Source organism: Haloarcula sp. R1-2 (genome assembly GCF_011627385.1).
Classification (GTDB): domain Archaea; phylum Halobacteriota; class Halobacteria; order Halobacteriales; family Haloarculaceae; genus Haloarcula; species Haloarcula marismortui.
Genome location: NZ_JAANTG010000004.1, coordinates 278,217 through 334,965, shown reverse-complemented (window position 1 = coordinate 334,965; position 56,749 = coordinate 278,217). Strand labels below are relative to the sequence as shown.

The window sequence follows — 56,749 nt, the reverse complement described above, 5'->3', positions numbered from 1 at the left end:
GCCGTCTTCAGACGGATCAAATTCTGTACCGCCCTGAGCGATGATCGGTCCTGTGTCGATCCCCTCATCGATTCGGAGGAATGTATATCCGACCTTTTCCGGTTCTCCGTTCGCTAGTGCCCAGAAACAGCCGTGTGCATTTCGGTACTCCGGACAGATTCCAGGGTGGATGACGTAAGTGCCAGCGTTCGGGATGCTGAAGACGTCAGCATCAAGCAGGAGCTTAATCCGAGCGACTGCTGCGTCAGGGTTAATCTCGCGGAGGAACTCTTTGGTTGGTTCGTCGTTTGGGTCGTCAACAGTGATCCGAGGCACATCGTCTGGAACGGCAGAGTACTCAGCGCTCGCAGACTCGATGAGTCGGTCTATCTTCTTGCTCTCCTGCTCGGCGAGCCGAATCCGGTAGTACAAGCGGAATGAAAGGACATCCGCGAATCCGAGCACACCACTCCGGTGGAGTTCCCGTCTGGCACGAGCTACCGTTCTTTCGCACTTATTCCGGATAATGACGACGCCAACTAAGTCCGAGACGCTCGCGAGCCACGGCCCGATGACTTCTTCCTCAAAGCGTGAGTCCTCGTGCCGCATTAGGACTGTCCTCATAGGTATCCAAGATCTTCCAGCCGACCCTGCATTTCGCTGTCCATCTTTCCTGCTGTTGCATTGAGCTTGTCGCCACCGTCGAACCGATACTCTTCTAAATGCTCTTGAAGTGTCCGTTCCAGTAGCTCCTCGCCATCATGACCGGATCCTGCCATGTTCTTCTGTTCGCTAGGGTCGTTAACCAAATCGTACAGCTCACGCTCAGTTCCATCCGAAATATATTTATACCGGTTACCGCGGATCCCAACAATAGCCCCTCCATCGTCTGGGTTGGTCTCCGCGACGACGTACTCTCGGTCGTTCGCCGGTGCCACCAGGTTTATTCCGACTGAGGGATTGACCTCGGCCCCATCAACATGGTCCAGCAGCGTCGGGAGCACGTCTAGGAGCGTAATCGGGTCCGGTGCCGAGAGATCTTCGACTTCGGGGATGTTAAGGACGAACGGAACTCGAGTCACCTCCTCGTAAAGCTTCGGCATATGAGTGAATTCTCCATGTTCACGGAACTCTTCGCCGTGGTCGCCCGTGAGGACAACACACGCATCGTCGGTATACCGGTTGATAGCATCGAACAGCGGTTCGAGTTTCTGGTCGGTGTGCTCAATCTCCCCTCGATAGCCCGCACGAAGCCGGGCAAGTTCGTCGTTAGTCACCGCTTCAGGCTCAGAAACAGCCTTGTGCCACAGTCGTTCAGACTGAAACTTGTCCAGATAGCCGCGATTGCGATCAAGAGCGTACGGCCCGTGAGGATCCATGTAGTGGACCCAGAGGAACAGAGGAGAATCGTCGTCGTTGCTGGCGAGCCAGTCGACCGCTTGTTGGGTGATAGTTTGGGCAGGCTGGTAGGGATACCGCTGAAGTAGCCGGACGACTTTCGAGTAGAGTCTAGTCGCCTTCTCAGGAAGCTGGGTCTCTTCGAAGAATCGGAGACCGTCAGAGAACTCGTCGAATCCCCGTTCGTAGCCAAAGTGTCGCGACAAGAGCGGGTTCGAATGGAACGCGGCAGTACTGTATCCCACGTCCGAGAGCCGTTGAGCGATTGTTGGTGTCTCAATGTCTTGTAAAAAGTTCGTAAAAAAGCGGTGGGCATATTGTGAGGTGAGGATTGCGGGGACGGAGGCCCGAGTGTGCGAGCTTGGGGTAGTAGCAGCTGCTGTGAGCGTGGCGTCATCGGCGAACGCATCCATATTCGGCGTTGACGGTGCGTCCGGGTCTAAGAATCCGACGCTGTCGGCCCGCAATGAATCTATTGTAATGAGAACTATATCGTAAGAACTCATCTATGAATGCCTAGTCGTTTCGTTAGTTTAATTCTTCGATTGCTCCTGAACAAAGCGTTTCACGAGCCGTCGATACCGTAGTAATTTGATAAACTTTCGTTGTCCCAGCATCGTACTTAAAAGTTGTCGGACGAGTGGGAGGAATAGGAGCAGTGCCGCATCGCCTATTCCGAACTCGCCGGTGTACTTGTAATCGATGAAGCTTCGTTCGAGGTACCGCTCAAACGCTACGTCCGAGGAATTCGAGATACCCTCTACGTCAAACAATGTGAGCACATCGTCCACGTACATGACGTCGTAGACCTGCTCGTCGCGAAAACGCGCCCACAACTCGTAATCTCCTATATATGTATATTGCTCGTCGAAGGGGTGGGCTTGGTGGACCTCCCGGTCAACCATGGTTGCAGGGTGTGGGAGTCCAGGACCTTCCGCCCCGGCTCGCCACGGCCTGTAGTACTCCATTGGTTCGCCCTCGTACATCAATTCGATCCGGCCAGATATAATGACCGGACGTTCCTCCCGGACATCCGTTCGGTTGAGTACACGCTCAATGGCGCTCGAATTTATGAGACGATCGCCACCATTAACGAACATGATGTAGTCGCCGGTGGCGCGTCTGAGCCCCTTATTCATCGCGCTGTAGATGCCATCGTCGGGCTTGGAGACGAATGTGTCAAATTCGTCCGCGCGGTCGGCCAAATACTCTGCGGTACCATCGGTTGATGCGCCATCTATGACGATATACTCGATGTGGTCGTACGTCTGATCGAGAACGCTGTTAATGGTATCTTCAATCTCGTCCCGGCAATTGTAGCAGATAGTCACTATTGAGAGCTTCAACATGTGTTAACCGTCGTTGGACTGGTCGGAATAAACCTTTGTTCACTTTGCGGCGTCCTGACCAGACTGGGAGCCTGCATAGCGTTCCGCGATGACCACCATCGCGTACGCGAAGAGGAAGAAATCGAGAAACTTTGGTCCGATAAGCTTCCCACTGACCGGCAAAAAGACGATGACGAAGGTGGCCTTCGCACAAACGAGCGCGCCGAGCCGGTCCAGTCGACGAACCCGCCAGCCGAAGTGGAGGTAGCTTGACGCTAAAAGTAGGTACGCTACGCCACCAAGCAGTCCCGTTCGCAGGATGGCTTCCCAGAACCCGGCATGAACGAAGTGGTCCGTACCGACCCAGATAGAATCCGGGAACGGTGACGTAACAACGAACGTACTGCCCATTCCGACACCGAACAACATCGAGAACAGGTCGCTAGATACGGCAGCTATAACGCCACCCGGTTCGGCGGCTCGGCTTCCCCCAAGTTGTATAGAACGTTCGTAGAGCGTGTAATCGCCCGAGAGTGCGGAGAGTTTGCTCCCGAGGTAGCCGGCGGACTCTAACGCACCTGGAGAAAGCTGGGTAATAACAAACATGAGCAGCAACCCAAGGATTAATGTCGTACTACTACCCAACCAGACTGCCCTCTGGACATTCCGAATCCGATAGTAGACAACTGTTAACGGCAATAGAGTTGCAACTTCGATGAGCAAAAGCAACGACTGAGAGTAGTAGACAACAGCCACGCTTGTGATAGCCATCACGGGGAACCCAAACTTTGCGACACGGTTCCCGCTGCGAAACAGCCAGTAGGAAATGACGAGTATCGTTGGGAACGCATAGACAAATACCAGTCGCTCGTTCGGCTCGAGGTAACCACCGAGGTAGAGGGAAAGAACGGGGATAAGCCCGAGGAGATACAGGTGATGACCAGCGGCGGCCACTCGCTGCAGCGGAGTTCGAGAGCTCGCCCACACATAAATCCCCAAGACAGTCGCTGCCGGCAGGACGAACTTGTAGAAGTCTCCCACGACATCGAGACGAGGGTGTCCGCGCACGATTCCGACGGCCAGTGCAACGACCCCCAGTACGACTAGTCCAAGTAGACCGGCGTACGCCATAGCGAAATCTCGGTCAACCCACAGGCGAACCCGCGGTCGGATAAGCAAGAACAAGCAACCAAGTAATCCTGCATACACAAGAGCTTGGGTCATCAGGAGGAAGCGAACGTTCGATCCCGCTCCGACAATTCTTGGAAGGCCAACTTGGGTAATGAAGAGGCCAATAAGTATGGCTAAACCCACGACCTTCTGGACCCCGCCTTTGGAGGAGTCAATTGAGGACATCAGGGTTGCCATTACCGAACTACACCACCGCCGAACCGGTCGTCAATTTCTTTACCTTCGTGAGTGATCGTCTCGGTCGTGTTATTGAGAAACTGGACATCTCGGAGATATTGGTCCGCGACCGTCTCGAAAGCATCGTTGAACATCACATTGTCCGAGAGGAGGACGTTACCACTACCCATCGATTCGATAGCTGTCTCGAATTCGAAGAGCATATGTTCCTTAGTATGGAGTGAGTCGTGGAGGAATACGGTAGGCGGCGTTTGTTCGACGACTTTTGGGAGAAGTTCGCGGGCGTCTCCATATTTTAGATTCCAGTTCGATTGGAGGCATTCAGGAACTAGCCAACCGGTGTTCACATCGGGCATAGGGAGGTCTGTCGGCATGTACGTCGTATCGTTAATATCGATGGATACAAGATGACCGTACCCTGCGTCGCTGATCGCCTGAAGGATGTACGCTGAACTTAGTCCGTCGTAGACTCCGGTTTCAACAATAGTGTCGGGTTCCTTAGCTCGAACGAGCGCGTAGAGCATCTCACGCCAATTCTGAGAAAGGTTGTCCGGTCTTTCAGCCGTCTTCGCGAAACCGTCCTCAATCGCAGCTACGAACCGGTCGTGATCTCGGATTTCTTTCAGATACTTGTCGACCGTCGCGGCATCTGCACCCGAAATCCCGATAATAAAATCTTTCATTTCCACACGTGGGACATCCGCCTCGAGATGGTAGAAGTGCGGTGGAGTGTCTGTGAATAAACGTCTCACTCGACCCGGATTACTGAGGAGTTTCGTCATCGTCCCCACTACTCCATGTCGCCTTCTGTACAGCAATGCGCGTTCGATTGGATTCACGTAGCTGATGTTACCAGAGGCGGGTTTTAGTCGTTTCGCCACTTTACTGGGAGACTTATCATAACAAGCAACCGTGACCGGAATCGATTATCGGCAGCCAATCCAATTATGTACACAACACTTCCAACGCCTATGACAGCGGCTAGACCGGTCAGCGATTCGACGGCCAGTTCAATGGTCACGATCGACAACACAACCCCCATCAAGACGGCTGCAACCACACAGACCCCGATTGTCCGCCACTGAGGTTTAACCGAAACAATCTCGTTCAGGGAAAGGACGTTTAACCCAGTGTTCACGAAGAAAGCTACCGTCGTCCCAACAGCGGCGCCAATCAGACCAAACCGCGGGATGAGAAGTACGTTCAGCGAGAGGTTGAGGACTATGAAGACCATTGCTGCGAAGGCGACAGGTCGGGGTTTGTCAAGTCCGAATAGGGTCCTGCTGACCACGTTGTTGACTGCCTCTGGAAACTTGCCGACGACGAGGATAACAAGTGCGCCCGCAGCAACGCTTGTCCTCGTTCCAAACGCTACTGACAAGACAGATGACGCAAAGAAGAACGAGCCGACTATAGCTGGAAACACGACCACAAGCGCCCCGGATAAGCCGTCGCTTACCGTCCGACGTATCTCGGCTAAACGGCCTTCAGCGTGCCAATCACTTACTTGGGGAAACATTGTCGAGCCAATCGCCTGCGATGCAAGTGCTACCGACATTGAGACACGCCAGGCAGTCTCGTACGCGGTGACCAATTCTTGTGTCAAGAACAGCCCGATTAGGAACGTATCGATCCACTTATACATCGAACCACCCAGTCCCGATGCGACGAAATTATACTTCGAGAACTGGAGTATCGACGAGATTGTTGGTCGTGTCGGCGCCTCTGCCGGCGTATTGAGCCTGAACAGCGCCAGTGCAGCAACCGCTGCGCGACTCCCTATGAATGCCCAAATAAGTTTGGTCACACCCCCACCGTTAACAACCAACAAGTACCCGCCCAAGAGGACAAGTAGTTCAGCTGCCAGCTGCAGGACTGCCGCCTCTGCAACACGAAGTTCCCCCCGGAGAGCGTGAAGCCCAAGCCGCATGAGTTGGTGGGCGGCAATTGCTGGGACGAGATACGTTGTGAGCGGCGCACCCATGTAGCCATCCACTACATCGCTTAGAACGAGTAGCATCCCACCGACAGGCACCAGCAGAGCTGTTTGAAGGCCTATTGCTGTAATAAGAATTTTACCCCCACTTCCTTCACTCATCCGTTTTTGGACCGCGCTTCCGATACCGAGATCCACGACGATAGTCGCCAGCGCCAGAACTGCTTCGAAGAGAATGAAACTCCCGAACCGGTCCGCCCCTAACAGCCGGACGAACACAGCGAGAAGAGCAACTGCGATCAGCGCGCGGCCTACGCGAGAGGAAAACTCAACGGCTGCAGTCCGAGAGAGGCTCATTCCGTGTACCCTACGTGATGACTTGCGATACGAAACCGTTTCTATCTGCTGCCATGGAGCGGAATAGACCTCAACAGGAAAGAAGTATTTACATCGAGCCTTTGGGATACTATATGAACATCGGAATTATTGGTGGGGGGGGCCACGTTGGTCTGCCACTCGGGCTTGTGATGGCCGACGCAGGCTTTGAAGTCTCGCTTATTGATACTGACGAATCTCGGCTCGCCCGGATACAGGACGGAGAAATGCCATTCAACGAACCGGGTGGTGAGGACGTTCTCGAAACGGTCCTTGATCGCGACCGCCTCCAGACCACCACCGAACTTGGAGTATTAAGCAACTGCGACGTGATAGTCGTCGTCATCGGGACGCCCATCGACGAGCACCAAAACCCGGACATGGAAGCGTTCCTAGAACTCATCGACGATTTGACCCCTCACCTGCATGAGGACCAGTTGGTCGTCTTCCGCTCAACGGTCTACCCAGGGACGACGAGCATCGTATGCGACCATCTGGAGGAAAACGGATTTAGCGTCGGAGATGACATATTCCTTGCCTTCGCTCCTGAACGCATCGCGCAGCATCAGGCACTTGAGGAAATTGTCCAACTCCCGCAACTCATTGGAACATTCGATGATGAGAGTTACGAGCGGACACACGAGGTATTCAAAACGTTCGTTGAGGCCGAGTGCCCGCGGCTTAGACCGACCGAGGCCGAACTGGGAAAACTGTTTACTAATATGTGGCGGTACCTCACATTCGCAGCCGCTAACGAGTTTTACCTCATCGCAGAGTCGTTTAGCACACACCACGATGTGAATATCCACAGAATCCTTGACCAGACCGGGCACGAGTATCCCCGATTCGACGTGCCGTCCCCTGGCGCCAACGTCGGCGGACCGTGCCTAACGAAGGATGGGTGGTTTCTCGTCGATAACATCCCATATAATGAACTAGTTTCGGCTGCGTACCAGATCAATGAGGGAATGCCGTCGCAAATCGTCGAACGCATGGCGCAGACGGCTCCCGACCCGGAGAAGATTACAATTCTTGGGATGACCTACAAAACCGACTCCGACGACACCCGAAACTCGGTTGCGTTTAAGCTAAGGAAGCAACTTCGCATGAATGGATACCGAGACGTGGTCTGTATCGAACCGAACGTTGAAGGATTCGACAACTGGGAGGACATCGAGGGGAGCGACTGGATTATCTTGATGACACCGCACTCTGAATTCACCGACCTCGAAGACCTCAAAGCGCGCGTCGGAAACGAGAAGTGCCACGTCTGCGATATCTGGGGGTTTTGGGATCGTGTTAGACATCGCTCGGACAACGGGTACTTCTCATTGAACGACATCACCGAGACGACCGTCACCTCGGCGCGGGGTGGACAATAATGCGTATTCTTGTCACGGGGAGCGAGGGGTCACTAATGCAGTGGACCATCAAGCACCTGCTTGCAAACGACCACGAAGTCGTCGGAGTTGACAATCACGCGCGCTACGAGGATTACAACCACACGCGTGTCGTCGACCCAGATAAGTACGATTTCTACGAGGCCAATCTAACTAATCTTGATCGGGTCATGAATATAACAGCTGATATCGACGGCATAATCACAGCCGCTGCCCTTATCTATGGGGTCAAGGGATTCCACGAATACCCGGCAGACATCCTTTCGAACGACCTCACCATCCACCGGAACATTCTCGAGGCCGCGCGGGAGAACAACATCGGCCGCGTCGCGTACCTTTCGTCCTCAATGGTATATGAGCAGGACATCCCACCACACCAAGAGGACGACGTTTGGGACTCGCGGGTACCCTCGACGGACTACGGGCTCTCGAAGGTTGTCGGTGAGCGGTTAAGCCAAGCATTCCAACGCCAGTATGACATTGATTATACAATCTGGCGACCGTTCAACATTATCACACCCTACGAAATCGCTGAGGACGAACCTGGAATGAGTCACGTGTTCGCAGATTTCCTCCGAAAAATCCTAATCGAGAAGCAGAACCCGATGGAGATATTCGGGGACGGCGAACAAACGCGCTGTTTCACATGGATCGACGAGGTCGCCGCCGCCATCGCGAATTACTCGTTCGCTTCCGAAACTCGGAACGAGGCTTATAATCTCGCCAACCCCGAGCCGGTCACAATGAAAGCGCTCGCCCGCCGCATCTTCCAGCGCGGTGTTGACCGGGGTATCATCAAGGGAGAAGAACTCAATTTCGAGCATGTCGAAATCTACGAGGACGACGTCAAACGACGGGTGCCAGAGGTACAGAAAGCCAGAGAGCACTTCGGGTGGGACCCTGAGGTAAAACTCCATAACTCACTTGAACGGTGCATTGACAACCTCGAAACTCTGCACGAGCTATGACGCATTGGTGAGGATCTGATTAACCACTTGCTTAACATTCCTGGCTCCCCCCAGCCATGACATCCGATCGTGTTTGACGTATTGAGGGGGGAAAAGAAGACAAGAGAACCTAGGTGCTGCAAGGTTCTCGTTCACATCAACGTCGATTCCGAGTTCCCGACACGTCACAATTCCCTCTCACGTACGGATTGAGTGAGACTGGGCGATCATTCCTAACCGAGTATCCACACTCGCAGTGAAGCGCTACTAATTTCTTATAAACGGGTTCTCGACTTCTTACGTAGTGTGACGAACTACGTGCTATCGCTGCCGATTACGTCACTGTCCACTGACGTTGGTCTGCCACCACAGGTCCGTCACCGTCTCACGGCCGACGGGGCGCCAGTGACAGCCAGTCCACTCTTCTTCATGCCGGTACCATCCAGGGCCGTCCGGGCGCGGTTCAAAGTGTATCCGCCGCCACACCCCACTGCGGTCTCTGTACCGGATCTCAAGCGAGTCGCCTGTCGATGCATAGTCAGTTGCTGTGCCGTCAGTGCCCGGGTCGTCACCGGACGTACATTTGTTCTCAGACATGGTTTGTGACACCCGGACCGCTTTCCAGGCGCCACTCCGCCACGAAACTGAATACCTGTCGAGTGTGTTATCTTTAGTAGCAGTTGGTAACGTGGTTCTGTCTATTCTGAGAAGGCTGATTAAAAAATCCAACCACGTTAGTATATTCTACTAACCATTATTAGCTTTGAAAATAGGTCGAGATGATTTAATACATACCTCTATCAAGCACCTCACCAGATGCCGAACCGCGACATTGCTGAACGAGAATATCTCGAACTGACGCCTGCAACCGATTCTATTTCGAATCGAATGGCAACCAATCTGTTCCGTGCTATTTAGAGTCACGAACGGACGGATGCCAGCGACGGGATATTAGATGATATCCGTGATCTCTTTGAAAATGGGCGGGAAGCGTTCAAAGATGACCCACCACCAGTGTACGAGTGGGTCATAACTACAACGCCAGGCGAAACCGGTCCCACGCTGGACTACTATGTCGGGACTGATCCAAAGGAGGAACAGACATGGCTCGGACAACAACTTGAGACACACCTTCCAAACGAGTACCAATTATCGACAGTCGAAACCGAACCGCTTGCACAGATAACTGAGAGTGCCGAGGAGTTCACTGCGGTTGAATACTACGGCGACCCCGCGAGTCCCTGGGATTGGACGATGCCGCTTTCACGTTTCGATGACTGGGCTGCTGATACTGATAATACAACCGCTGAGAATCAACCGTTGGCTGCAGTGCCCGAAACCCTTGGAGAGACAAACCGTCCCTGCCTGTTCCAGGTGTGTTTCCAGCGTAAGCCGAATTTTAGTTCCGACCGACACGACCGAAAAAGCTGTTGCAAAAAGGCAAGATAACATTGGAAAATTATTGGACTGAACGAGTGTTCGAGACATTTGGCAGCGAGGTAAGTGACGACCCAAGTCAGGAAGCAAGGGAGCGGATTGAGTTGCTTGACACCCGAAACGTCGGCTGTGCGTTCACGATGTCCATCCGGGCCCTCATCGCGGGCGCGGGACCAGAGGAAAACGCTCTCGGGGAAAAGTTAGCTGGCGCACTTGAGGCGACAAGCGGCCAGCATTACAGTATTACTGGCCAGACGACGACAGAGACAGACGATGTCCGGGATGACATCCGGGCCCGCCGCATCCACTCGCCAGCATACGATAGCTGGCGGCAGCGATGGGGACTGACCGAATACACCAGCCGGGGTATCGTCGCCGACAACAGCGAAATCGGAAATTTCTGTCTGCTCGATGGCAACGCACTGACGAAACGTGGACAGCAAGCACTCGGCGTCCTCCCGGAGGAACAGACGACCGACACCGGGCCGTCGACGGACCTGCTGGACCAGTATACCAACGGGGGCTTCCCGGTTGGTCGATACCGCTCCGAGACCGGCGACGACACACGAATCGCTGTCCCACCCGCGCTCCAACCCCAGCACATCGGGCTGTTCGGCAAGAGTGGATCAGGGAAGTCGGTCGCACTCATCAACGCTATCCTCGAGAACTACGCCGCAACCGATGGTGCCAACATTCTTTTCGAGCCCAAGGGTGGCGAGATGGTCGTAAACTACCTGCGGGCCCACTATGCGCGCCATGACAACCTCGAGAACGTGTACTATTTCGACTGCTCGGAAACGCTGCCGGCAGTATCACTGTTAGATATCCGTGCCGACCTTGCTGCTGGCGTCAAGCGGACGACCGCAGTCGAACGCACCGTCGATCATTATATGGAGATCCTCCGCCAAATCATGGCGGGTGATACTTTCGACGACGCCGTGCGCTCGCCGGACGTCATCCGGTATCTGCTGAAAGCCCAGTTCGACCCGGTGTATGGGGCCGATGCGTTCACACATGCGGACCTCAAAGCGGAAGCGGCGAAACTCCAGGAGGACCAGACCCCACCACCGGTCAGTGATGCGGACCTTGCACGAGATATGGCGACAGTCGCGAACAACGGCTCACGTACGTTTGACAACATCATTGGCGGTGTCGCAACGCGACTGGATAAGATCTCGCTCGATGCACGGCTCAAGGCGCTGTTCAACACAGTCCCCGATGCGGAGTCCGACCGCTTCGACCTGGCTGACTTTCTCGACGACGATGCGGTCATCATCTTCGATGTTGGTGAGCTGCGACAACACGCACAGCGTGCCGTGACGCTCGTCGTGCTCTCGAATCTCTGGAGTGCACTCAAACGACGCCAGCAGCGCCGTGATCTGCTCGGCAACTCACAGACTACCGACACAGAGTCGTCCGACGACTGCGAGACACCCAACTCTGAGATTCAATCGTCAAGCCAGGAACTGCCGCTTGTCAATGTGTATCTCGAGGAGGCTGCAAGCCTCGCCACGACCGACCTCATCAGTGAGATGCTCGATCAGTCCCGCAGTTTCGGCGTCTCGCTGACGCTTGCAACACAGTTCCCCGGCCAGATCAAAGACACCGACGAAGGGGCCTACAAGCGGCTGTTGAACAACGTCTCGACGTTCGTGACCGGAAATGTCCCCGTCGACGAGCACTTGGCAGAACGCCTCGATACTGCAGCTGTCCCGCGACGCCAGATCAAACGCAAACTTGGTTCGCTTGCCAGTGGTCAGTGGCTTGCGTCGCTCCCATCAGAGTATGGGATGCCGGAACCACAACCGTTCGAGGTCAATTCACTTCCGCTTCCCGAAGGACATCCCGAGCATTCGGACACCCCAGACATCCCGCCTCGCAGGGTACGAGAGGCGATCACATCCGCGAAGCAGCGGTCGGCGGACAGGTTCGGCGTCAGTATCGCTGACTCACCTGATACGGAGACAGTTGAGACGGACAGCACATCGACCGAGTCCGGGTCGCCACTGTCCGCTGTTGACAGCGCGTTACCGTTTACTGAGCGGATGCCACCGACGGTTGCCTACGTGGAGGACTCACATGCACTGGCGTGCACCGAGTGTGATACCCAACACAACCCCACCGTCGATGGGTTGTACGATGGTATCAGTTGTTGCTCGGCAGTCGAAGAGGTTGATGATGCGAATATTCCGATCTGTGACCTCCATCTCAACATGTCTGCCGACGAACGAACGGCCACTGAGTATAGTCTCCGGCAACTGTACTTCCTTCAGGCGGTGTATAATGCACAGTCACTCACGCTGGACCGGCGCGCTTACGATATCGTCTGGGACTCGATGCAACGACTACGCGAGTATCTAGGCATCGAGAAGTCGGCTGTGGATACCCTGATCGACGCCGGCCTGTTGAAACGAGATAAAAAGAAACCCCACCTGCTGTATTCGATAACCCATGCCGGCCGGACTCTGATCAACGAGGGCCATCGCAAGGGCATCGATCATGGCCACAGAAAGGGCGACCTCGAGGAGACAAGCGAGCATGTTCTCATGGTGGAAGTCGGCCGGCGCTATCTCGTCAGCGAATACGTCGAGGACGATGCGTCTCCTGTGGTCGAGGTGATCCCGTATTATGAGCCGTCACAAGGGTCGTCGGTAGCAGTGTCTGCTGCGTCCGCAATGGGTGGTGATAGCGATCCACAGGAGGCTGTCGACGAATCTGATCGACGCCGTCTGGATGTCGTGGGTGTTGACCCATCCGGTGAGGTTGTTGTCGCCCTGGAAGCCGAGCGGATCAATAATGATGTCGCCGAGGCTGTGGTCGCTGATTTCGACAAAATGGCTGAACTACAGCCCGAGGAGGCCATCTGGGTCGTGCCGAGTCGTAGTGATGGTGCTCGTATTCTTGACGCGCTGAATGATCCGTCGGATGGCACGCCGCGTGTCGACAAAGAGTACAGCACAAATACGGCGCCTGAACAGTATCGAATCGACACGCCTGGGTTGACGAGTGTCCGAACAGTCGAGACACTTCGGGACGACCTTCGAGAGTGAGTCACTGCGACACTGATGTGTGCAAGTGACGGCCGGTTCATTCGCTGTGTGCAATCGTGACCTCCGCGACAGGTGGGGTCATTTTCCACACAACGCCACCAGGTCCGCAAGAGGAGGAAGTGGAAGAAGTGTGTGGAGACCTGTAGTCCCCCAGAAGTGACGTTGCGATTGAGTATTTACACACATCAGTATAGAAGGCCTGTGTGGCCTGTTTTTGTTGGAATTATAGTTCTCACAGACGGGGCTGATGCCCCTATATGTGGGCTGTGCAGCAGCCAATCCTGGCGCTAGTGTCGATATGAGGTGTGACCAGTCATCTGGCCTAGTCCTGGCAATACTGGCTTCACACATGGTAAATACAGCGGTCCAGCGCTGCTGTGGCTGGTTTTGCGTTCTATCGCTATGGCCCTGTGGTCTGTCCATAGTGGTCTCGAACGTCTGTCTCACCTTTCACAGAACACCGTATTTTCGGTTTTAATCTATTCTACCGGACGAATTGTCGAAGTGTGACGCTGTGAGTAGCGCAGGTAACACACCATCGCAGTCGATACACGCCCGTACTCTGTCTGTGAGGGATTCGCCAGTGTATCTCGGATTATGTAGTCCTGATACGGATTGTTGGAGCGATGTGCCGGTATACGTCGCCCCTGGGGTCGGCATCATCCAGAAATAATCTACAACAATCCGTATCAGTCCCAGACGAGTTCGACCCCGTTCTGGCGCAGGTGACTATCGTCGGAGATGACCGCCTCGGTGTTGAGCGTTCGGTGTGCAGCATGAATCAGTCCGTCGTGGAGTTCTGCTTCGTAGAACTCGGTGAGGCCTGCGTAGATAGCCATCGCGTGCTCGTCGAGAGCGACCACGTCGATAGGGCCGTTCGTCACAGTTCGGCGATACACATTGTTCGGGTTTCCCTGAAGCGGCACGCCCGCGACTTCGCCGCCAAACGCCACTTCGTACAGCGTCTCGCCGATGACGACATCCGGTGCGTACAGCACGTCCAGTCCGGCTTCGGCGCGGTCGAAGATCGTGCTTGCCTCCTCTGGGAGACTATCGACCAGATATCGGAGATACCCCATCGAATCGACGACATACTTCGTCACGTATCGGGCGTCTCCTTCGTCCGCCGGGCGTGTATCCGCTGAGTCAGTTCCTGTGCGATTTCTTCGCGTGTGTTCTCGTCAGTATTATCGGGCACCAACATGCCGCGTCCGCCGCCGTCGACCGCCTTCGTCAACATGACGCCATCTTCTGTCTCGACCCACTCCACGCTGTCACCCGGCTCGATACCGTATTTTTCACGGAGGTCTCGTGGAATTGTCGTTTGCCCCTTCTCCGTGACCTTCGTCGTTTCACCCATATCAGAGTATTACACCCCGTATTACTTGAATCTCCCGTCAATCAGGTCGTAGTGTTTGGGTTGGTGCATCGTGCCGGCATCCGAAGTGCCCACTGGCCGTCGTAGGCCATAGGATCCCGTTGATTATCCACCGAATGAATAGGTAAGTCGTAACGCGCACGACAGGATATTACGGGGCAATATGTGATCGAAATGTCGGATTTACACCTCTGAAACGTTGTTGCGTTAGCGAGTACGCATGTGCGACTGGTGTCATACCGCCCTGTGTCACTCCTGTGACGAAGTATCGATGAACCACGGAATCTTGCAAAAAGTCTAACAATGGGGGGACTATGACGGTTCGTCTTCGTTAGACTCTGAATCATCCACTACGGTGCGTTTTTGCTCTGGAGGCTCGGGCGGCGTCAAGATAGCGGCTGCAAGCTCGTAGCCACGCGTCTCAGCAAGTGGGTCGAACACCTCCTCACTAAGGCGTTCGAACACACCTTCCGCGACCAAACCCACATGCGAGTGCTCCCATGCGTGCTTGATGTGCGGGATGATTCTATCCAGTAGTGCGATGAACGGACCGACAGTGTACGTCTCCCGAAGATCGATGACGATGACCTCTGGATCGGGCTCCTTGGTGAGCCAGCGATAGCAATACGACTCCTGAACAAAATCACTCGTTCGAGATCCGAGCGTTCGCACAGTGGTGATGACCAGTGATCCATCGCTAATGGCGCTTATTTTCTTTCCGACGGCATCAATGGGGCTCAGCGACCCGGATTCTTCCGACATCCGATTACCTACTCGTTTGAGTGGTCCGACATACCGTTTGTGATGTCGTTCAGAGTCCGACACTCACGACCGTTGCTTCGATGGTGATCGTCCCCAAATTGATGACGACTGTCGAGCCCTGCTGGAGGGATTCACCCTTGAATTGCACACCGCTCGTCGTCTCGCGGACTCGGAGTTCAGTCGTGATGGTGACATCACGCAAGTACGGGTGGTCAACGACGTTCACGGAGCCGTTGTCGCCCGTGGTGATGATGACAGACGGTTCGGTACTGACACGGCTGACGCGAGCGACCGTTTCGCCGCCATTGGTTTCGGTCATACCAGGCCTGATTGCGTCGGCCATGTCCGCGCGCATGTCCGTCATCCGCAGTGTAACCGTCCGATTAGTGGGTGCCCCACGTGGTTCGAGTTCCCCGACCCGCTCGATGGTTCCGGAGAGTTCGTAGCTTTGCGTCGAAATGGTGATGTCGTTCCCGCGCTGAACAGCAGCGCTGCCGAACTGCTGACGGCCAGCGTTTTCCAGGGTCGCCAGCGAGAGACCGACGAACACCTGTTTGCGGTCGGGGTTCTGTGTCGCGTACGTGGTGACCGTTCGTACTTCGGCGGCCTCGTACCCGGCGACGGTAGTGACGTCACCGGTAGCGATACGGCCAGCCGTTTCTGCATCGACGGTTGTTTCCAGGAGCACATCGGTAGTCGTTGGCTGGAGGCCGCTATCCACCTTTTCAATGCGACCGTCGAAGGTGTAGTCTTCGGCCGGGAGCGTGACTGTTTGCCCGCGCCGGATCTGTGTGCCGCCGAATCGACGGTCGGACTGCTGTCTGTGTGCGTCGAGTTCTGCTTCGACGAAGACGGTCTGTTCGGTTGAATTATCGGTTGTGTATGCAGCTACGTCTTCGATAGTCGCAACAGTGCGGCCAGCGAGGTGGATCTCATCACCGGGGGTAACGTCCCGGGCTTCGGCGGTGGCCATAGTGTCCCTGAGAACTACGGTCGTGTCCTCTTGGGCGAGACTATTGTCACCACCTACAGCGCGTAGTTGACCGCTTACTTCGTATCGACTTGTCGCGATAGTCAGTGACCGGCCGAGGCGAGGGGGTGCATTCGCATATGTGAGACTATCCCCGTCAGGTGGTCCCTGCAGTGAGGCCCGAAGGATGACGCGTGTCTGATCGTCCTGCGGTGTCAGGTGAACGTCTGTGACGGTGAGCTTCGAATCGCCATCGGGACTGTACGTATCGCCTTCAGTGATCTCCGTGACGATGTACGATGGTTGTGTCCCGAGATCGAGGGTGACATTGGTTGTATTCGGTTCCGGTGACTCTGGCTCCGGCTGGAGAACGAGCGCAGCGCCTGCCGCGACGACCGCAACGACGAGTAGGACGGCCAGCGCATCAACGACATTGACGAGGCCGAAAAGGTTCCCATTCTCGTCAAGGAGGGCCGACGAACGACTATCTGCCATGCGGTAGTCATTCCTTCCGAGTGGTTTGGGTGTTTCGTTGTCTGACTGTCCCGCGTCGGCGAGAGTCATCCCTCCGAAGGCCGGTGACCTGCCGATCTTCCGACACCGCAAGGTGAGCAAACGGAGGCGGCTACCCGGCCCACGCCCGGCTATCAGTATAGCATCTCACCTCGCAGACACTATCTGTATAGTGACAATACCCTTGTGCGCAATTCGTCTGGTGTTCATATGCGCAACACCGGCGACCAGGGGTCAGCAACCGAGGCGGACCAGCCAGTCAATGGCGCTGGCTACGGGCCGGCAAGTCCATCGGAGACGGATGAAACACCACGGGAGAAGAGCCTCGGCGTCGATCTATGCCTGAGTCATCCAGAACTGATTCTGACGGATGCAATTGAGAGCAGTCCAGATGTAACAGTCCGTCCGGAGCAGATGGTCAACGACGGCACGTCGAATTTTCTGGTGATAGAAGCCGTCGGTGAGGGTCTTGATCAGTTTGAAACAGAACTGGAGAGGGATAGCACGGTATGCGAGCCCGTCGTGTTAGACTGGATGGAGACGAACCGCGTCTATCGGGTCGAGGTGGTCGACAGCGCCGTCCGGCTCACGCCCTCGCTCGTCCGCGCCGGTGGCCGGGCGCTCGACATCGAAGGGACGGGTGGACAGTGGCAGGTACAGGCACAGTTTCGGTCGCGAGCGGCACTGTCGCAGTTCCGATCCGAGTGCTCTGACCGGAATATCACGTTTCGACTTGACCGGCTGTACTGGACCTCTGGAGAGGCAAATGCCGACGTATGCGGACTGACCGCAGACCAGCAGGTCGCACTTGAGACGGCACACAGAGAGGGGTACTTCGACGTGCCTCGTGGCATCTCACAGGCTGAGCTGGCGGACAAACTCGGTATTTCACCATCAGCGATGTCACAACGGATTCGTCGCGGTATGGATCAGGTCGTTGGGTCGGAGCTCGGACTGTCCGAAGAGTAAGTAGTCGGGGCGCGCCACAAATTATCGCTGAATTATCAGGTGTGGTCAGAAGTGACAAAGAGGCTATGTGCCAAAAAGGATATTGTCGCGCTGTGACACCCGTACTGTATGAGACACCGAATCGTGAGCGGGATCTGCGCTTTACTCCTCCTCTTGACAGTCGCGTCTGTCTCCGTAGGTGTCGCTACCGCAGCGGACGCCGGGCAGTATGCTGAATACACAGTGGCGGGCAACGAAACGGCGCCAGCGATACAGTCGGTGGAGCCCACACAGGCTGCTGCGGACGGGCCGAACGGAACCGCGTTCGTCTGGGAACGGATAGACGGCGAGCGGGTCAGCGGGTATCGGATCGCAGTAACAGTTACGTCGCCGCAGGAAAATCTCACAGTCTGTGCGCGTGCGAACGGGTCGACGACCTGTACGTCGGTCGGCCCGAACGGAACTGCAGCTCTCACGACCCCCGGAAGGGCGGGACTTGATGATCTCTCTATCTCTCTGCGCAACACGAGTTCTAACGCCACGCTGGATACGCGGTCGGTGCCTTTGCAGCCGATTCAGCGTGCCGGTGATATTGACGATGACGGGCTCAACAACAGCAACGAGGTGGCCCGAGGGACGAACCTCACTGACACCGACACTGACGGTGACGGGCTGTTGGACGGGTCAGAGGTCCACCAGCACGGGACGGACCCAACGGCCACAGACACTGACGAAGATGGTGTCAGTGACAGGGCTGAGATTCAACAGGGTACCGACCCGCGACAGGGCGACACGGACGGCGACGGGCTCTCGGACGAACGCGAACTGGCACTCGGAACGAATCCGACCGTCGCCGATACCGACGGCGATGGGCTGTCCGACCAGCGAGAGGCGTCTGGCGAGACCGATCCGACCGACGCAGACACGGACGACGACGGCGTCGTCGACGGTCGGGAGCTGGAGATCGGTACGAACCCGGTACAGGCCGACACCGACGCTGATGAGGTCGCTGACGGCAGGGAGCTGGCCCTGGGCACCGACCCGACGGTCGCTGACACTGACGGTGATGGGATAGCAGATGGGACAGAACTTGAGGCGGGGACCGAACCCACCGAGAGTGACACAGATAGTGACGGTCTCAGCGACGGAAAGGAACTGGCGGCTGGCACGTCCCCGACCACCGTCGATACGGACGGCGACGGTCTCAACGATGGACGAGAAGTTTCGGACCTTGGAACGGACCCGCTCGCGGTCGATTCGGACGGTGACTTCCTGACCGACCCCCAGGAAGTCGCCTGGGGAACGAACCCAAACAGCGTGCTGACGCCAGCCTGGGTGACGAGTTCGCTTCTTGGGTTCTTGATCGGGATCGGGCTGACAGTCGCGGCGATCAGGCGTGACTGGGTCACGGGACTCTCCGCGGCGGCCAGACTGTTCATCTATCGCCGCCTCGAACTGGACCGGGAGATAATCGAGGTCAATCGTGAAATCGAGGCGACAGACAGGGTGGCCGAAGCTGACGGTCCAGACATCGACGTGGGCACCGCAGCTGAAGCCTTCGAGCACGCCGACCGGGAACTCACCCCTGACGCACAACTCGTGAAGCTGATGCTGCAAGTCGAGAATGGCCGTCTGCACCAGACCGACATCGTTGAGGCAACAGACTGGTCGAAAGCGAAGGTTAGCCGTCTCCTTTCGCGGATGGTCGACGAGGACGAAGTCGTCAAGATACGTCTCGGCAGAGAGAACCTCATCTGTCTGGAGCGGGCAACGCCTGCAGCGGCAAACTCGCCCCATGCGGGCGATATTAAGCCGCCAACGCCCGGTGGGTAAGCCGGCTCACAGACCGGGGTAGCTGGGTTGCCAGTGGCATCACTCCACAGTGAGGGGTGAGTCTCCGCCGAACACACCTGTCCGCCGCTGCCACGGTGGTCCGGAATAGGCCTACGACACCGTCCGGCAGATATAAACGTACGCTTCGTTCCCGATTTTAGGCCTTCTAAGCCTGGAAAACAGCAGAACCAGCCTGATTTTAGCACCTAACACATCTCAAATATGTAAAATAGAACACACTAACTACCGTCGAAACGGTGAAACAATTCAGTATGGTGCGTGAAACAGTAATAGACAGTAACACCTGTGCAGAAATACCGAAATATGGGCTGATAAGGGCTTCAGCGGCCGTTTCAATCGTATCGTTGCCGGGGTAAGTCAGCATTACAGGCCCGCTAAATCGATGAAACAGTCGCAATCGGCGGAACAGTCGACCCGGTATATGTCGGGTGCTGGATAAGGAGAGCACATGTCGATAGCTGAAACGACTTCCGAACCCACGGCAACCGAGGCTGAGGAGTCCGTGACAGACGAGTCACCGTCTTCGGACTCTCCATCGGACGACGAACTCACCCGCGACGACCTCTTCCACGTTCTCCAGTGTCGCCGTCGCCGTCTGGTCCTCAAGTACCTCCACGAGCACCCCGGCGATGAGCCGGCTGATATGAGCGACATCGCAGAACACATCGCGGCGCTGGAACACGACACGACGGTCGACTCGCTCCGCTCGAAAGAGCGCCAGCGCGTCTACATCGCGCTGTACCAGTCCCACCTCCCAAAGATGGACGATGCGGGCGTCATCAACTACAACCAGGACCGGGGACTCGTCGAAGCGACCGCGCTCGCGAACTCCTTCGATAAATATCTCGACGAGGAGCCAACGCTTCTGTCGACGACGGCTGCGGAGTCGACGCCGTCGACCGAGTCAGTCACTGAGCACGCTCGGACAGCTGCCCACACATCGGCCGGTGAGCGGTGGTCCGGTCGGTATCTCGGGACCGCGTGTGCGACACTGATTGCGGTCGGTGGACTCGCACTCAGCGGGACCACAGTGTCAGGCGTCGCAGTCGCGCTCGTCGTGAGTGTGGTGTTTGTAGCACTGGCGGCGAGCCATCGGCTGTCACTGTCAGCACCGCAGTCGCTTGCTGACCGGCTACGTGCCGCTCTCGATGCGGTGCGGTAAGCTACGCACTGGACAGATGTGTGCACACAGCGGTCCATCCGAGGGGGCATAATATATGCGACCGACAGTGGGACTCGACGCTGTCCTTGCGACCGTGAAAACGACGGAGCCGCCAGACCAGACCGGCCTTGATGATGCGACGATGTTCGATATTCTCGGTAACGAGCGCCGCCGCGTATGCTTGCACTGTCTTGCCGAACACGAGACAGCGCTATCCGTCAGTGCACTGAGCCAGCAGGTCGCAAGCATTGTCGCCGATGCAGAAACCGATAGTGACGAGCTCTACGACAGTGTGTACATTTCACTCTGTCAGACACACCTGCCCAAGCTCGACGCTGTCGGACTGGTCGAGTACGAGCAAGATCAAAAGCAGGTCCGTCAGGGCCCCAGATTCGGCGCTATCAGAGATCAGTTCGAAGCGGCCCGCACAACCGAGGAGCAGTCAAGCGACAGCTTCCGACCCGAGACCGTCGTGCGTGTCCTGACGGTGGCGATAGGCGCAGCCGCGGTCGTGAGTCCACCGGCGGCCAGAACGGTACTGCTTCTCGGACTCGTCGCCGTTCACTGCCTCGTCCTCATACTTGCGTCCGCAATTAGTCGCTAAGCCTGTCTGTTCGGCCAGAAGTGACACTATACTGATCAGCGATTGGGTAGTAGCCACCTGGTACTGTACTGAGCAGTCCGTCAGACGGCCGCTGCGTGTTAGACAGGGCCGCGACGAAAGACCTGTGTAGCTATTGTGGCACAGTTTTTGACGCTGGTTCCCTGAACTGGCCGTCAGAAGTACGCGTCTACCAGGGAGATAGCGGGCGTAAAGAAGCATATAATCAAACGGTGGGGAGACAGAGAGAGTGTCGTATGACCGACTACGCCAGTATGCGAAAGGCGATCGAAGAGACGAAAGAGTCGTTCGATTCGGTCGAACGGTTCCAACGTCGGTCAGCCCTCTGTCCCTGGTTAGACGTGCCGCTCAGAGATGAGCCGTAAGCGCCTCGAAGGCTACACCTCACCGACGGAGCAGCATCTGTGCCGGGTTTGGTAGCTTGTCTACCCCGGAAGACCGGGCTCGCCGCTCGGATGAAAATACACTTCACGTGTCAGTGGAAAGCTGGTGTATATGTATCAGGCGGAGGCGCAGCCGTGTATATCGTAATCGTCGGTGCGGGCGAGGTCGGTTCGAACATCGCTGAAAGCCTCGCGAAAAGCCACGAAGTCGCCGTCGTAGATATTGACCCTGACCGCGTTGAGGCCTTGATGTACGAGGCTGACGTACTCGGTGTCGAAGGGGACGGTGCGGAACTCGACACGCTCTCGGAGGCCGGTATCGAAAAAGCCGACGTACTCATCGCCAGCACCGACGATGACGAAACGAATATCGTCACCTGTGGGACGGCGATAACGGCCGCTGACCCGTTCACCATTTCCCGCGTCAAGAGTGCGAAGTTCCTCCGGACCTGGGAAAAATCCGGGGGCGCCTTCGGTGTGGACCACATGGTTGCGACAAACCTGCTCACTGCGGAGAATATCGCCCGAGTAATCGGGCTTCCAGGCTCGCGCGACGTGGAAACATTCGTCGACGGACAGGTCCAGATGGGTGAGTTCGAGGTGCGTGAATCCAGCCCGATCGCGGACCAGACCGTCGCGGAGGCCGACCGCTACGAGTCACTAACCTTCGCTGCCGTGCTGCGCGGTGACGAAGTCATTATCCCACGCGGAGAGACCGTTATCAGGGAAGGAGACGACATCATCGTTATCGGTAGTTGTGAAAGCGTTCGTCTGTTTGCGTCTGAAATCACACCGGAGTCAAAGACGACGCAGAACGTCGTTATTGTTGGTGGAAGCGATGTCGGCTATCACACCGCACGACTGCTGCAGGATCGTGGGATCAAACCACGGCTCATCGAGCAAGACCACGACAGGGCGCGTGAGCTTGCGGAGGACCTGCAGGGAACAACCGTGCTAGAGAGTGATGCAACGGATAGCGAGTTCCTCGAACGGGAACACGTCTCAGACGCCGACGCCGTGGTTGCGACGCTCGACAGCGACGAAAAGAACCTCCTGGTGACACTGCTGGCCAAGCGGCTCGGCGCGGAGCGAACCGTCGCCGTCGTCAACTCTGGCGAGTACGTCGACCTGTTTGAGGCTGTCGGCGTCGATGTGGCTGTCAATCCCCGTGAGACGACCGCCGAAGAGATCACGCGGTTCACCCGGGAGTACGACGCGACGAAGGTTGCTATCATCGAATCCGACCGCGCCGAGGTGCTAGAAATCGAGATAGCCGCCGACAGCGTCCTCGCTGGGCGGCCAATTCAGGAATCAGTACAGGAACTGCCGACCGGCGTAGTCATCGGGGCTATCAGCCGCGACGGCGAACTGGTCATCCCCCGTGGTGATACCGTCATCGAACCTGGCGACCACGTCGTAGTGTTCGTTGATGCCGATTGTCTGGAAGCGGTCAACGACAAATTGTAACCGTTCTGAACGTAGCTCCCAAGGGACTAAGCCTGTCTCCCGCCGTAGTTAGTGTATGGCTCCCGTTGCGGACCGTATCGTGCTCTCGTTTGCCCCCAGCGCCGCCGATGGGGACCCGTGGTCCGGCGTCGATACCGCGTGGATCGTTGACGAACTTCGCGGGGACACCTATCAACAGTACCTCCGACGCGCCCATGGCGGCCCGGTGGCCGTCGGCGAGGAGTGGGCCGAGTTCGTGAGCTGTGGCTGTGCAACGCCGCAAGATGTGGTGTTGCGTGTCGAACGCATTGAGGGCGGGACGGCACTCGGCGACGCAACGACGCTTGCCATTCATCCCCGTAACGACGCCGAGACCGCGCCATAATAATCGTTTCTTGCCGTCGAGTGAGCCTGTCCCTGCATAGCACGTCCGCCGCACCGCGACGCCGGCCGGTATCGGGAGATATTGGGAGAAGGGAAAGGCTGATGCATACCACTAGCACATTCCGGACTATGCCACGCGATTCCTATCAGGAGGGGCTGAACTCGCTCCGCGAGGATGTCCTCTATATGTCAGAGATCGTCCTCGAGCGGCTCCGGCTTGGGCTGGATGCGCTCGAACAGAAAGACGAAGCGATGGCCCAGGAGGTCATTGAGGGCGACCACGAGATCAATCAGCTGTATCTCGATCTCGAACAGGACTGTATCGACCTGCTGGCGCTGCAACAGCCAGTCGCGTCCGATCTCCGCTTTATCGCCGCGTCGTTCAAGATCATTACCGACCTCGAACGGATCGGTGACCTCGCCACGAACCTCGGCGAGTACTCGCTTGAGGCCGACCGCGATGTGTATCCCGAGGTCGACATACAGGACGTTGCCGACGTGACGATAGAGATGGTCGAGAACGCCATGGACGCTTACGGCAGCGAGGATGCCGACCAGTGCTATACCATCGCCGACATCGACGACGAGGTGGACGAACGGTGTGAAGCCGCCTCCGAGATGGTCGTTCGTGACCTCATCGAGCGCGAAATCGACGCCGACTCCAGCGAAGCCGAAATCGAGCAACTGATGGCCGACGTGTCCCGGCTCCTGCTGACGATTCGTGACATCGAGCGGGTCGGGGACCACGCCGTCAATATCGCCGCGCGGACGCTGTACATGGTCGAGAACGACGACGACCTCATCTACTGAAGTACCTTTTTACTGCAGGGGGTTTCCTCGCGCCTGCGGCGCTGTGGGAACCCCCTTTGCAAAAATCTACGCTAAAAACGACCTTCGAGTCGCGTTCTACGAACGCGCTCGGAGTGAAACCGCGCTCGCTCCGCTCGCGCGGTATGCATCCTGAATCATAGCACCACGAAGCAGCGACAACCACACGCCTCCCCAGCCGACTGCGTTGCTCGGCTCGCTTCGCTCGCCTGTGCGACTCGTCCCTCGCGCTTACGACGCGGCCGTCGCCGCGACGGCGCGCGCCCGAGCCCGGTGTCGAGATTCGAGCGACCTACTGCGGCGTTTCGGGCGTGTCGTCGCCCACGAGTCCCGAGTCGGTGATACGGAACTGGGCCGTGTCGCCGGCCGGTTTGGCGCGGTGTTTCTCCAGCGTGGCGCGACGGTTGCCGCCGCGGAACCGGTCCAGACGGACGATTGCGCCGGACCAGTGGTTCAGGGTGTGGCCGCCAAGCGCCGTCGAGCGGTCGCTGTCCGGGTCGGTGAACACCTGATTGGTGTACAGGACGGCAATGTCGTGCTTGCGGGCCAGCGAGAGCAGGTGAGTAATCTGGCGGGCCACGTCCCGTAGTGTCTCGCCGCCGTCCTCGTCGTCCCGGCGGAGCCGGTAGAACCCGGTCGCGCTGTCCAGTACGATGAGTTCGACTTCGGCGGCGAACTCGGCGGCGTCCTGGACAGCCTCGGTCTGTTCGTCGTAGTCCAGTGCCTCCGTAATGATGAGTCGACCGGCGAGGTCGTCCACAGTCTGAGCCGTCCCACGTGCGCGGCCCCTTGCGACCTGCTCCATCCGGTCTGCCGAGAGGCCTTCGGTGTCGATGTACAGCGCCGCGTCGCCGGCGGCGGCGACTTCCATCACCGCCGAGAGGGCGAAGTTTGTCTTGCCGGCCGCTGGCGGGCCGTACACCTGCGTGACCGCACCGCGCTCCAGCCCACCACCCAGAAGGTCGTCAATCGCGTCACACCCAGTCGAGACGTACTCACTCACGGGCAATGGTTGGGCAGGTTCGGGTAAAAACACTGGTACCTGACGGCACCGCTGTCAGTCGTCCGAAAGCCGCTCGGCCAGCGTCCATTCGGCGAGGGACACGTCGTCGATTTCGGCTGTTGCAAACCGCAGGTCTGCCCCCCATTTGCGGGTGATAACGAGCGATTCGGCGTCAAGGTCGTAGGATTCCAGTTCTTCCCAGGCATAGAACCGTCTGGCGACCGGCAATCTGATTTCAAGGCCGTTCTCGGTCGCAACAGCGGTTCGGGTTCCGCCCGTCGAGAGGAGGACGAACCCGGACGGGAACAGTATCTGGCCGATGTACTGGAGCAGGGCATGGTCGAACACCGCACCGACGGCGAAGCCGACAGTCGCGACGCCAGCGACGGCCCCGCCGACATACAGCCGCCGCCGCTGTGCGGACTCGGGCCAGCTCGCCCGCCAGCGAGTCAACTCCTCCGCCCCTGCGGTGACTGCCGCGGTGTACCGCGTCTGTGACATAACCGCGACAGCCATTCCGAACAAAAAGGCTAGCAGGCCGAAGAAAAACGCCAGCACGCCACTGACACCACTCATCCCCAGCGACGCAAAGCCGACGGCGGCGTACACGGCCGCTATCGCCACCGGAGACCAGCGCGCGCGAGTCGCGCCGAGTGTGACGGCCACTGTTGGTCGACCGGAGAGCACCCACCCAGTTACAGTGGTCACGACAGCGAACGTCCCGACCAGCGCGAGGTATAGCGCCCAGGCTTCGGTGACGCCGACCCGCTCCAGAACCGGTAGCACCGGCGGTGCCAGAAGCAAGCCAAGATAGGCACCGCTGATACCACCGAACAGCGGGTCGGACGCCGTACTCGCTCCGCCAGTGCTGGCCGCCGGACGCATCACTAACAGTTCATTCAGCTGTTATAAAAACCCAGTCAAACGTAATCGGAAGCAGAGAGATCCCTACATAGATGTATCAGCACGCGTCAAGCGATTATCTGCAACAGACACGCGGACCAACGGACTCCCACATCTGTAAGTAATCGGCGACCGAAATCCGGCCGTGATTGTCGTCGCCACAGCGGACTTCGAAGTGTACCACGGTGTCGTCAACGAGCTACGCGACCGTGGCGTGGCGTTCACAACCATCGAACCGGGCGACGAATGGCCCGAGGAGGCGGCGGTCGCGGTCATCGCGGCCGGGGAATCGGTCGAAATCCCCGACGGCGTCGACCTCGTGCAGGCTGACCCGGACACACCGCGTCGAGCCGTCGAAGCTGTTATCTCGACGCTTCGGGGTGGTGACGGCCGCACCGTCATCGGTATCGACCCCGGCGAACGGCCGGGCGTCGCGATTCTCCACGGCGATATGGTCGTCGCGGCGTTTCAGGTGCCCGCAGCGGACATCACCGAAATCGTTCGGGAAGAAGTCGAAGACGCGGTCGACCCGGTCGTTCGCATCGGCGACGGCGCGCGACTCGTCGGTGCGCGTCTCATCGACGAGATCCAGTCTGTGCCGGTGGAACTGGTCGACGAAACGGGGACGACGCCGTATCTCGGTTCCGGCGCACGCGGAATGGGCGACGTGCTGGCCGCGGTCAACATCGCTCGCCTCGACGGCGAGGAAATCGAGAGCCGGACCATCGAACCCACGGCCGGCGAACTCCAGAAGATCAAAGACCGCTCGCGGGAGGCAAGCGATACGAACCGGGCGATCAGCGAGGAACTCGCCCGACAGGTCGCGACCGGTGCACTCACCGTCGAGGAGGCGCTGGCCAAACACAACAGCGATAGTCCGACCGAGGAGGGTGAACCCGACAGTGGATAGCGTTACTCCCGGACCATCCGCTCGGCCCGGTGCATCACCTCGCGGACGGGGAGTCCGGTCGCGTCCGCGACAGCCGCGGCGTCATCGTATTCCGCGCTCACATCGAACACCGTGCCGTCGGTGTCACTTGCGACCTTGACCGTGACCTCGAACTGCTCGCCATCGACGGAGAGTACGACTGTCTCGTACTCCCGGTCGGCGACCCAGCGGTGGCCGGCCCCGGATTCGCGCACGCCGAGCGTCCCGGTCGCTTCTGCGAGACGGCGCGCGACCCGTTCAGCGTCTTCCGGTCTGCAGATGACCTTGATGATGTGACCGGGCCGTGACTTCTTCATCGTCGTCGGGACTATCGACACATCGCGGGCACCGATGTCCGGGAGCGAGCGCTGGAGGTCGCCAAGCACCTCGGGCGGAGCGTCGTCGACGTTCGTCTCAAGCACCGTGATTTCGTCGCGGCGGAGTCGCCCCGCGCTGTCGCCGACCATCGCCCGCAAGACGTTGGGGCGGTCGTCAAGATCCCACCCGCCAGCGCCGTACCCCGACGCGTTGATGTCGAGCGGCGGCAGCGACTCAGTTCCCTCGGCGATGTGGGCGAGAATCGCCGCGCCGGTCGGCGTCAGGAGTTCCCTGTCGATGGGGCCACCCTGCAGCGACCAGTCGGCTTGCTCCGCGATTTCGACTACCGCCGGAGTCGGAACCGGGTAGGTACCGTGGCTCATCTCCACGGTGCCGCCCCCCGTCGCCGGCGTCGTCGTCACGACCTGTTCGACGTCGAGATCATCCAGCAGGAGGCAGGTACCGACGATGTCGGCGATGGCGTCGTCAGCCCCGACCTCGTGGAAGTGTGTGTCGTCAAGGTCCGTCCCATGAACCGACGCTTCGGCCTCGCCGAGTATCTCGAAGATCGCCAGCGCGTCCGCCCTGACGGCCGCCGGCAGGTCCATCCCTTCGACGAGTTCGACGACTTCAGCGTACGTTCGGCTCGGGCCGTGGCCCTCGGCGTGGGTGTGCTCGTCGTGGGAGTGAGCATGTGCGTCGTTCCCAGTGTGGCCATGCCCCTCGTCATGGGTGTGAGAATGCGAGTGACCGTCGTGAGCGTGGTCCTGAGACCCATCGCCGTCGCTAGCAGCGTTGGTCAGCAGCACGTCGACACGCGTTGCAGCAATCCCGCGGCGGTCCACCTCGGAGACAGCGTACTCGATATCCAGTGTGTCCTCAACGACCGACAGGGCGTCGCGGTCGGCTCCGGCAGCCAGCAGCGCCCCCAGAAGCATATCACCGGCCGCGCCCATCCGGCCGTCGAAAGCGAGTGTTCGCATACCCGGAGGGTCAGGCCGCGCCAGTAAAAGCCCTCTTGCTACGTCCTCAAGTCCGGCGGACGATGTGGACGTCGTAGTCTTCGCCGTCTGTGACTTCGCCGATAGGGACGACGATGTCCTCGGTGTCGTCGCTGCCGAGGAACACGACATTGGCGTCAACGTCGCGGGCGGTCTGTCTGATCGTCGTCGACAGTTCGCTGGTGGAGTGAGCGCTTACGTCGTCGTAGCGGAGTTCAGAGTCGTCGGTCGCCTCCTCGATCTTGCGCCGGAGGTCGTCCGCAGCGGTTTCGGCGGCGAAGTCCTCGGTCGGGTCGACGCGGCGGCGGCGCTCGGCGTAGTCGGCGCCAGTCGGAATAAACGCGACAGCGACGACGTCCTCGTCAAGCGCTTCAGCGTAGGTGACGGCGCGGTTGAGTGCCGCATCTGCAAGCGGTGACCCATCGAAGGGAACGAGAAATACCATACCGGCGCTATCGCGTCCAGCCTTATGAAACGCGGCGATGGCGGCAGCCTGTGTCACGGCAACCCAGACCGGTGGCTATTACCCCCTACTGTGCGGTGTGCTATTAGGTATCATATAAACCCGTCGCCCTGCGTCTTGGCCGCCGGTAGCATAAAGCATATCTCCGGGGCTACCCGAGTTCATTGTAAGCAGGCTCTACTATGAACGAAGTTCAATTGGAAGTGGCGAAGGCGTACCCGAACGACTCGGGACGCGGTATCGCCAGACTCGACCCCGATACGTTGTTGCATCTCAAGCTCTCCCCCGGAGACATCATCGAGATAGAGGGGAGCGACACGACCGCGGCCAAGGTGTGGCGGGCCGACCGGCAAGACTGGAACACTGACACTGTTCGCATCGACGGCTTCACGCGCCAGAACGCTGACGTGGGTATTGGTGAGCGCGTCACAATCCGGAAGGCCGAGGCCGAGAAGGCCGACAAGCTCGTCCTCGCGCCGCCCGAGGAAGCGTCGGTCCAGTTCGGCTCCGACGCCGCTGGCATGGTTAAGCGGCAGATATTGAAACGGCCGGTCGTCGAGCGCGACATCGTCCCGGTGATGTCCTCGACGAACCACCCGTTCATGCGCTCGCCCGGACAGGCCATCCCGCTCATTGCCGTCGAGACCGAGCCCGAGGGCGTCTGTCTCATCACCGAAGACACCGAGGTGGAACTCCGCGAGGAACCGATCTCCGGCTTCGAGAAGACCGGCGGCGGCATCACCTACGAGGACATCGGCGGGCTGCAAAACGAGATCCAGCGGGTGCGAGAGATGGTCGAGTTGCCGATGAAACACCCCCAGATCTTCAAGAAGCTCGGCATCGAGCCGCCACAGGGGGTTCTGCTCCACGGCCCGCCCGGCACCGGGAAGACGCTGCTTGCGAAGGCTGTCGCCAACGAGACCTCCGCTAGCTTCTTCTCTATTGCCGGCCCCGAGATCATCTCGAAGTACTACGGCGAGTCCGAACAGCAGTTACGCGAGATATTCGAGGACGCAAGCGAGGAATCGCCCTCGATCATCTTCATCGACGAACTCGACTCTATCGCGCCCAAGCGCGAGGACGTAACCGGCGAGGTCGAGCGCCGTGTCGTCGCCCAGCTGCTGACGATGATGGACGGCCTCGAATCGCGAGGGCAGGTCATCGTCATCGCCGCGACGAACCGTGTCGACAGCGTCGACCCGGCGCTCCGTCGCCCGGGCCGCTTCGACCGCGAGATCGAGATCGGCGTGCCGGACGAGGTCGGTCGCGAGGAAATCCTCCAGATCCACACCCGCGGCATGCCGCTGTCCGACGACGTAAATCTCGCCAAGCTGGCGACGGACACGCACGGCTTCGTCGGAGCCGACATTGAGAGTCTCACGAAGGAGGCCGCGATGAAGGCGCTCCGGCGCTACCTTCCCGAGATCGATCTGGACGAGGAGGACATCCCGCCGAGCCTCATCGACCGGATGATCATCAAGCGGGACGACTTCAAGGGCGCACTCAACGAGGTGAGTCCATCGGCGATGCGGGAGGTGCTGGTCGAACTCCCGAAGATGTCCTGGGACAACGTTGGCGGGCTCAGTGGGCCTAAAGAGCAGGTTCAGGAGGCCGTCGAGTGGCCGATGAACTCCCCGGAGAAGTTCGAGCGCATGGGCGTGACGCCGCCGTCCGGAGTGTTGCTGTACGGCCCACCCGGCACCGGGAAGACGCTCATGGCGAAAGCTGTCGCCAACGAGACCGATGCGAACTTCATCTCGGTCCGTGGCCCGCAACTGCTCTCGAAGTGGGTCGGCGAGAGCGAGAAGGCCATCCGGCAGACGTTCCGGAAGGCCCGCCAGGTCGCCCCGACCATCATCTTCTTCGACGAACTCGACTCGCTGGCACCGGGTCGGGGCGGCGAGATGGGGTCGAACGTCTCCGAGCGCGTCGTCAATCAGCTCCTGACCGAACTCGACGGGCTCGAAGAGATGGAGGACGTGATGGTCATCGGCGCGACCAACCGGCCGGACATGATCGACCCGGCGCTAATCCGTTCGGGCCGGTTCGACCGGCTCGTGATGATCGGCGAGCCCGACATCGAGGGTCGTGAGCAGATCCTGAAGATCCACACGGACGACACGCCGCTGTCGCCCGATGTGAGCCTGCGCGAACTGGCCGAAGTCAGCGATGGGTTCGTCGGCTCGGACCTCGAATCTATCGCCCGGGAGGCTGCCATCGAGGCACTCCGTGAGGACGACGATGCGGAGGAAGTCGAGATGCGTCACTTCCGGCAGGCGATGGACAGCGTGCGCCCGACGATTACCGACGACATCCGCGAGTACTACGAGCAGATGGAAGAGGAGTTCAGAGGCGGTTCCAGCCCGCAGCGCCAGGCCGGAACCGGCGGCCGGATCGGCTTCCAGTAACTCCGGCGACCTCGATTCCTGTCCCTCGCTGCGATTCGAACGCGTCTTTCTGCGTCACCGCTCCTGAGCAGCGATGCGCTTTCCGTGGTTGCACAATATCCGTGTATAATTATTAGATAAACTATACAACCGGTGTTTGTTTCTCCTTTCGAAGCCCCCTTTCGGGTCCCAAGTGTATAGGGGGTGATGTCGAACACTAACCGCGTTTACAGGCTAGCGAAGCGCCCCGAAGGGACCCCCGACCACGATACGTTCGAGCTTTCCGAGGAAGAAATCCCTGAACCGGGGCCCGGCGAGGTGCTCATCAAGACGCTGTACCTCTCTGTCGACCCGTATATGCGCGACCGAATGCGTGACAGCGAATCGTATGCGGACCCGTGGGACGTGGGCGACGCGCTCAAGGGTGCCGTTGTCGGTGAGGTCGTCGAATCCAACGGCGCACGCTTCGACGAAGGCGATGTCGTCACTGGTGAGCTAGAGTGGGCGGAGTACGCCACAGCACCCGGACCGGTACTCACAGAGGTCAACCCCAAACTCGCACCGATTTCGACGGCACTCGGCGTTCTGGGGATGCCGGGCCTGACAGCGTACTTCGGTACCCGGGAAGTCGCACAGCCTGCGGCCGGCGACACGTTCGTCGTCACCGGGGCCGCCGGGGCCGTCGGCTCCGTTGCGGGCCAGCTCGCCAAGCTACAGGGCGCACGCGTCGTTGGCTTCGCCGGCTCCGACGAGAAAGTCTCGTTCCTCGAAGACGATCTGGGCTTCGACGTGGGCATCAACTACAAGACGACCGACGACTACCGGGCCGCACTGGACGAGGCCGCACCGGACGGCGTCGACGCCTACTTCGACAACGTCGGCGGACCGATTACCGACGCGGTGTTCACGCGGCTCAACACCGACGCGCGCGTCGCCGTCTGCGGACAGATCTCGCTGTACAACAGCGAGGAGATACCGATGGGGCCGCGCAAGCTGACACAGGTCATCCAGTCCCGTGCGACCGTCGAAGGTCTCCTCGTCTCCGACTTCGAGCCGCGGTTCGAGGAAGCGACGAAGCAGCTCGGTCAGTGGGTCGCCTCGGGCGACATCTCCTATCGAGAGACCGTCACCGAAGGCATCGAGAACGCGCCCGACGCGTTCCTCGGGCTGTTCGAGGGTGAGAACATCGGCAAGCAGCTCGTGCAGGTCGCCGAACGGTAGAAAAGAGCGATTCCTCGGTTACAGTTCGCCGAGTTTGCGGAGGAGCTGGCCGCGGTACTCCTCGTCGGCCTGGACGCCTTTCAGTTCGAGCACGTTGCGCTCTAGCTTGTCGAGCGCGACGTTGAATGCGGTTTCAGCGCCGTAGCCTTCACCGGAGCCGGCCGCCTGACCCTTGTTGGTCCGCAGGCGGATCTGGCACTGGATGAGCGGCGTGCCACGGAGCTTCTCCTTGTGCTCGTGGAACCGGACGTGGGCGTGCTGGACCTGCATCGCCCCGTACTTGTCGGCGACCGTCTCGATGTCGGATCGGATGTCCGCACGGGAGATGGTGTCCAGCAGTTTGATGTTCGTGATCTGAACGTCCATGTGTTCCTCCTCGGTGTAGGTCAGTGCGCGGAGCACGTCGGTCTTCGTGAGGATGCCGGCGACGTGAGTGTCGTCGTCTTCCGGCGTGACGACGAGCCCGGCAAAGTCGTTTTCGAGCATCCGCGCGACGGCATCCTCGACGGAGTCGCCGAGCTTCGCCGTCTCTACGGGGCTGCTCATCACGTCGTAGACGGGCATGTCAAGCACGCGCTCGATCTCGCCGGAGCGGTCGCCCCGCGTCGTCTTGTTCATGTCACGGACGACGACGTCGACGATGTCGTGGCGCGTGACCATCCCGGTCAGGCCATCGTCGTCACCGAGCACCGGAAGCCGGGAGATGCCGTGTTTCCGGAGGAGATTGACGACTTGCCCGACGTTGGTGTCTTCGGACACCGTGATGACATCCCGCGTGTAGATGTCCTCGACGCTCAGCGCGTCAAGGTTGTCGAGAACCGCATCGAGGATATCGTCCTCGGTGACGATACCCCAGAGCTCGCCCGCCTCGAACACCGGCGCGAGCTTGACACCACCCTCGACGAGGACGCGCGCGACTTCGCGCACGTCGTCGGTGCGCTCGACCTTCGGTGCCGAGCGCGTCATCGCCCCCGCTTTCGCGTTGTCCTCGACATGGGACTGGACCAGCTGTTTCTGCGTGATCACGCCAGTGTAGTCATCGTCTTCCGTGACGATGATACCCTTGGGATTCTCGCGTTCGAAGATAGACCGGACTTTCCCCAAGCGCTTGTTGGCGTCAACCTCGACAAATTCTCTGGTGGCGATATCAGCAATATCCATAGTTCTTCACAATTCGTAGATTCGACGTGTGGGGTTATCAAGGTTGGTTTAGTCCCCGGAAATCGAGAGACGAACTAAGCTTTAGGCCGTTGGATCTAAGGTGGCTGTATGCTACCTGACATCGGTGTCTTCGGCCCCTACACGTATCTGGTCACAGAGGTAGTCTGGGGGACTGTTGCGCTCGCGTTGCTCTGGCGTGCCAACGCCCTCCGGATGGCGGCCAAGACCATCGTCGTGCTTTATCCAATCGCGTACGTCTGGGACTGGTACACACTGACCGTCGGTGTCTTCGCGATCAAACTCCGAACCGGTGTCGACCTCCTCGGGATTCCCATTGAGGAGCATATCTTCATGATTGTCGTTCCCGCGCTCATCCTCGGCATCCACGAGAACCTCCACGGTCTTTCGTCTGGGTCGAACAGCGAATAGTTAGAAATCAGATATTGGTTTCAGCTGTTAACCGCTCCCGAGCCAGCGTTACGACTGGAAGGAGAGGTATGCACTGGAGCGGCTGATTTCACACTCTTCAGGCCCTGATGACACTATCTGCACTATGCAGGCATCTCTCACAGTATCTATATGTGTCAGCCGGGAGTGTCGTCCGATAGCTATGAGTGATACTACGCCGACACCTCACATCGAGCTGTATGTCCGGTCGATGCTGCCCGACGGCGCACACGAACGGCAGGAAGCTGTCATCGACCATCTCCAGACACTCGACGAGAACGACCTCATCGACGGGTTCAACGTCATCGTCTGGGGCAAACAGATCGCGCCGCAGTCGGCCGCCGCACGGACGGAAGAAGGCAAGTACATTCTGAACCGTGTCGCCGAGTTCAAGCAGTGGGCACTGAGCAACAACGTCTCGCTCGAATCGTTCTATCAGGACACGACCGTTGATTCAGAAGTGGCGGAGTCGGCGTACGACGCCATGGCGCTGCCCGTCATGGGGCTGGCTGAGTACGACGGCAGCGAACTCGTCCATGTCGCACCGTGTACGAAAGACGACGTCGTCCATACGATCATGGACCGTCTCGAACGTCTCGAAGCGGGCCAGCCACCCGCCCTCGATCAGGAGCGCGGCGGCGTGAGCGTCGTCTAACGAGTGGGGCCCGCTATGAGGACCAGACCGCGTCGACGTACGGTTCAAACTCGTCTGTCGCTGACAGCACTTCGAGCACTTCTTCTGGATCTCCGGCCAGTTCGTACCCCGGCCGTCCTTTCCCCGTCGGTGACTGCGTCTGTTCGGTGCGCAACAGCCCCTTGTCGGCGAGTTGGCCCAGCGCCGAGATGACCTTCTGGCGCTCGACGCCGCCGAACGGCTGTCGGTCGACATCCGCGAGATGTGCTTTCGCCGTCTGGGTCACATGATAGGAGTGGACTGGCGTTTCACCGGCCGTTTCGAGTTCTGCAACCGCAAGGAGCACGAACTGTTCGAACGCGTCCGCCGACTCGACCTGATCTCTCATATAGATGACTCTAACGCGGTTGGGGCAAGAAACTATGGGATGCCCCTGTCGGAGCGTCGAGATATGCGCCCTTGCACACGACTCTGCTTACTCCACAGGTCGCTGCCGACTCGCTCCGCTCGGGAGGTAGCGACAGTAGAAATGGGTTCGGGCGGATTTGAACCGCCGGCCTCCTCCATGTCAAGGAGGTGTCATAACCGACCTAGACCACGAACCCTCACTGCGAGGTACACCACATTGTTTCCGGTGGGTATAATTGAAGGTTTCGAATTCCGTATCACCACGTTGTCTGTTGATTGCCCACACATACTCGTCGGCGAGCAGGGGTCCCGATAGGCTTAAGTCAATGTACGGATTTGTACATCACAACACGAAAAAGTCCATTGGTGAATACAATGAAAGAGTATATTGAGCGCGTCACTGACGGTGACGACCTGACACAGGCGGAAGCTCGAGCTGTTGCGACGACTGTTTTCGAGGATGCAACTGAGGCACAAATCGGTGCGCTCCTGACGGCACTGCGGGCAAAGGGGGAGACGGAGGCTGAGATCGCCGGCTTTGCCGAGGGGATGCGCGACGCCGCACGGACCATCCGGCCCGACCGCGAGGGGCTTGTCGACACCTGTGGAACCGGTGGCGACGACTACAACACAATCAACGTCTCGACAACGAGTGCCATTGTCGCCGCCGGGGCTGGCGTCCCCATCGCCAAACACGGCAACTACTCTGTCTCTTCATCTTCGGGGAGCGCCGACGTGCTCGAAGAGGTCGGCGTCGACATCGAGGCCGAACCGCCGGACGTTGAGGAGACGATCGAACGAGACGGCATCGGCTTCATGCTCGCGCCCGTATTCCATCCGGCGATGAAGGCCGTCATCGGCCCGCGACAGGAACTCGGAATGCGGACTGTGTTCAATATTCTCGGCCCGCTGACGAACCCTGCCGACGCGGATGCACAGGTGCTGGGCGTCTACGATCCGGACCTCGTGCCCGTGATGGCTGAGGCACTGGCCCGACTGGACGTTGAGCGGGCGCTGGTCGTCCACGGTGACGGCCTCGACGAGATCGCCATCCACGGCGAGACGGTTGTCGCAGAGGTCACCGACGACCGGATCGCGGAGTACACCATCACCCCAGAGGACATGGGTCTGGAAACCCGCGACATCGAGGCTATCTCCGGAGGATCGCCGGAAGAGAACGCGGCCGACCTTCGCGGCATCGTCACCGGTGACGTCACCGGCGCGAAGCGGGACATCATCCTCGCCAACGCCGGCGCAGCCATCTACGTCGCCGGCGTCGCCGACACGCACGAAGCGGGGGTCGAACAGGCCCGACAGGCCATCGAGTCGGGCGCGGCAGCCGACAAACTCGACGACCTGATCGGGGCATGACGCGCGTGAAGATCTGCGGCGTGACGGACACCGAGGACCGCGATGCTGTCGTTACAGCTGGTGCTGACGCGGTCGGTATCATCCACGGTGTCCCGGTCGATACGCCGCGGGAGGTCGACGAGGGAACGGCTGAAACGATCGCTGATGGCGTCCCGCCGTTCGTGACGAGCGTGCTGGTGATGATGCCGACGACGGTGCAAGAGGCCGTCAGACGTATCGACAGGATCGAGCCCGACGCGGTGCAGGTCCACGACGGCCTCTCGCCGGCGGAACTCGGGGCCCTCAACAACCGAATCACTCAGGACATTGTCGCCGTGGTCGAGGCAGACGCGCCGGCCATCGAGGACTACGCCACCCATGCCGACGCCCTGCTCGTCGATTCGGTCGACGCCGACGGCGGTGGCGGCACGGGCGAGACACACGACTGGGAGCGCACGCGCGATCTCGTTGACTCGCTTGACGTGCCTATCGTGCTGGCCGGCGGGCTGACCCCCGAGAACGTGACTGAGGCCGTCGAGACAGTCGAGCCGTTTGCCGTCGACGTGGCGAGCGGCGTGGAGTCCGCTGGCGGCACGAAAGACCACGACGCAGTTGGACGGTTCGTGCGGAACGCAAAGCAAGCGTCGGAGGGCGCAGTATGACTCTCGATATCTCCCGCGAGGAGTTCGTCGAACACGCCAAGGCCGACCGTCCGGTCGTCGTCCGCACCGCCGCGGAACTTGACGTAGACGTGGAGCCCCTGACCGCGTACGCGGCCCTGACTGGTCGCACGAGCGACGTGGCCGCCAACGACTACACGTTCCTGCTCGAAAGTGCCGAAAAGGTCGCCTCCAGCGACCCCGACGGCGCGTTCGCGCCGGAGACGGACGACCGCCACGCCCGCTTTTCCTTCGTCGGCTACGACCCGCGCGCCGTCGTCACCGTGACCGGTGACGAGAGCGAGGTTGAGGCGTTCGATGACCGCTACGCCGACCTCGTAACGACTGACGGTGGCGACGTGGTTGACGACCTCCGGGCGGCGATGCCCGATGTGGCACTGCGGAACTTCCCGGCGATGGACCGCCAGCACCTCGAAGGCGGCCTCGTGGGCTTTCTCTCGTACGACGCCGTCTACGACCTCTGGCTCGACGAAGTGGGCCTCGACCGCCCGGACTCGCGGTTCCCGGACGCGCAGTTCGTCCTCACCACGTCGACGGTCCGGTTCGACCACGTCGAGGACACTGTTTCGCTCGTGTTCACGCCTGTTGTCAGGCAAGGCGAGGACGCCGGCGAGCGCTACGACGAACTGGTCGCCGAAGCTGAACGGGTCGAGGCCGTGCTCTCGGACCTGTCACCGCTTGAGACCGGTGGCTTCCGGCGTGAGGACGAAGTCGCCGGCCCCAGAGACGAGTACGAGGACGCCGTCGAACGCGCAAAGGAGTACGTCCTCTCGGGCGACATCTATCAGGGCGTTATCTCCCGAACCCGAGAGCTGTACGGCGACGTCGACCCGCTGGGCTTCTACGAGGCCCTCCGGGCGGTGAACCCCTCGCCGTATATGTACCTGCTGGGCTACGATGACCTGACCATCGTCGGCGCGAGTCCGGAGACGCTCGTCTCCGTCGCCGGCGACCACGTCGTCTCGAATCCTATCGCGGGGACGTGCCCGCGCGGGAACTCTCCAGTTGAGGACCGCCGCCTCGCCGGTGAGATGCTCGCCGACGGGAAGGAGCGGGCCGAACACACGATGCTGGTCGATCTGGCACGAAACGATGTCCGGCGCGTCGCCGAGGCCGGCAGCGTCCGAGTCCCCGAGTTCATGAACGTCCTCAAGTACAGCCACGTCCAGCATATCGAGTCCACGGTGACGGGCCGACTCGCCGAAGACAAAGACGCCTTCGACGCCGCCCGCGCGACGTTCCCGGCGGGGACCCTCTCCGGTGCACCGAAGATCCGCGCCATGGAGATTATCGACGAACTCGAACGCTCGCCGCGTGGCCCCTACGGCGGCGGCGTCGGTTACTTCGACTGGGACGGCGACACCGACTTCGCTATCGTCATCCGCTCGGCGACGGTCGAGGACGAGGGCGACCGGGACCGCATCACCGTGCAGGCCGGGGCCGGCATCGTCGCGGACTCGGACCCGGAAAGTGAGTACGTCGAGACTGAGCAGAAGATGGACGGCGTGTTGACTGCGCTTGAGGAAATCGAAGGGGAACCGGTCGACGTGGCAGAGCGCGCTGCAGGCCACGAGGAGGTGACCCGATGAGCACAGCACAGCCCGCTGGTGCGGACGCCGTCAGGGACGACCTCCGGGTGCTATTCGTCGACAACTTCGACTCGTTCACGTACAACCTCGTCGAGTACGTCTCCGAGCACGCCGAGACTGAAGTCGTCCGGAACACGGCATCGCTCGACGATGTCGAGGCGTTCGACCCCGACGCGATTATCCTTTCGCCGGGCCCGGGCCATCCGAAGAACGAACGCGATGTCGGGGTCACGCTGGATGTCCTCCGTGAGGTCAGTCCTGACGTGCCGACACTCGGTGTCTGTCTCGGCCTCGAATCGGCGGTGTACGCCTACGGCGGCACCATCGGTCGCGCGCCGGAGCCGATTCACGGCAAGGCGTTCCCCATCGACCACGACGGAAAGGGCGTTTTTGCAGGGCTGGAACAGGGGTTCCAGGGCGGACGCTATCACTCACTTATCGCCGACGACGTTCCTGAGGAGTTCGTCGTCAGCGCGACAACAGAGACCGAAGACGGCACGGAACTGGTGATGGGCGTCCGCCATCGTGAGCACCCCATCGAAGCCGTTCAGTTCCATCCGGAGTCGGTCCTGACCGCAGTCGGTCACGACGTGATCCGGAACTTCCTCGCCGGGCTCTAGATGACTTGAAAGCCCAGTATTCCGAGTATCCAGAGGACGGCGACGGCGATGATAGCGATGATGACGAGTCGCCACGCCACCTTCATCACGAGCCGACCGACCAGCAGGACCACGGCGATAGCCAGCAAGCCGACGAGTAACGCTGGCAGTGACGGAAGCGATCCGAGCTGGAGGAGTGGCAACATACTATAGAGAGGAATGGCCACGGGGAAATACTTCGTGGCCAGCAAGAGAGACTGTCCCGGCGTGGGGTTGGCGACCCGCTCCGGGTCACATCGCCAAAGATTCAAACGGTCAGCTATGCTACCAACTACCATGAGCGTAGCCGGACTGTGTGAAATCTGTGAGCGCCCCGACGTGGACCACACCTGCGACAGGTGCGGGCGACTCGTCTGTGACCGCCACTGGGACAAGGACATCGGGATGTGCGTCGAGTGCGGTGGGGAGGTCGGCCAGCCGGGCGACCAGAAGTCGCCGGAGAACATGCCCGACGGCGTGGACACGTACCGGTTCTAAGCTATCGGAACTGGTTCAGTCGCTGTTTGAGCTGTTTTGCCGACTGTCCGGCAGCTTTGAAGAACGCGTCGCCAGAATCGTCGCGCCGCGTGGCGGCGTCCTCGCCGGCGAAGATGATACCGCGCGAGGAGTTGACCAGACCGACGCCATCGGCGAGGCCGTGCTCGACAGCGGCCTCGGCGTCGCCGCCCTGCGCGCCGACGCCAGGAACGAGAAACGGGATGTCCGGGACCAGTTCGCGGATCTCTTCGAGTTCATCGGGGTTGGTCGCGCCGACGACAAGGCCGACGTTCCCGTTGCCGTTCCAGAGGTCCGCGAGGTGGACCACGCGCTCGTACAGTTTCTCACCGGAGGCCAGTTCGAGGTCCTGGAGGTCCTCGCCGCCGGGGTTCGACGTGCGCCCGAGGACGAACACACCCCTGTCCGCGCGCTGGAGGAACGGCTCCAATGAGTCGCGGCCGAGAAAGGGGTTGACCGTGATGGCGTCGGCGGCAGGCCCTTCATCCTCGTCGAGAATCTGGGCGTACTGCCGTGCGGTGTTGCCGATGTCACCCCGCTTGGCGTCCAGCAGGACGGGCACGTTCTTCCCGTGTGCGTAGGCGATTGTTTCTTCGAGGGCGCGCCAGCCGTCGGGGTCCTCGTAGAAGGCGGCGTTTGGCTTGTAGCACGCGGCGTGTTCGTGGGTTGCGTCGATAATCCGACGGTTGAACTGCCAGCGCGGGAGGTCGGCGTCCAGCACGCTGTCGGGCAGGCGGGCAGGGTCCGGGTCGAGGCCGACCGACACCACGCTGTCGGCGGTCGCGATGCGGTCCGCGAGACGGTCGAAGAAGTGCATAGATACCGCAGCGGCTGGCAGCGATACAAGCGTTTCCTTCTCGTATCGTGGCCTGCTTTGGTGGAATCAGATTTGATATTTTCTCCCCCTGTCTATTTTACACCGTAGGCAAAAGCCCGCGTATGGATCGCTTCATGGATGTCGGCCACGTGGCCGAGACCCTCCCAGACCTGAGCGAAGCCCTGAACGACCCACGGCTACGGCAGTTCGGGCTCGTTGGTGGTGTCGTGCTCGTAGCCGTTGGCGCGTTTCTGTCGCTTGCGCCAGCGTCCGGGCAGTGGCTGTTCTGGTCGTATGCCGTCGCCGCGACGCTGGTGTTTCTCGGTGTCCCGCTGCTGTGTCTTGGCCTCGCTGCTCCCGACCCGGAGCCCGGGTCGCTGTTCCACCTCGGTATCGAACTGACGACGACACAGCGCCGGGCCGTCGCACTTGGCTCGCTCTGTATCACCGTGACCCCGATTGTCCTCGCTGTCGGAACGCCGCTCGGTCTCCCGTCACTTGTGCTTGCTATCGCTGCCGCGACGGCCATACTCGGTTCCGTGCTCGTCCTCACCGGCTTCGTGGCGTGGACGTCCGCGGCTATTGCTGAGCCGAGCCGTCACTGATTCTAGGTAGTTCAGCTGGAGTGCAGTCGTGTCCTCACATCAAAAAAAGCCGTGCTACCCCGAGAGAGACCGCTCCAGCATGTCGACTGCAGTTTTTACCGCCGCGCCGCTGTGAACAACAACGGTTGTCCCGTCGACAGTGATATCATCACGCTCTGGCGCAGTCACGGGTGCCTGCTCTAGGACCAGTCGGGCCGTCTCCGGCGTTACCTCGACGACCGCAACCTCGGTGCCGTCGGCTGTCACGCGGTAGGCAAAGGCACCCGCCGGTGTCGGTTCCACGTCCCTGTCGGCATCGACGACAGAAACACCTGAGAGCGGCCCGCGCTGGAGGCCGGTCAGTTCCGAGGCAAGTAACTGCCCGATCCGTCGACCGTCAGAAATGCTGTCTTTGACCATTAGAGCTCCTCCCGGACATCCGCGGCGATGGCTCCGACATCGACGCCCTCACTGCGCGCATACACCACGGCTGCGGCCTCCAGTGTCACACCGATATCAGACTGAAGCGCGTTGATGCCGGCGACGGCGGTCTGTTTCTCGATGCCAGCCTCGATAACAGCGTCGAGTACCCGCTCGAACGTCGACCGTGACTGCAGGATTTCCTCGCCCGGTGTAAACCCGTCCGGAATCGCGGTGTGTGTCGCGTCGAAGGCGACAACGAGGTCGTCGTCGTCCCGCTCGACTAAGCCCTCGCTCGCGGCCACGTCGACCAGTGTCTTGGCCTGGTCGGGCGAGAACCAGTTCCGGTCTAGCGAGAGTGCAACGACGAACTCACTTTCCGCCATCCGGTCGGTTCCACGCTGGCGGAACGGCGCGGCGACGGCCGTCTTCAGACTCATCATCAGAGTAACCTGCCGGCGTGGGGGTAACGATTACGATGGCGCGTCGGCATCGAACGGTTCAAGTAGCCGCTGGGTCTTCCTTCCCGTATGAAAGACCAGGGACGCTCCCCTCGCAAGCGGACAGGCGGCCGACGACGACCGAACCACAAGAAGAAGAAACACGAGCTCGGTAAGGACACCGTCGAGACGCAGGTCGGCGAGCAGCGACTGAAGACCGTCGACTCTCGCGGCAACACGCAGAAGGTCCGTGCGGTCAAGACCGACGTTGCGAGCATCGCCGACGGTGCGGAGACCATCGAAGCGACCATCGAAAACGTCGTCGAGAACCCGTCGAACCCGAACTACGCTCGGCGAAACATCATCACCAAAGGCGCAATCCTCGAGACCTCCGAGGGACAGGCCCGCGTGACCTCCCGCCCCGGACAGCACGGTCAGGTCAACGCCGTGCTGGTCGAGTAATCCGGCACGCAATCAGCTTTTTCAGCTGTTCGCGAATTCGGAGCGACAGCGTCGGCTATGGCCGTGGGGCGGCCTTCTGGAGGGCGCTTTCGGCGATATTGCCGCCGTAGTCGGCGGTCCGGGACAGCGAGTCGACCACGCGGCCAAGCAACTGTGCGCTCTGTGGGTCTAGCTCTCTGACCTTTCCATCGACCTCCCGGGCGGTTTCGTCGACTTCGGGAATACGAGAGCGAGCCTCGTTTGCCAGTTCGACGGCCTCGTCGTTGTCGTCAGCTAACAGCGCATCCATCGCGGTTTCGGGGACAGCAATGGCCTCAGTCTCCAGTTGATCGAGAAGGTCAGCAGTCTCGCCGGTGATTTCACCGATCTCCTGAGAGAGGCTGGCAATCTTGGTCGCGTGGTCAGCGATACGCTCCAGCTGACGGGCGCTGGACTGGTAATCGAACACTGTCTCACGTGGGAAGCCGATCTCGTTGGCAGCCGTCGGATTGCGAAGGACGGTTCGGAACACTCGGGAGACCATGTACCAGAGGCGGTCCACGTCGTCGTCGCGCTGTATCACGTCCGCCGCAAGGTCATTGTCATCCTCGATGAGCGCCTCGACGGCGTCTGAGAGCATCGTCAACGAGACCAGCCGCATACGTGTAATAGCATTAAGCACGGACAGTTCCGACGAATCGAGCAGGTCCTGCAGGACGACCCGGTCGGCCGTCTCCTCGATCATCTCTAGACCGACCAGTCCCTGTGTCGCATCGCGGATGATACGCCGCTGTTCGGCTGTTATCCGGGCGGCTTCCAGTCGGATGATATCGAAGCCGCTAACGTACATCGTCATCACCGCCCGCGTGAGTTCGTGCCTGTTTTCGAGGCCAGTCACGTCCAGCGTTCCCTCGACGTGGTCGTCGCCGTGCTGTGGTGAGACCAGTAGCAGGTCGTCTTCGGCATAAAACTCGACGACACTGCCGCTTTCGACGCCGTTCTCTGTTGCCCACTCCTTCGGTAACGAGACAGTATACGTGGACCCGCCCGTCAGCTGTACTTTGCGCGTCTCCATAGTACTTTGAATACGCGCTGCAGATTTATAAAATATACTGAAACTATATATAAACGGTCAAAACTCTGACTTGCGCTGTCATGGAATCACGACACGTGATGCGGGCGCTAAGCCAAGTGGTCTGCTAACAACATCATCCCGATGAATTGTTGCCTTGATCGGGGCTCAATCGGCTTTAGACAGCTTTTACGTCGTTTTTGCGGTGTAAGACGGTAGCGCCACATAATAGTATATAGTAATATATAGTGTTTATACCTGGATATAGGGCTAATAGTAGGGTACTTATCCGCTCTTCATCTCCAATCTGATGATGACAGATTCACCGAGCGGTGGTATCTCTCGCCGTCGTTTTTTAACAAGTTCTGGTGCAATCGGGACACTGGCGCTGGCTGGCTGTGTCCAGAATACGAACAGTGGCGACGGCAGTGGCTCCGATGGCAGTGGGTCTGACAGTAGCGATTCCGACGGGCTCTCGGGGCAGGTCATTATCAAGGGCAGCAGTACCGTGTTCCCCATCTCCGACGCGATGGCCGAGGAGTTCATGGCGGAGCATGGAAACGTCAACGTCACCGTCGACTCCACGGGGAGCGGCGGCGGTTTCGAGAACTGGTTCTGTCCCGGGGACTCCGATATTAACGGGGCCTCCCGTCCTATCACGGACGCCGAGATAGAGCAGTGTTCTGGCAACAATGTCGAGCCAGTTGAGTTCGAGATCGCGGGCGACGCTCTGACTGTCGCGGTCAACAACGATGCCGACTGGGTCGACTGCCTGACCTTCGACGAACTGCGCCAGATATGGAGCGATGAATCGGATGTCACGAACTGGTCAGACGTGCGTGACGAGTGGCCCGACATGGAGATCGAACGCTACGGTCCGGCGTCGACCTCTGGGACGTTTGACTACTTCAACGAGAACGTCGTCGGTGAGGACACCAAACACACGACCGAGTACCAGCCGACCGAAGAGGACGAGACTATTGTTCAGGGAATTCGTGACAACGAGGGCGGCATCGGATACTTCGGGTTCGCGTACTACAACTCAAACTCCGAAGCGGTGAAAGCCGTCGAAGTCAAGGCCGAGGAGGACGGCGAATGCACCGCCCCGAGCCTGGCAAACGCCAAGGACGGCTCGTACCCGCTGGCCCGGCCGCTGTTCATCTATGCGTCCGAGTCATCCCTGCAGAACGAGGCGGTCTACGAGTTCATTCGGTTCTACCTCGAACAGGCTGAAACCGATATCGTTCAGGAGATCGGGTACGTGCCTTCGAGCGCCGAGCAGCGCGATGAAAACCTCGAAAAGCTGGACGAGGTTGCTGGCTAACACAGTATAGAGTCGGCTTACTCACATGAGCACATTATTGGAGACAACACAATGAGCACCGAGACGCCCGGGCCGGATATTACGTCCAGACCGAGCGGACGCGCAGCACGCGAGCGGATGTATCGATATGTCCTGCTCCTGTGTGCTGCCGCGTCGATTCTCGTCACCGTCAGCATCGTCGTGTTGCTCGCACGCGACGCGGTCACGTTCTTTACGCTGGTGAACCCGGTCGACTTCTTCACCGGAACGGAGTTTCTCATCAGTCGGAACGTCTATGGGTTGCTCCCGCTGTTGAGCGGCACACTGCTGGTGACGGTAATCTCTGCCGTCATCGCGCTCCCGACGGGCGTCGCGGCCGCGATCTACCTCAGCGAGTACGCCAGCGACCAGATGCGCTCGGTTCTGAAGCCGGGGCTGGAAATCTTGGCTGGTATCCCGACGGTCGTCTACGGTATCTTTGCGCTCGTATACGTGACGCCGTTCCTCCAGACCATCGGGCTCCCGGTCAACACGTTCAATATCCTCAGCGCCTCCATCATGGTCGGCATCATGATTATCCCGATGGTCTCCAGTCTGAGCGAGGACGCGATGAGCGCCGTCCCGGACTCACTACGACAGGCCGGCTACGGGATGGGCGCGACGAAATTCGAGGTGACCACCGGCGTCGTCGTCCCCGCGGCGGCCTCGGGCATCTTCTCCTCGTTCATTCTCGCTCTGTCGCGGGCTATCGGCGAGACGATGATCGTCGTTGTCGCGGCCGGCAGTCGGCCACGGATGCTGAACCTCTCGGACCCACTGGCAAACCTCTTTCAGGGGTACCAGCCGATGACGGCAGCGATGGTCCAGATCAACAGCGCCGACAGCGTCAGTCAACTGGGCTTTACCAGTCTCTTCGCTATCGGCCTGACGCTGTTCGTCATCACGTTCCTGTTGAACCTGTTGAGCAACCGAATCGCGGCGCGCTACCGGGAGGAGTACGAATGAACACTGGGGGACTGAACTGATGGCAACACGAAAACCTGAAACAGGCTGGCACGGGGAGAACAGCGATGTCAACCATCTGCGTGGGCGTGCCTTCGAGGCGACCTGTCTCGCGGCGACCGCGTTCGGACTCGTCTCTGTCCTGATTCTCCTGCTGTTCGTCGCCAACGACGCGTTCCGGCCCTTTTCCGCCGACGCGGGCTGGCTGGCGACCTACGCCGCCACCGTGGTGGTGCCGCTGGCCGCACTGGCTGTCTACTACTATCGACTCGACGAACCGGCCGGCGAGGTTGCCTATGTCACCAGCGGACTCCCGGTCGTTGGACTCCTGCTTACCGGCGGATTTGCGGTGCTGTTCATCGAACTTATCTCCGTGCTTGGGTGGTTCGCCCTTCTCATTTCGCTGGCCGTGGCCGCCGGTCTGATTGTCGCCCACGGCCGACTGCGACCGAAGGCGGCGCTCGAACGGCTTGGTGTCGTGTTCCTCGCTCCGGTCATCACCGTGTTCGGTCTGCCACCTATCTGGTTCAATTCGTTCGTTACCGACGCCGCCGCGGCGCTCGGTCTCGATTTCGGGCTGTACTACCGCGTGATCAGCCTCCGGGAGGCGATCATGATGCTCCCGTTCGTGCCCACAGACTGGGTCATGTTGCTCCTGACGCTCGTGCTTCCAATCGCTGGTGCCGCAGGCTGGTTCGTCGAACAGCGACGCGAGTCGCGGCGTGACGGTCTGGCCGTCGTCGGGATGACGACGGCGGTTGCGGTGTTGGGCCTCGTCGCTGGGCCGCTACTCGGGATCGGGACTGAGGTGTGGCTACTTCTGGTCACCTTCGCCGCGCTCCCGCTTGGGGTCTACGTCGAAGGCGTGATTCGCCGTGGCGAGGGCGTCCGCGGACTCGCCTTCCCGGTCGTCGCCGTGCTGGGTGTGGCCGCTGGGGCCGTCGCCACCAGTGCACTCGGGTTTGCCGGACCGAACCCATGGCTCGACTGGGGCTTCCTGACGAGCGCGACCTCACGGACCGCTGCTGATGCCGGTATCTACCCTTCGATGGTCGGCTCAGTGATGATGATTATCGTGATTGTGCTCACTACCTTCCCGGTCGGCGTCGGGGCGGCGATCTATCTTGAGGAGTACGCCCCCTCGCAGGGACTGATGGGGAAGTTCGTCACGCTCATCGAGATCAACATCGGGAATCTCGCCGGCGTCCCGTCGGTCGTATACGGCCTGCTCGGACTGGCGCTTTTCATCCGGGTTCTCCAGTGGCCCCAGGGGTCCGTCATCGTCGCCGGCCTCGCCGTCGGCCTGTTGATACTCCCTATCGTGATCATCTCCGCGCAGGAGGCGATCCGGTCTGTCCCCGACTCGTTCCGGCAGGCGTCCTATGGAATGGGTGCCACCCGCTGGCAGACGATCCGACAGGTCGTCCTTCCCGAAGCCCTGCCGGGCATTCTGACCGGAACGATACTGGCGCTGGGTCGGGCTATCGGCGAGACGGCCCCACTGCTGATGATTGGGGCGGCGGCGTCGGTCCGGCTCGCGCCGAACAGCTTCTTCGATGTGGCGAGTATGATGCCCCGCCAGATCTTCTCGTGGTCGTCGGAACTGGACCCGGCGTTCCGCCACGGCGTGCTGGCGGCCGGCGTGATTACACTGCTTGCAGTGTTGCTGGTGATGAACGCGACAGCGATTGTCATCCGGAACCGGTATCAGCGAACAGGATAATTCATGACAGAGAACGAGATGACGAGCAACGACAGTACCGAGCCCACACCGACCACTGAAACGGCCGCGTCGTCACCCGACCCGTCCGGCGACCCTCTCATCGAACAGTCGATCGACGTGGAGGGAACCGACTCGACCGCGGCCGAGACGGGGAAACCAGTCATCGAATCCAGTGACCTGAACGTGTTCTACGGCGAGACGCAAGCGCTCCAGAGCATCGATCTGGCCATCCCTGAAAAACAGGTGACCGCCATGATCGGCCCCTCCGGCTGTGGCAAGTCCACGTTCCTGCGGTGTATCAACCGCATGAACGACCTCATCGACGCGGCGCAGGTCGAGGGAGACCTCTATTTCGAGGGGAAAAACGTCTACGACGCTGACGTGGACCCGGTGGCGCTGCGGCGACGCATTGGAATGGTGTTCCAGCACCCGAACCCCTTCCCCAAGAGTATCTACGACAACGTCGCCTACGGCCTCCGGATTCAGGACCAGACGGAGAACATCGACGAGAAAGTCGAGACGGCACTCAAGCGCGCCGCACTGTGGGACGAAGTCAAAGACCAACTGGACAAGAGCGCACTCGACCTCTCAGGTGGTCAGCAACAGCGGCTCTGCATCGCCCGCGCTATTGCCGTCGACCCAGACGTGATTCTGATGGACGAGCCGGCGTCGGCGCTTGACCCGATCGCCACCTCGAAGATCGAGGACCTCATCGAGGAGTTGGCAGAGGAGTTCACGGTCGTCATCGTCACCCACAATATGCAGCAGGCGGCTCGCATCTCCGACAAGACGGCTGTCTTCCTCACTGGCGGCGAGCTCGTCGAGTTCGACGATACTGACAAGATTTTCGAGAACCCCGAGAGCCAGCGCGTCGAGGACTACATCACCGGCAAGTTCGGATAACCGCCACCACTCGCCCTTCGCTGTCGCCACTCACCGCTCCAGCGTCGCTTCGGTGTCAATGCCGTACACCGCCTTCGGTGTCTCGACGTGTGCTGTTCTGACCGCGTCTTCGTCCCCGTGTTCGAGGAGCCAGCGGACGCGCCGCGGCACGGTCTTCGGGCCAAGTACTGCGCCGGGGCGGTCCGGGTCGTCGATGTAATCGGTCTCCATCAGGAACGGGTCGTCGGTCTCGACCGCGATTTCCAGTTCGTCCTTATCTGCAAGTACCGATTTGACCGGGCCGCGGAGTCGGCCCCCGGAGTAGTGTTTGACGACCTGCGTGCGGTCAAGGCCACGGTCTTCGGCCCAGCGAGCGACTGCTTCGAAGTCTTCGCCGCCCTCGGTGTGGAGCTGTATCGCACAGCCCACGTCGGCGGCGCGTTCGAACCCGTGGCACATCACTTCGTTCGAAGCCTCCCAGACGGCGTCGTCCACGTCGTAGTGCGGGCGGCCGGACTTCATCGCGAGCGTATCGCCGTTATCGACGTACTCCGCCGCCACGTCGAGGCCGGTCTGCATGATATCTCGCGCTTCCGGCGGCGTGTAGCCGTCGTCGACGAGCTTCGAAATTAGTGCCGGGTGGACGCCGAGGACGGGCCAGGCGCGCCCGTCCAGCACCTCGGTTGCTGTGGCGGCGGCCTCGACAGTCAGGTCGAACACTTCCCGGAAGATCGCCTCGTCAGTGGCCTTCTCAACAAGATGCCAGGACGGCTTGTTGAGCACCAGCAGGTGTGTTCCGCCCTGGGACGCGAACTCCTCGGCTGCCGCGACGTTCCGGCCGTTGACCGGGTCGAGATGGAGGTGGTTGTCCAGTACCGGCGTGTCGTCGATGTCCATACGTGCTCAATGGCACTGGCCGAAAAAACAGTTGGCGTCCTGGGCGTCGGAGATTAGAGCGTCACTGCGTCTTCAGCCGCGTTGCGTAACGCATCGGAGCGGCCGTACTCCCCCGGCGCGATGGCGACCGTCTTGACCCCTTCCCGTGCGGCCACTTCCAGCGCCGGCTTGAAATCCGTATCCCGCGAGGCGACTGCCAGCACGTCTATCTGTCCAGCAACGGCGGCGTCTGTCGCGTCAACAGCGAGTCGGACATCAACGTCACCGCTGGTTGTTCGAACCTCGAACCCGCGGGCTTCAGCGGCCTGAATGAGTCCGGGCGAGGCGTTCTGGTCGACGTAGAGACGGGTGACTGCCAGCGGACCGTACTCAGCTGCGATATCTCGGATCTCGTCTAAATCGACATCGAATTCAGACCTGAGCACATTTGGGCCATCGACGAACAGTCCGACGCGCTGGGGCGAGTCTTTGTCCTCGAATATCTGACGGAGCAGCTTCATGCGCCTCTTTCCCCGCCCGGCCCGCTTATGCGTGCCGCTTCGATCCGTAAACCGCCTCCCGCTATATAGAATGACACGGCACAAAACTTAGGATGATTCCTCCCACACACTACGGACACATTTGCATGCGGAGTCGGCCAGCAATAAGTGTGTATAAAGTGACACATGAGTAAAGAATCTCTTCACGATCAAGACGTGCTAAACGGGCTTTGTGAGATAATTTCAGACCCGGCTATCGTCCTAGACGCCGACGGCGTCTTTGTCGATGTTATCCACAACGCCCACAACGGGGCATTATTTTTCAAAGATCCGGAAACACTGCTGGGAACAGATCTCTGGGATATTTTCTCTACAGCACAGGCTGACCAGTTCTACGCGATTATCGAGGATGTTCTGGAAACAGGTGAACAGCAGCACTTCGAGTACCAGCTATCGCTTGATCATGGGGATCGACACTTTGAGGCTCGCGTCACGCCGGTCGGCAGTGACAACGTAGGGCGCGTGCTATGGCTGGCGGAGGATATCACACAGCGCAAGCGGCGGCGAGAAAAGCAGGCCCTCATTGAGCGGGTCTTCGAGGTCAGTCCGGTCGGCATCGTCGTCGTAGAACGATCTGGAAGAATTTCGCTGGCTAACGATCGTGCCGAGGAGCTACTCGGTCTTGAACGCGAGAAAATCACTCGAAGACGATACGACCAGCCGGAGTGGAACATATACTACAAAGACGGGACGGAAATCCCCGATTCGGAGCACCCGGTTACGCAGGTGCTTGAATCGGGTGAACCGGTGTTTGGGTTCGAGCACTGGATAGAACTCGAGGATGGGAGCGAGCGGTGGCTTTCAAGCAATGCCGCGCCGATACTGGGCGACGATGGGACTGTCGAACGCGTCGTCGTTGGGCTGGACGACGCAACGAGATTGAAACAGCGGGAGGAACAACTGGAGTGGCTCGTCGGGACCGAAACCCTGGCCGACGTTGGCGGGTGGGAGCTCGATCTGGAGACGGGTCTGATAGAGGGAACTGCCGGCATGAAGCGCCTCTATGGAACGCCAGAGTACAATCCGACGCTTGAAGAGGCTATCAAACAGTACCATCCCAACGATAGAGCGGCCGTTCGCGACGCTATCGAGACCTGTCGTGAAACCGGCGAACCGATGGAACTAGAGGCGCGCCGTCAGACCGCTGACGAAACCGAGCGCTGGTTCCGACTCCGGGCCGAAAAAACGGTTCGCGACGGGACGCCGAAACTGCGAGGCATCGTTCGCGACATCACGCAGGACAAGGAGCGAGAGCAGCGGCTCATGGTCATGAGTCGGATTCTCCGGCATAACATCCGAAACAAGCTGACCGTGATACGGGGTAATTCAAGACTCCTCAAAGAAGAACTCGGCTCGTCCGATTTCTCTGTTGACGCCGCTAGCGGACACATCGACAGAATCGAAAACGCCTCGAAAGAACTTGATTCGCTGGCCGAGCGAGCACGGACGTTCGACCGGGCCATCGAGCGCGACCTCCGGAGTGGGACACTCCACCTCGAGCAGGCGCTCACTGATATCCGAGACGACCTCACAGCACAACATTCTGAGGCAACCATTGAGGTCGCGCCGACCGACGTGGAGGTCTCGGGTGACAGGATGGCTATTGACCTGATACTGGAGATTCTTGTCGAGAACGCGCTGGAATACAGTGATCTGCCCGCCCCGACAGTCAAGCTTACGGCCGAAGAGACGCCGATGGGTCAGGTGACAGTCAGCGTCGATACCGATGGGTCCGCTATCCCCGATATGGAACGCAACGTCTTGGATTCGGAGACGGAGGGGCCAGTGGCACACAGCCGTGGGCTCGGATTGTGGGCGGTTACGTGGCTTGTCCGACGCCTTGGCGGGTCTGTAACGATCGACGAAGACCACGACGGCGAAACACGGGTCGAGCTCGTGTTCCCGCTGGCGCAAAGCGAGTAACGAAGGCCGACGGCGTATTTTCGGTCCCAGTCTTGTTGCCCCATCTACCGCAGTAAGCGATTTGATATCGTCGTATATGATTTATGAGACGCCAGCAAGCGGTGGAGGGCCAAACGGTAAGACCACGGGGGACGAGAGGTCCGCGTATGACACTGCGGGCACCACCGCTCTCTGCGATTCACGAGCGAGCAGACGCTTCGTTCACCGATTTCGGCGGGTGGGAGATGCCGGTCGAGTTCGAGTCGATCCGCATAGAACACGAGGCAGTTCGGAGCGAAGCCGGGAAGTTCGACGTTTCGCACATGGGACAGATAACCGTGGCCGGGCCGGACGCGGCGACGCTGACACAGCGGCTGACCACCAACGACGTGACCGTGCTGGACCCGGGCGAGGCCCAGTACGGGGCCATCACAGATGAGGACGGGATTATGCTGGACGACACCGTTGTCTACCGACTGCCGGAAGGCGCGGCCGATGAGTTCCTGTTTATCCCGAACGCCGGGCACGACGGAGAGATGACCGAGCGGTGGCTCTCTGAGCGAGATGAGCGTGGGCTTGACGCGACGGTGACGAACCGGACAGAGGAGTACGCGATGATTGCCGTCCAAGGGCCTGACGCGCCGGACCTGCTGTCGGCCGAGACAGATGTCTCGCTCACTGCCCTGTCTCGGTTCGAGGTGGCTGCCGGGGCTGTCGCCAGCGTAGACTCGCTAATCGCCCGGACGGGCTACACTGGCGAACCGGGCTTTGAAATCCTCTGTCCGCCCGACGACACCGAGGTGGTCTGGGACGCACTGGAGTGTCAACCCTGTGGGCTCGGCGCGCGCGACACCCTCCGTTTGGAAATGGGCTTCCTGCTCTCCGGCCAGGAGTTCCATCCGGTTGACGAGCCCAGAACGCCCTACGAGGCCGGTATCGGCTGGACAGTTAAGCTCGATACGGAGTTCGTCGGTCGGGACGCACTGGAAGGCGTCGCCGCGGATGGTCCCGAAGAGAAGCTCATCGGCATCGAGCTTGTCGACCGCGGCGTCCCGCGCCACGGGTACGACGTGACAACGCCGGACGGGGAGCCGGTCGGCCACATCACCAGCGGAACGATGAGTCCGACACTGGGAGCACCGATTGCCCTCGCCTACGTCCCGTCGGCGTACGCTGAACCGGACAACTCCGTCCGCGTCGTCGTCCGCGGTGAACCGAAGAAAGCACGTACCAGGAGCACGCCATTCCTCGATAGATGAGCTTCGACGTTCCCGACGACCTGCGATATCTGGAGTCACACGAATGGGTACGCGTCGCCGGTGACACTGCCGAGGTCGGCATCACGGCGTTCGCACAGGACGAACTCGGCGACGTGGTGTTCGTCGAACTGCCCGATGAAGGCACGGACCTGACTGCGGGCGAGGACTTCGGCGTGGTGGAGTCTATCAAGGCTGTGTCCGACGTGTACGCCCCCGTCTCCGGCACCGTCACAGCAGTCAACGACCGACTCCGCGACGAGCCGGAACTGCTGAACGAGGACCCGTTCGGCGACGGCTGGATGCTCACTGTCGAGGTTGACGACAAGAGCGAAACCGACGACCTGCTTTCACCCGACGCGTACCGCGATCAGATCGAGTAACCCCGGTAGCAGCGGTCCCTTGCAGGGGGTGAAAGGAGTAACCTAATGTGGACACGGTCGCTAGCTGTCGATATCATGTCACCCCGGCGCTACTGGGTGGTTCTCAAATGAGTAACAGTAACTCACATGCGACAGGCAGTCCGTACGCACCGCAGACGGCCGCAGAAACCGCGGCGATGCTCGATGTCGTCGGAGCCGACGACCTCGAGTCGCTGTTCGACGTTCCCGAGTCCGTGGCCTTCGACGGCGAGTTCGGCATCGACGCCCGGAGCGAGCGGGCGACGCGCCGGGAAGTCGCCGGTCTCCTGGGCCGCAACGCCGACCTCACGGAGTTCCTCGGCCGCGGCCACTACGACCACTACGTCCCGAGCGTGGTCGACGACCTCGCCGGCCGCTCGGAGTTCCTGACCTCCTATACGCAGTACCAGCCCGAGGTCGCACAGGGCTTTCTCCAGGCCCTCTTCGAGTTCCAGTCGATGCTGGTCGAACTCACGGGACTGGACGTCGCCAACTGCTCGATGTACGACGACGCGACGGCGCTGGGCGAGGCGGCGACGCTCTCCCAGCGCGTCCGCTCGGTGTCCGGCGACCGGATTCTGGTTCCTGAACACCTCCGGGAGGGCAAACGCGCCGTCCTGTCGAACTATGCCGAGGGACCAGACCTCACGGTCGAGTCCTACCCGATGACCGACGGCGTCGCCGACGTGCCGGCGCTGGCCGACGAGATCGGCGACGACACCGCGATGGTGTACGCCGAGTCGCCGACAGTCCGTGGCGTTATCGAAGAACGGCTCGGCGCAATCGGTGACCTTGCCCACGACCATGACGCGCTGTTCTGTCTCGGCTCGGATCCGATCGCGCTGTCCCTGCTGGAGCGCCCAGCCGATGTCGGAGCCGACGTGGTCGTCGGCGACGCCGCGTCGCTGGGGACTGGCACCGCCTACGGCTTCGGGCTGGGGATGTTCGTCACCCGCGAGGAGTATCTGCGGCAGGTCCCCGGTCGGCTGGTCGGGGCCAGCGAAGACGCAGCCGACCGTCGCGCGTACACGCTGACACTCCAGACGCGGGAGCAGCACATCCGCAAGGAACGGGCCACTTCGAACATCTGTACGAATCAGGCGTGGGTTGCGCTCCGAACCGCGATGCACGCCGCGTGGCTCGGTCCGGACGGGCTGGTCGATCTTGCTGAAGACTGCGTCACCCGCGCTCGTGACTTGGCCGACCGCCTCGACGATATTGTCGGGGTGACGGCCCCGATTCACGGCCGCCACCACTTCCGGGAGTTCCTCGCACACACGGACCAGCCCGCAAGCGCCATCGTTGCCGACCTCGCAGCCGATGGCTTCGCGGTCCACGCGGTCGACGACCACCTGGTGCAGGTGTGTGTGACCGAGACCACTACTGATGCCACAGACGAGTTCGTGGCGGCGTTCCGGGAGGTGGCGAAATGACACTCGCCTCGCGCTACTCGGCGAAACACCGTGGGACAAACCACGTCCCACGAGCTTCACGCTCGACACGGGGGTGTCTCGCGTGAAATACGATCAAGCGCGCTGGACCGACGACAGCGACGACCTGTACGAGCCGCTGCTCTCGGAGAAGACGAGCAAGACAGTCGACATCGAGGATTCGCCGCTGCCAGATGATCTGACGCGGGACAGCCTCTCACTACCGGACCCGGCCGAGCCTGAACTGGCCCGGCACTATACGCGCCTCTCGCAGATGAACTACGGCGTCGAGAGCGGGCCGTTCCCGCTCGGCTCGTGTACGATGAAGTACAACCCCTCCTTCACCGAGGACGTGGCTGCACGGGCGGACGCCGCCATCCACCCTGGCCGACCCGATTCGACGGTACAGGGGACGCTGGCGCTGTGTCACCGGCTCCAGGACTATCTGGGCCGCATCGGCGGCATGGACGCCGTAACGCTGCAGCCACCGGCCGGCGCGGCCGGTGAGTTCACCGGCATCCAGATCGCGAAGGCCTACCACGAACACAACGACGACGAGCGCTCGGAGGTCGTCATCCCGGACTCGGCGCACGGCACGAACTTCGCGACGGCGGCGATGGCTGGCTACGAGGTCGTTGAGCTCCCGAGCGGCGACGACGGCCGCGTCGACATCGAAGCGCTGGAGGCGGCTGTCGGCGACGACACCGCCGCGCTGATGCTCACGAACCCCAACACGCTTGGGCTGTTCGAGCGCGATATCGAGCACGTCGCCGACATCGTCCACGACGCCGGCGGCCTGCTGTACTACGACGGCGCGAACCTCAACGCCTTGCTTGGGCGCGCTCGCCCCGGCGACATGGGCTTCGACGTGATGCACTACAACGTCCACAAGACGTTCGCGACACCCCACGGCGGCGGTGGCCCCGGTGCCGGCCCGGTCGGCGTCCGCGAGGGACTGGCCCAGTTCCTCCCGAACCCACACGTCAGGGAACGTGGTGGCAACTACGAACACTACGAGCCGGCGAACTCGATCGGGAAGGTGCATGGCTTCTACGGCAACTGGCCGGTATTGCTCAAGACCTTTGCGTACATCGCCAGATTGGGCGACGAAGGCCTCCGAGACGCCAGCGCGAAGGCCGTGCTGAACGCGAACTACCTCGCTGAGCAGATAGAGTACGAGGTGCCATTTGGCCCGTTCCATCACGAGTTCGTCGCCAGCGCGGGCGAGCAGGACGCTGCTGACGCGGCCAAGCGGATGCTCGATTACGGCGTCCATCCGCCGACGACGAAGTGGCCCGAAATCGTCGACGAGGCGCTGATGACCGAGCCCACGGAAGGAGAAACCAAGCGCTCGCTGGACCAGCTCGCGGCCGCGTTCAACGCCGTGGCTGGTGATTCGGACGCCGAACTGGCCGATGCGCCGTCGCGTCCGGCGGCGAAACGCATCGATCAGGTGACCGCGGCCCGGAACCCACAGCTCTCCTGGCAGGCGCTTGACGACACGTAGCCGCTCGTTTCGACATTT

General features: G+C 60.2%; 57 protein-coding genes and 1 tRNA gene (1 of these 58 running past the window's edge). 33 read left to right on the top strand and 25 right to left on the bottom strand.

The window, feature by feature from the left end:
• From G9C82_RS17825 to G9C82_RS17800, 6 genes are all read right to left on the bottom strand, one after another.
• Positions 1-588, bottom strand: partial view of a formyltransferase family protein gene (locus G9C82_RS17825; protein WP_127014854.1) — the 5' portion only. 180 nt of this gene lie to the left of the window's left edge; the window shows 588 of its 768 coding nt (coding positions 1-588); the start codon lies at positions 586-588; its stop codon lies beyond the left edge, outside the window.
• Positions 589-599: 11 nt separating this feature from the next.
• On the bottom strand, positions 600-1,883 hold the full coding sequence (locus G9C82_RS17820) for a sulfatase (protein WP_127014853.1): 1,284 nt from the start codon (positions 1,881-1,883) through the stop codon (positions 600-602).
• A gap of 27 nt (positions 1,884-1,910) precedes the next feature.
• Complete coding sequence (locus G9C82_RS17815; protein ID WP_127014852.1) at positions 1,911-2,726, bottom strand: glycosyltransferase family 2 protein; 816 nt, start codon at positions 2,724-2,726, stop codon at positions 1,911-1,913.
• Between the two features lie 39 nt (positions 2,727-2,765).
• Positions 2,766-4,073, bottom strand: a complete 1,308-nt coding sequence (locus tag G9C82_RS17810; protein ID WP_127014851.1) for a hypothetical protein — start codon at positions 4,071-4,073, stop codon at positions 2,766-2,768.
• The gene (locus tag G9C82_RS17805; RefSeq protein ID WP_127014850.1) at positions 4,073-4,855 is read right to left on the bottom strand and encodes a class I SAM-dependent methyltransferase; all 783 of its coding nucleotides are present in this window, start codon (positions 4,853-4,855) and stop codon (positions 4,073-4,075) included. Before G9C82_RS17805 ends, G9C82_RS17810 begins: the two co-directional genes overlap by 1 nt.
• 83 nt (positions 4,856-4,938) lie before the next feature.
• Entirely contained in the window at positions 4,939-6,366 is a 1,428-nt protein-coding gene (locus G9C82_RS17800; protein ID WP_127014849.1) for a polysaccharide biosynthesis C-terminal domain-containing protein, read from the bottom strand.
• A gap of 113 nt (positions 6,367-6,479) precedes the next feature.
• Here G9C82_RS17800 and G9C82_RS17795 point away from each other — a divergent pair, with 113 nt between their 5' ends.
• Both G9C82_RS17795 and G9C82_RS17790 read left to right on the top strand, forming a co-directional pair.
• Positions 6,480-7,766 carry a nucleotide sugar dehydrogenase gene (locus G9C82_RS17795; protein WP_164734777.1) on the top strand — a complete coding sequence of 429 codons (1,287 nt, stop codon included), beginning with the start codon at positions 6,480-6,482 and terminating at the stop codon, positions 7,764-7,766.
• Complete coding sequence (locus G9C82_RS17790; RefSeq protein ID WP_127014847.1) at positions 7,766-8,752, top strand: NAD(P)-dependent oxidoreductase; 987 nt, start codon at positions 7,766-7,768, stop codon at positions 8,750-8,752. Before G9C82_RS17795 ends, G9C82_RS17790 begins: the two co-directional genes overlap by 1 nt.
• Positions 8,753-9,070: 318 nt before the next feature.
• Here the strand turns inward: G9C82_RS17790 and G9C82_RS17785 are convergent, their stop codons facing one another.
• Complete coding sequence (locus G9C82_RS17785) at positions 9,071-9,328, bottom strand: hypothetical protein (protein WP_127014846.1); 258 nt, start codon at positions 9,326-9,328, stop codon at positions 9,071-9,073.
• A gap of 417 nt (positions 9,329-9,745) precedes the next feature.
• Between G9C82_RS17785 and G9C82_RS17780 the strand changes: the two genes are divergently transcribed.
• Together G9C82_RS17780 and G9C82_RS17775 are read left to right on the top strand one after the other, a co-directional pair.
• Positions 9,746-10,180: a hypothetical protein gene (locus G9C82_RS17780; RefSeq protein ID WP_127014845.1), complete on the top strand. Its 435-nt coding sequence runs from the start codon at positions 9,746-9,748 to the stop codon at positions 10,178-10,180.
• 26 nt (positions 10,181-10,206) lie between these two features.
• A complete protein-coding gene (locus G9C82_RS17775; RefSeq protein ID WP_127014844.1) occupies positions 10,207-13,218 on the top strand; it encodes a type IV secretory system conjugative DNA transfer family protein in 3,012 nt (1,003 codons plus the stop codon).
• A 689-nt stretch (positions 13,219-13,907) separates the two neighbouring features.
• Here G9C82_RS17775 and G9C82_RS17770 read toward each other — a convergent pair.
• From G9C82_RS17770 to G9C82_RS17755, 4 genes are all read right to left on the bottom strand, one after another.
• Positions 13,908-14,321, bottom strand: a complete 414-nt coding sequence (locus tag G9C82_RS17770) for a hypothetical protein (protein ID WP_127014843.1) — start codon at positions 14,319-14,321, stop codon at positions 13,908-13,910.
• The gene (locus G9C82_RS17765; RefSeq protein ID WP_127014842.1) at positions 14,318-14,578 is read right to left on the bottom strand and encodes an AbrB/MazE/SpoVT family DNA-binding domain-containing protein; all 261 of its coding nucleotides are present in this window, start codon (positions 14,576-14,578) and stop codon (positions 14,318-14,320) included. The genes G9C82_RS17770 and G9C82_RS17765 overlap by 4 nt, the downstream gene beginning before the upstream one ends.
• A 330-nt stretch (positions 14,579-14,908) precedes the next feature.
• Complete coding sequence (locus G9C82_RS17760) at positions 14,909-15,358, bottom strand: hypothetical protein (RefSeq protein ID WP_127014841.1); 450 nt, start codon at positions 15,356-15,358, stop codon at positions 14,909-14,911.
• Between the two features lie 49 nt (positions 15,359-15,407).
• Positions 15,408-16,823, bottom strand: coding sequence for a DUF4330 family protein (locus G9C82_RS17755; RefSeq protein ID WP_127014840.1), 1,416 nt, complete (start codon positions 16,821-16,823; stop codon positions 15,408-15,410).
• A 228-nt stretch (positions 16,824-17,051) separates the two neighbouring features.
• Here G9C82_RS17755 and G9C82_RS17750 point away from each other — a divergent pair, with 228 nt between their 5' ends.
• The 8 genes from G9C82_RS17750 to phoU all read left to right on the top strand — a co-directional run bounded on the left by G9C82_RS17750 (position 17,052) and on the right by phoU (position 24,450).
• A complete protein-coding gene (locus tag G9C82_RS17750; RefSeq protein WP_127014839.1) occupies positions 17,052-17,810 on the top strand; it encodes a helix-turn-helix domain-containing protein in 759 nt (252 codons plus the stop codon).
• Positions 17,811-17,918: 108 nt separating this feature from the next.
• Complete coding sequence (locus G9C82_RS17745; protein ID WP_127014838.1) at positions 17,919-19,622, top strand: hypothetical protein; 1,704 nt, start codon at positions 17,919-17,921, stop codon at positions 19,620-19,622.
• 469 nt (positions 19,623-20,091) lie between these two features.
• Complete coding sequence (locus tag G9C82_RS17740) at positions 20,092-20,805, top strand: hypothetical protein (RefSeq protein ID WP_127014837.1); 714 nt, start codon at positions 20,092-20,094, stop codon at positions 20,803-20,805.
• Positions 20,806-20,860: 55 nt separating this feature from the next.
• Positions 20,861-21,409, top strand: coding sequence for a hypothetical protein (locus tag G9C82_RS17735; RefSeq protein WP_127014836.1), 549 nt, complete (start codon positions 20,861-20,863; stop codon positions 21,407-21,409).
• A gap of 254 nt (positions 21,410-21,663) precedes the next feature.
• On the top strand, positions 21,664-21,792 hold the full coding sequence (locus tag G9C82_RS20945) for a hypothetical protein (protein WP_004957274.1): 129 nt from the start codon (positions 21,664-21,666) through the stop codon (positions 21,790-21,792).
• A 153-nt stretch (positions 21,793-21,945) separates the two neighbouring features.
• A complete protein-coding gene (gene trkA / locus G9C82_RS17730; RefSeq protein WP_004957273.1) occupies positions 21,946-23,277 on the top strand; it encodes a Trk system potassium transporter TrkA in 1,332 nt (443 codons plus the stop codon).
• A 55-nt stretch (positions 23,278-23,332) separates the two neighbouring features.
• Complete coding sequence (locus tag G9C82_RS17725) at positions 23,333-23,641, top strand: hypothetical protein (protein ID WP_127014835.1); 309 nt, start codon at positions 23,333-23,335, stop codon at positions 23,639-23,641.
• A gap of 128 nt (positions 23,642-23,769) precedes the next feature.
• On the top strand, positions 23,770-24,450 hold the full coding sequence (gene phoU / locus G9C82_RS17720) for a phosphate signaling complex protein PhoU (protein ID WP_004957270.1): 681 nt from the start codon (positions 23,770-23,772) through the stop codon (positions 24,448-24,450).
• Between the two features lie 310 nt (positions 24,451-24,760).
• On the opposite strand, the gene radB is transcribed toward phoU, so the two are convergent.
• Positions 24,761-25,471, bottom strand: coding sequence for a DNA repair and recombination protein RadB (gene radB, locus G9C82_RS17715; RefSeq protein WP_004957268.1), 711 nt, complete (start codon positions 25,469-25,471; stop codon positions 24,761-24,763).
• A gap of 54 nt (positions 25,472-25,525) precedes the next feature.
• Entirely contained in the window at positions 25,526-26,356 is an 831-nt protein-coding gene (locus G9C82_RS17710; protein ID WP_127014834.1) for a hypothetical protein, read from the bottom strand.
• Between the two features lie 163 nt (positions 26,357-26,519).
• Between G9C82_RS17710 and G9C82_RS17705 the strand changes: the two genes are divergently transcribed.
• On the top strand, positions 26,520-27,284 hold the full coding sequence (locus G9C82_RS17705; RefSeq protein WP_004957259.1) for a hypothetical protein: 765 nt from the start codon (positions 26,520-26,522) through the stop codon (positions 27,282-27,284).
• Positions 27,285-27,286: 2 nt separating this feature from the next.
• Here G9C82_RS17705 and larC read toward each other — a convergent pair whose 3' ends face one another.
• Together larC and G9C82_RS17695 are read right to left on the bottom strand one after the other, a co-directional pair.
• Positions 27,287-28,603 carry a nickel pincer cofactor biosynthesis protein LarC gene (gene larC, locus G9C82_RS17700; protein ID WP_127014833.1) on the bottom strand — a complete coding sequence of 439 codons (1,317 nt, stop codon included), beginning with the start codon at positions 28,601-28,603 and terminating at the stop codon, positions 27,287-27,289.
• A gap of 46 nt (positions 28,604-28,649) precedes the next feature.
• Positions 28,650-29,066: a universal stress protein gene (locus G9C82_RS17695; RefSeq protein WP_007190760.1), complete on the bottom strand. Its 417-nt coding sequence runs from the start codon at positions 29,064-29,066 to the stop codon at positions 28,650-28,652.
• Positions 29,067-29,266: 200 nt separating this feature from the next.
• Here G9C82_RS17695 and G9C82_RS17690 point away from each other — a divergent pair, with 200 nt between their 5' ends.
• Together G9C82_RS17690 and G9C82_RS17685 are read left to right on the top strand one after the other, a co-directional pair.
• Positions 29,267-31,492 carry a CDC48 family AAA ATPase gene (locus G9C82_RS17690; RefSeq protein ID WP_004518130.1) on the top strand — a complete coding sequence of 742 codons (2,226 nt, stop codon included), beginning with the start codon at positions 29,267-29,269 and terminating at the stop codon, positions 31,490-31,492.
• Between the two features lie 186 nt (positions 31,493-31,678).
• Complete coding sequence (locus G9C82_RS17685) at positions 31,679-32,692, top strand: NADP-dependent oxidoreductase (protein WP_127014832.1); 1,014 nt, start codon at positions 31,679-31,681, stop codon at positions 32,690-32,692.
• A gap of 18 nt (positions 32,693-32,710) precedes the next feature.
• Here G9C82_RS17685 and G9C82_RS17680 read toward each other — a convergent pair whose 3' ends face one another.
• On the bottom strand, positions 32,711-33,853 hold the full coding sequence (locus tag G9C82_RS17680) for a CBS domain-containing protein (protein WP_011223676.1): 1,143 nt from the start codon (positions 33,851-33,853) through the stop codon (positions 32,711-32,713).
• A 108-nt stretch (positions 33,854-33,961) separates the two neighbouring features.
• On the opposite strand from G9C82_RS17680, the gene G9C82_RS17675 reads away from it, so the two are divergent.
• Positions 33,962-34,282, top strand: a complete 321-nt coding sequence (locus G9C82_RS17675) for a lycopene cyclase domain-containing protein (protein ID WP_004957242.1) — start codon at positions 33,962-33,964, stop codon at positions 34,280-34,282.
• A gap of 181 nt (positions 34,283-34,463) precedes the next feature.
• On the top strand, positions 34,464-34,955 hold the full coding sequence (locus G9C82_RS17670) for an HTH domain-containing protein (RefSeq protein WP_127014831.1): 492 nt from the start codon (positions 34,464-34,466) through the stop codon (positions 34,953-34,955).
• A gap of 13 nt (positions 34,956-34,968) precedes the next feature.
• Here the strand turns inward: G9C82_RS17670 and G9C82_RS17665 are convergent, their stop codons facing one another.
• A complete protein-coding gene (locus tag G9C82_RS17665) occupies positions 34,969-35,322 on the bottom strand; it encodes a hypothetical protein (protein ID WP_007190763.1) in 354 nt (117 codons plus the stop codon).
• A gap of 142 nt (positions 35,323-35,464) precedes the next feature.
• Positions 35,465-35,539 (bottom strand) — tRNA-Val (locus tag G9C82_RS17660).
• Between the two features lie 178 nt (positions 35,540-35,717).
• Between G9C82_RS17660 and trpD the strand changes: the two genes are divergently transcribed.
• From trpD to trpG, 4 genes are read left to right on the top strand one after another with little or no spacing between them, the layout of a single operon-like run.
• A complete protein-coding gene (gene trpD, locus G9C82_RS17655) occupies positions 35,718-36,713 on the top strand; it encodes an anthranilate phosphoribosyltransferase (RefSeq protein WP_004957230.1) in 996 nt (331 codons plus the stop codon).
• A complete protein-coding gene (locus G9C82_RS17650) occupies positions 36,710-37,354 on the top strand; it encodes a phosphoribosylanthranilate isomerase (RefSeq protein WP_007190764.1) in 645 nt (214 codons plus the stop codon). Before trpD ends, G9C82_RS17650 begins: the two co-directional genes overlap by 4 nt.
• Positions 37,351-38,961 carry an anthranilate synthase component I gene (trpE, locus tag G9C82_RS17645; RefSeq protein ID WP_127014830.1) on the top strand — a complete coding sequence of 537 codons (1,611 nt, stop codon included), beginning with the start codon at positions 37,351-37,353 and terminating at the stop codon, positions 38,959-38,961. The genes G9C82_RS17650 and trpE overlap by 4 nt, the downstream gene beginning before the upstream one ends.
• Positions 38,958-39,581, top strand: coding sequence for an anthranilate synthase component II (gene trpG / locus G9C82_RS17640; RefSeq protein WP_011223671.1), 624 nt, complete (start codon positions 38,958-38,960; stop codon positions 39,579-39,581). The genes trpE and trpG overlap by 4 nt, the downstream gene beginning before the upstream one ends.
• Here the strand turns inward: trpG and G9C82_RS17635 are convergent.
• Positions 39,578-39,766 (bottom strand): hypothetical protein, encoded by a 189-nt coding sequence (locus G9C82_RS17635; RefSeq protein WP_049938885.1) that lies wholly within the window; start codon positions 39,764-39,766, stop codon positions 39,578-39,580. The genes trpG and G9C82_RS17635 overlap by 4 nt on opposite strands.
• Positions 39,767-39,896: 130 nt before the next feature.
• Here G9C82_RS17635 and G9C82_RS17630 point away from each other — a divergent pair, with 130 nt between their 5' ends.
• Positions 39,897-40,097 carry a hypothetical protein gene (locus tag G9C82_RS17630; RefSeq protein ID WP_004957217.1) on the top strand — a complete coding sequence of 67 codons (201 nt, stop codon included), beginning with the start codon at positions 39,897-39,899 and terminating at the stop codon, positions 40,095-40,097.
• 1 nt (position 40,098) lies between these two features.
• On the opposite strand, the gene pyrF is transcribed toward G9C82_RS17630, so the two are convergent.
• Positions 40,099-40,932 carry an orotidine-5'-phosphate decarboxylase gene (gene pyrF, locus G9C82_RS17625; RefSeq protein WP_004957213.1) on the bottom strand — a complete coding sequence of 278 codons (834 nt, stop codon included), beginning with the start codon at positions 40,930-40,932 and terminating at the stop codon, positions 40,099-40,101.
• Between the two features lie 122 nt (positions 40,933-41,054).
• On the opposite strand from pyrF, the gene G9C82_RS17620 reads away from it, so the two are divergent.
• On the top strand, positions 41,055-41,537 hold the full coding sequence (locus G9C82_RS17620) for a hypothetical protein (protein WP_004957211.1): 483 nt from the start codon (positions 41,055-41,057) through the stop codon (positions 41,535-41,537).
• 54 nt (positions 41,538-41,591) lie between these two features.
• On the opposite strand, the gene G9C82_RS17615 is transcribed toward G9C82_RS17620, so the two are convergent.
• Entirely contained in the window at positions 41,592-41,936 is a 345-nt protein-coding gene (locus G9C82_RS17615; protein WP_004957209.1) for a hypothetical protein, read from the bottom strand.
• Positions 41,936-42,376: a DUF2240 family protein gene (locus G9C82_RS17610; RefSeq protein ID WP_049919051.1), complete on the bottom strand. Its 441-nt coding sequence runs from the start codon at positions 42,374-42,376 to the stop codon at positions 41,936-41,938. The genes G9C82_RS17615 and G9C82_RS17610 overlap by 1 nt, the downstream gene beginning before the upstream one ends.
• Positions 42,377-42,466: 90 nt before the next feature.
• Between G9C82_RS17610 and G9C82_RS17605 the strand changes: the two genes are divergently transcribed.
• Complete coding sequence (locus G9C82_RS17605; protein WP_004957203.1) at positions 42,467-42,838, top strand: 30S ribosomal protein S8e; 372 nt, start codon at positions 42,467-42,469, stop codon at positions 42,836-42,838.
• Positions 42,839-42,893: 55 nt separating this feature from the next.
• Here the strand turns inward: G9C82_RS17605 and G9C82_RS17600 are convergent, their stop codons facing one another.
• A complete protein-coding gene (locus G9C82_RS17600; RefSeq protein WP_004957198.1) occupies positions 42,894-43,892 on the bottom strand; it encodes a phosphate uptake regulator PhoU in 999 nt (332 codons plus the stop codon).
• Between the two features lie 310 nt (positions 43,893-44,202).
• On the opposite strand from G9C82_RS17600, the gene G9C82_RS17595 reads away from it, so the two are divergent.
• The 4 genes from G9C82_RS17595 to pstB are packed head-to-tail and all read left to right on the top strand — an operon-like array spanning position 44,203 to position 48,820.
• A complete protein-coding gene (locus tag G9C82_RS17595; protein WP_127014829.1) occupies positions 44,203-45,213 on the top strand; it encodes a PstS family phosphate ABC transporter substrate-binding protein in 1,011 nt (336 codons plus the stop codon).
• A gap of 51 nt (positions 45,214-45,264) precedes the next feature.
• On the top strand, positions 45,265-46,197 hold the full coding sequence (gene pstC / locus G9C82_RS17590) for a phosphate ABC transporter permease subunit PstC (RefSeq protein ID WP_004957192.1): 933 nt from the start codon (positions 45,265-45,267) through the stop codon (positions 46,195-46,197).
• Positions 46,198-46,216: 19 nt separating this feature from the next.
• Positions 46,217-47,917, top strand: a complete 1,701-nt coding sequence (gene pstA, locus G9C82_RS17585; RefSeq protein ID WP_127014828.1) for a phosphate ABC transporter permease PstA — start codon at positions 46,217-46,219, stop codon at positions 47,915-47,917.
• Between the two features lie 3 nt (positions 47,918-47,920).
• On the top strand, positions 47,921-48,820 hold the full coding sequence (gene pstB / locus G9C82_RS17580; RefSeq protein WP_127014827.1) for a phosphate ABC transporter ATP-binding protein PstB: 900 nt from the start codon (positions 47,921-47,923) through the stop codon (positions 48,818-48,820).
• A 30-nt stretch (positions 48,821-48,850) separates the two neighbouring features.
• Here pstB and G9C82_RS17575 read toward each other — a convergent pair whose 3' ends face one another.
• Positions 48,851-49,696 (bottom strand): TatD family hydrolase, encoded by an 846-nt coding sequence (locus G9C82_RS17575; protein ID WP_127014826.1) that lies wholly within the window; start codon positions 49,694-49,696, stop codon positions 48,851-48,853.
• Between the two features lie 53 nt (positions 49,697-49,749).
• Positions 49,750-50,196, bottom strand: coding sequence for an NYN domain-containing protein (locus G9C82_RS17570; protein ID WP_127014825.1), 447 nt, complete (start codon positions 50,194-50,196; stop codon positions 49,750-49,752).
• Positions 50,197-50,361: 165 nt separating this feature from the next.
• Here G9C82_RS17570 and G9C82_RS17565 point away from each other — a divergent pair, with 165 nt between their 5' ends.
• From G9C82_RS17565 to gcvPB, 5 genes are all read left to right on the top strand, one after another.
• Positions 50,362-52,158 (top strand): PAS domain-containing sensor histidine kinase, encoded by a 1,797-nt coding sequence (locus G9C82_RS17565; protein ID WP_127014824.1) that lies wholly within the window; start codon positions 50,362-50,364, stop codon positions 52,156-52,158.
• A 146-nt stretch (positions 52,159-52,304) separates the two neighbouring features.
• Positions 52,305-53,396 (top strand): glycine cleavage system aminomethyltransferase GcvT, encoded by a 1,092-nt coding sequence (gcvT, locus tag G9C82_RS17560; protein ID WP_127014823.1) that lies wholly within the window; start codon positions 52,305-52,307, stop codon positions 53,394-53,396.
• Positions 53,393-53,776, top strand: coding sequence for a glycine cleavage system protein GcvH (gcvH, locus tag G9C82_RS17555; RefSeq protein ID WP_127014822.1), 384 nt, complete (start codon positions 53,393-53,395; stop codon positions 53,774-53,776). The genes gcvT and gcvH overlap by 4 nt, the downstream gene beginning before the upstream one ends.
• Positions 53,777-53,883: 107 nt before the next feature.
• Complete coding sequence (gene gcvPA / locus G9C82_RS17550) at positions 53,884-55,227, top strand: aminomethyl-transferring glycine dehydrogenase subunit GcvPA (RefSeq protein WP_127014821.1); 1,344 nt, start codon at positions 53,884-53,886, stop codon at positions 55,225-55,227.
• Positions 55,228-55,309: 82 nt separating this feature from the next.
• A complete protein-coding gene (gcvPB, locus tag G9C82_RS17545) occupies positions 55,310-56,731 on the top strand; it encodes an aminomethyl-transferring glycine dehydrogenase subunit GcvPB (RefSeq protein WP_127014820.1) in 1,422 nt (473 codons plus the stop codon).
• The last annotated feature ends 18 nt before the right edge of the window (positions 56,732-56,749 follow it).

Bases quoted from the DNA above. Each gene is read 5' to 3' on its own strand.
- G9C82_RS20945 (WP_004957274.1), top strand. From the start codon at position 21,664: ATGACCGACTACGCCAGTATGCGAAAGGCGATCGAAGAGACGAAAGAG.
- G9C82_RS17595 (WP_127014829.1), top strand. From the start codon at position 44,203: ATGACAGATTCACCGAGCGGTGGTATCTCTCGCCGTCGTTTTTTAACA.
- gcvT (WP_127014823.1), top strand. From the start codon at position 52,305: ATGACACTGCGGGCACCACCGCTCTCTGCGATTCACGAGCGAGCAGAC.
- G9C82_RS17790 (WP_127014847.1), top strand. From the start codon at position 7,766: ATGCGTATTCTTGTCACGGGGAGCGAGGGGTCACTAATGCAGTGGACC.
- G9C82_RS17635 (WP_049938885.1), bottom strand. From the start codon at position 39,766: ATGTTGCCACTCCTCCAGCTCGGATCGCTTCCGTCACTGCCAGCGTTA.
- G9C82_RS17710 (WP_127014834.1), bottom strand. From the start codon at position 26,356: ATGCGTCCGGCGGCCAGCACTGGCGGAGCGAGTACGGCGTCCGACCCG.
- G9C82_RS17620 (WP_004957211.1), top strand. From the start codon at position 41,055: ATGGATCGCTTCATGGATGTCGGCCACGTGGCCGAGACCCTCCCAGAC.
- pstC (WP_004957192.1), top strand. From the start codon at position 45,265: ATGAGCACCGAGACGCCCGGGCCGGATATTACGTCCAGACCGAGCGGA.
- gcvH (WP_127014822.1), top strand. From the start codon at position 53,393: ATGAGCTTCGACGTTCCCGACGACCTGCGATATCTGGAGTCACACGAA.
- G9C82_RS17820 (WP_127014853.1), bottom strand. From the start codon at position 1,883: ATGAGTTCTTACGATATAGTTCTCATTACAATAGATTCATTGCGGGCC.
- gcvPA (WP_127014821.1), top strand. From the start codon at position 53,884: ATGAGTAACAGTAACTCACATGCGACAGGCAGTCCGTACGCACCGCAG.
- larC (WP_127014833.1), bottom strand. From the start codon at position 28,603: ATGCGAACACTCGCTTTCGACGGCCGGATGGGCGCGGCCGGTGATATG.
- G9C82_RS17805 (WP_127014850.1), bottom strand. From the start codon at position 4,855: ATGACGAAACTCCTCAGTAATCCGGGTCGAGTGAGACGTTTATTCACA.
- trpD (WP_004957230.1), top strand. From the start codon at position 35,718: ATGAAAGAGTATATTGAGCGCGTCACTGACGGTGACGACCTGACACAG.
- G9C82_RS17600 (WP_004957198.1), bottom strand. From the start codon at position 43,892: ATGGAGACGCGCAAAGTACAGCTGACGGGCGGGTCCACGTATACTGTC.
- G9C82_RS17795 (WP_164734777.1), top strand. From the start codon at position 6,480: ATGAACATCGGAATTATTGGTGGGGGGGGCCACGTTGGTCTGCCACTC.
- pyrF (WP_004957213.1), bottom strand. From the start codon at position 40,932: ATGCACTTCTTCGACCGTCTCGCGGACCGCATCGCGACCGCCGACAGC.
- G9C82_RS17630 (WP_004957217.1), top strand. From the start codon at position 39,897: ATGAGCGTAGCCGGACTGTGTGAAATCTGTGAGCGCCCCGACGTGGAC.
- G9C82_RS17735 (WP_127014836.1), top strand. From the start codon at position 20,861: ATGCGACCGACAGTGGGACTCGACGCTGTCCTTGCGACCGTGAAAACG.
- G9C82_RS17675 (WP_004957242.1), top strand. From the start codon at position 33,962: ATGCTACCTGACATCGGTGTCTTCGGCCCCTACACGTATCTGGTCACA.
- G9C82_RS17810 (WP_127014851.1), bottom strand. From the start codon at position 4,073: ATGGCAACCCTGATGTCCTCAATTGACTCCTCCAAAGGCGGGGTCCAG.
- G9C82_RS17575 (WP_127014826.1), bottom strand. From the start codon at position 49,696: ATGGACATCGACGACACGCCGGTACTGGACAACCACCTCCATCTCGAC.
- pstA (WP_127014828.1), top strand. From the start codon at position 46,217: ATGGCAACACGAAAACCTGAAACAGGCTGGCACGGGGAGAACAGCGAT.
- G9C82_RS17605 (WP_004957203.1), top strand. From the start codon at position 42,467: ATGAAAGACCAGGGACGCTCCCCTCGCAAGCGGACAGGCGGCCGACGA.
- G9C82_RS17765 (WP_127014842.1), bottom strand. From the start codon at position 14,578: ATGGGTGAAACGACGAAGGTCACGGAGAAGGGGCAAACGACAATTCCA.
- pstB (WP_127014827.1), top strand. From the start codon at position 47,921: ATGACAGAGAACGAGATGACGAGCAACGACAGTACCGAGCCCACACCG.
- G9C82_RS17750 (WP_127014839.1), top strand. From the start codon at position 17,052: ATGCGCAACACCGGCGACCAGGGGTCAGCAACCGAGGCGGACCAGCCA.
- G9C82_RS17570 (WP_127014825.1), bottom strand. From the start codon at position 50,196: ATGAAGCTGCTCCGTCAGATATTCGAGGACAAAGACTCGCCCCAGCGC.
- G9C82_RS17695 (WP_007190760.1), bottom strand. From the start codon at position 29,066: ATGGTATTTCTCGTTCCCTTCGATGGGTCACCGCTTGCAGATGCGGCA.
- G9C82_RS17610 (WP_049919051.1), bottom strand. From the start codon at position 42,376: ATGAGTCTGAAGACGGCCGTCGCCGCGCCGTTCCGCCAGCGTGGAACC.
- G9C82_RS17565 (WP_127014824.1), top strand. From the start codon at position 50,362: ATGAGTAAAGAATCTCTTCACGATCAAGACGTGCTAAACGGGCTTTGT.
- G9C82_RS17670 (WP_127014831.1), top strand. From the start codon at position 34,464: ATGAGTGATACTACGCCGACACCTCACATCGAGCTGTATGTCCGGTCG.
- G9C82_RS17755 (WP_127014840.1), bottom strand. From the start codon at position 16,823: ATGGCAGATAGTCGTTCGTCGGCCCTCCTTGACGAGAATGGGAACCTT.
- G9C82_RS17685 (WP_127014832.1), top strand. From the start codon at position 31,679: ATGTCGAACACTAACCGCGTTTACAGGCTAGCGAAGCGCCCCGAAGGG.
- G9C82_RS17690 (WP_004518130.1), top strand. From the start codon at position 29,267: ATGAACGAAGTTCAATTGGAAGTGGCGAAGGCGTACCCGAACGACTCG.
- G9C82_RS17815 (WP_127014852.1), bottom strand. From the start codon at position 2,726: ATGTTGAAGCTCTCAATAGTGACTATCTGCTACAATTGCCGGGACGAG.
- trpE (WP_127014830.1), top strand. From the start codon at position 37,351: ATGACTCTCGATATCTCCCGCGAGGAGTTCGTCGAACACGCCAAGGCC.
- G9C82_RS17725 (WP_127014835.1), top strand. From the start codon at position 23,333: ATGGCTCCCGTTGCGGACCGTATCGTGCTCTCGTTTGCCCCCAGCGCC.
- G9C82_RS17615 (WP_004957209.1), bottom strand. From the start codon at position 41,936: ATGGTCAAAGACAGCATTTCTGACGGTCGACGGATCGGGCAGTTACTT.
- phoU (WP_004957270.1), top strand. From the start codon at position 23,770: ATGCCACGCGATTCCTATCAGGAGGGGCTGAACTCGCTCCGCGAGGAT.
- G9C82_RS17800 (WP_127014849.1), bottom strand. From the start codon at position 6,366: ATGAGCCTCTCTCGGACTGCAGCCGTTGAGTTTTCCTCTCGCGTAGGC.
- G9C82_RS17760 (WP_127014841.1), bottom strand. From the start codon at position 15,358: ATGTCGGAAGAATCCGGGTCGCTGAGCCCCATTGATGCCGTCGGAAAG.
- G9C82_RS17785 (WP_127014846.1), bottom strand. From the start codon at position 9,328: ATGTCTGAGAACAAATGTACGTCCGGTGACGACCCGGGCACTGACGGC.
- G9C82_RS17680 (WP_011223676.1), bottom strand. From the start codon at position 33,853: ATGGATATTGCTGATATCGCCACCAGAGAATTTGTCGAGGTTGACGCC.
- trpG (WP_011223671.1), top strand. From the start codon at position 38,958: ATGAGCACAGCACAGCCCGCTGGTGCGGACGCCGTCAGGGACGACCTC.
- G9C82_RS17650 (WP_007190764.1), top strand. From the start codon at position 36,710: ATGACGCGCGTGAAGATCTGCGGCGTGACGGACACCGAGGACCGCGAT.
- G9C82_RS17745 (WP_127014838.1), top strand. From the start codon at position 17,919: ATGAGACACCGAATCGTGAGCGGGATCTGCGCTTTACTCCTCCTCTTG.
- G9C82_RS17665 (WP_007190763.1), bottom strand. From the start codon at position 35,322: ATGAGAGATCAGGTCGAGTCGGCGGACGCGTTCGAACAGTTCGTGCTC.
- G9C82_RS17740 (WP_127014837.1), top strand. From the start codon at position 20,092: ATGTCGATAGCTGAAACGACTTCCGAACCCACGGCAACCGAGGCTGAG.